46 protein-coding genes (1 of these 46 cut by a window edge) are annotated in these 57671 nt (G+C 47.8%); 14 read left to right on the plus strand and 32 right to left on the minus strand.

What is annotated here, in order from left to right:
- Positions 1-195, plus strand: the 3' portion of a protein-coding gene (locus KO518_RS04300; RefSeq protein WP_216024602.1) for a carboxymuconolactone decarboxylase family protein. The gene continues 150 nt to the left of window position 1, outside the view; 195 of the gene's 345 nt are visible here — the last part of the coding sequence; its start codon lies beyond the left edge, outside the window; its stop codon occupies positions 193-195.
- Between the two features lie 34 nt (positions 196-229).
- Here KO518_RS04300 and KO518_RS04305 read toward each other — a convergent pair whose 3' ends face one another.
- Both KO518_RS04305 and KO518_RS04310 read right to left on the minus strand, forming a co-directional pair.
- Positions 230-1075 (minus strand): amidohydrolase, encoded by an 846-nt coding sequence (locus KO518_RS04305; protein WP_216024603.1) that lies wholly within the window; start codon positions 1073-1075, stop codon positions 230-232.
- A 6-nt stretch (positions 1076-1081) separates the two neighbouring features.
- On the minus strand, positions 1082-1831 hold the full coding sequence (locus KO518_RS04310; protein WP_216024604.1) for an SDR family NAD(P)-dependent oxidoreductase: 750 nt from the start codon (positions 1829-1831) through the stop codon (positions 1082-1084).
- A gap of 156 nt (positions 1832-1987) precedes the next feature.
- On the opposite strand from KO518_RS04310, the gene KO518_RS04315 reads away from it, so the two are divergent.
- Together KO518_RS04315 and KO518_RS04320 are read left to right on the plus strand one after the other, a co-directional pair.
- Positions 1988-3748, plus strand: a complete 1761-nt coding sequence (locus KO518_RS04315) for an acyl-CoA dehydrogenase family protein (protein ID WP_216024605.1) — start codon at positions 1988-1990, stop codon at positions 3746-3748.
- Positions 3749-4016: 268 nt separating this feature from the next.
- A complete protein-coding gene (locus KO518_RS04320) occupies positions 4017-6266 on the plus strand; it encodes a TonB-dependent receptor (protein ID WP_216024606.1) in 2250 nt (749 codons plus the stop codon).
- A gap of 53 nt (positions 6267-6319) precedes the next feature.
- Here the strand turns inward: KO518_RS04320 and KO518_RS04325 are convergent, their stop codons facing one another.
- From KO518_RS04325 to KO518_RS04345, 5 genes are all read right to left on the minus strand, one after another.
- Positions 6320-7774, minus strand: coding sequence for a TolC family protein (locus tag KO518_RS04325; RefSeq protein WP_216024607.1), 1455 nt, complete (start codon positions 7772-7774; stop codon positions 6320-6322).
- Positions 7764-10949 (minus strand): efflux RND transporter permease subunit, encoded by a 3186-nt coding sequence (locus KO518_RS04330; RefSeq protein WP_216024608.1) that lies wholly within the window; start codon positions 10947-10949, stop codon positions 7764-7766. Before KO518_RS04330 ends, KO518_RS04325 begins: the two co-directional genes overlap by 11 nt.
- Positions 10950-10959: 10 nt before the next feature.
- On the minus strand, positions 10960-12048 hold the full coding sequence (locus KO518_RS04335; protein ID WP_216024609.1) for an efflux RND transporter periplasmic adaptor subunit: 1089 nt from the start codon (positions 12046-12048) through the stop codon (positions 10960-10962).
- Between the two features lie 190 nt (positions 12049-12238).
- Complete coding sequence (locus KO518_RS04340) at positions 12239-12538, minus strand: hypothetical protein (protein WP_216024610.1); 300 nt, start codon at positions 12536-12538, stop codon at positions 12239-12241.
- A gap of 282 nt (positions 12539-12820) precedes the next feature.
- Complete coding sequence (locus KO518_RS04345; RefSeq protein ID WP_216024611.1) at positions 12821-17335, minus strand: ExeM/NucH family extracellular endonuclease; 4515 nt, start codon at positions 17333-17335, stop codon at positions 12821-12823.
- Between the two features lie 280 nt (positions 17336-17615).
- Here KO518_RS04345 and KO518_RS04350 point away from each other — a divergent pair, with 280 nt between their 5' ends.
- The gene (locus tag KO518_RS04350) at positions 17616-18227 is read left to right on the plus strand and encodes a TetR/AcrR family transcriptional regulator (protein WP_216024612.1); all 612 of its coding nucleotides are present in this window, start codon (positions 17616-17618) and stop codon (positions 18225-18227) included.
- A 147-nt stretch (positions 18228-18374) separates the two neighbouring features.
- Here the strand turns inward: KO518_RS04350 and KO518_RS04355 are convergent, their stop codons facing one another.
- Complete coding sequence (locus KO518_RS04355; RefSeq protein WP_216024613.1) at positions 18375-18914, minus strand: DUF3016 domain-containing protein; 540 nt, start codon at positions 18912-18914, stop codon at positions 18375-18377.
- A gap of 157 nt (positions 18915-19071) precedes the next feature.
- The gene (locus KO518_RS04360) at positions 19072-19437 is read right to left on the minus strand and encodes a hypothetical protein (RefSeq protein WP_216024614.1); all 366 of its coding nucleotides are present in this window, start codon (positions 19435-19437) and stop codon (positions 19072-19074) included.
- A 240-nt stretch (positions 19438-19677) separates the two neighbouring features.
- On the opposite strand from KO518_RS04360, the gene ccoG reads away from it, so the two are divergent.
- The 4 genes from ccoG to KO518_RS04380 all read left to right on the plus strand — a co-directional run bounded on the left by ccoG (position 19678) and on the right by KO518_RS04380 (position 25044).
- On the plus strand, positions 19678-21111 hold the full coding sequence (ccoG, locus tag KO518_RS04365) for a cytochrome c oxidase accessory protein CcoG (protein WP_216024615.1): 1434 nt from the start codon (positions 19678-19680) through the stop codon (positions 21109-21111).
- Positions 21083-22090, plus strand: coding sequence for a serine/threonine protein kinase (locus KO518_RS04370; RefSeq protein ID WP_216024616.1), 1008 nt, complete (start codon positions 21083-21085; stop codon positions 22088-22090). Before ccoG ends, KO518_RS04370 begins: the two co-directional genes overlap by 29 nt.
- 92 nt (positions 22091-22182) lie before the next feature.
- Positions 22183-22806 (plus strand): thiol:disulfide interchange protein DsbA/DsbL, encoded by a 624-nt coding sequence (locus tag KO518_RS04375; RefSeq protein WP_216024617.1) that lies wholly within the window; start codon positions 22183-22185, stop codon positions 22804-22806.
- A gap of 273 nt (positions 22807-23079) precedes the next feature.
- Positions 23080-25044, plus strand: coding sequence for a S9 family peptidase (locus KO518_RS04380; RefSeq protein ID WP_216024618.1), 1965 nt, complete (start codon positions 23080-23082; stop codon positions 25042-25044).
- Positions 25045-25136: 92 nt separating this feature from the next.
- Here KO518_RS04380 and KO518_RS04385 read toward each other — a convergent pair whose 3' ends face one another.
- The 12 genes from KO518_RS04385 to KO518_RS04440 form a co-directional block, all read right to left on the minus strand.
- Positions 25137-26339: an alginate export family protein gene (locus KO518_RS04385; protein ID WP_216024619.1), complete on the minus strand. Its 1203-nt coding sequence runs from the start codon at positions 26337-26339 to the stop codon at positions 25137-25139.
- A gap of 89 nt (positions 26340-26428) precedes the next feature.
- Positions 26429-27286 (minus strand): ABC transporter ATP-binding protein, encoded by an 858-nt coding sequence (locus tag KO518_RS04390; protein ID WP_216024620.1) that lies wholly within the window; start codon positions 27284-27286, stop codon positions 26429-26431.
- An 18-nt stretch (positions 27287-27304) separates the two neighbouring features.
- Positions 27305-28228, minus strand: coding sequence for an ABC transporter permease (locus tag KO518_RS04395; RefSeq protein WP_371742245.1), 924 nt, complete (start codon positions 28226-28228; stop codon positions 27305-27307).
- Positions 28229-28319: 91 nt separating this feature from the next.
- Positions 28320-29684 (minus strand): CmpA/NrtA family ABC transporter substrate-binding protein, encoded by a 1365-nt coding sequence (locus KO518_RS04400; RefSeq protein WP_371742247.1) that lies wholly within the window; start codon positions 29682-29684, stop codon positions 28320-28322.
- Between the two features lie 427 nt (positions 29685-30111).
- Positions 30112-31284, minus strand: coding sequence for a M56 family metallopeptidase (locus KO518_RS04405; RefSeq protein ID WP_216024623.1), 1173 nt, complete (start codon positions 31282-31284; stop codon positions 30112-30114).
- The gene (locus tag KO518_RS04410) at positions 31277-31660 is read right to left on the minus strand and encodes a BlaI/MecI/CopY family transcriptional regulator (RefSeq protein ID WP_216024624.1); all 384 of its coding nucleotides are present in this window, start codon (positions 31658-31660) and stop codon (positions 31277-31279) included. The genes KO518_RS04405 and KO518_RS04410 overlap by 8 nt, the downstream gene beginning before the upstream one ends.
- 169 nt (positions 31661-31829) lie before the next feature.
- Positions 31830-32828: a glycosyl transferase family protein gene (locus KO518_RS04415; RefSeq protein WP_216024625.1), complete on the minus strand. Its 999-nt coding sequence runs from the start codon at positions 32826-32828 to the stop codon at positions 31830-31832.
- Positions 32812-33696, minus strand: coding sequence for a uroporphyrinogen-III C-methyltransferase (cobA, locus tag KO518_RS04420; RefSeq protein ID WP_216024626.1), 885 nt, complete (start codon positions 33694-33696; stop codon positions 32812-32814). The genes KO518_RS04415 and cobA overlap by 17 nt, the downstream gene beginning before the upstream one ends.
- Positions 33689-36460 (minus strand): nitrate reductase, encoded by a 2772-nt coding sequence (locus KO518_RS04425; RefSeq protein ID WP_252735893.1) that lies wholly within the window; start codon positions 36458-36460, stop codon positions 33689-33691. Before KO518_RS04425 ends, cobA begins: the two co-directional genes overlap by 8 nt.
- Positions 36461-36484: 24 nt before the next feature.
- Positions 36485-36838: a nitrite reductase small subunit NirD gene (gene nirD, locus KO518_RS04430; protein ID WP_216024627.1), complete on the minus strand. Its 354-nt coding sequence runs from the start codon at positions 36836-36838 to the stop codon at positions 36485-36487.
- An 11-nt stretch (positions 36839-36849) separates the two neighbouring features.
- A complete protein-coding gene (gene nirB / locus KO518_RS04435; RefSeq protein WP_216024628.1) occupies positions 36850-39393 on the minus strand; it encodes a nitrite reductase large subunit NirB in 2544 nt (847 codons plus the stop codon).
- A gap of 312 nt (positions 39394-39705) precedes the next feature.
- A complete protein-coding gene (locus KO518_RS04440; protein ID WP_216024629.1) occupies positions 39706-41271 on the minus strand; it encodes a SulP family inorganic anion transporter in 1566 nt (521 codons plus the stop codon).
- Between the two features lie 218 nt (positions 41272-41489).
- Here KO518_RS04440 and KO518_RS04445 point away from each other — a divergent pair, with 218 nt between their 5' ends.
- Positions 41490-41756 carry a hypothetical protein gene (locus tag KO518_RS04445; protein WP_216024630.1) on the plus strand — a complete coding sequence of 89 codons (267 nt, stop codon included), beginning with the start codon at positions 41490-41492 and terminating at the stop codon, positions 41754-41756.
- Positions 41757-41795: 39 nt separating this feature from the next.
- On the opposite strand, the gene cynS is transcribed toward KO518_RS04445, so the two are convergent.
- From cynS to KO518_RS04460, 3 genes are all read right to left on the minus strand, one after another.
- Positions 41796-42245 carry a cyanase gene (cynS, locus tag KO518_RS04450; protein ID WP_216024631.1) on the minus strand — a complete coding sequence of 150 codons (450 nt, stop codon included), beginning with the start codon at positions 42243-42245 and terminating at the stop codon, positions 41796-41798.
- A 13-nt stretch (positions 42246-42258) separates the two neighbouring features.
- Positions 42259-43968 carry a bifunctional protein-serine/threonine kinase/phosphatase gene (locus KO518_RS04455; protein WP_216024632.1) on the minus strand — a complete coding sequence of 570 codons (1710 nt, stop codon included), beginning with the start codon at positions 43966-43968 and terminating at the stop codon, positions 42259-42261.
- A gap of 83 nt (positions 43969-44051) precedes the next feature.
- Entirely contained in the window at positions 44052-44918 is an 867-nt protein-coding gene (locus tag KO518_RS04460) for a formate/nitrite transporter family protein (RefSeq protein WP_216024633.1), read from the minus strand.
- Between the two features lie 501 nt (positions 44919-45419).
- Here KO518_RS04460 and KO518_RS04465 point away from each other — a divergent pair.
- Entirely contained in the window at positions 45420-46721 is a 1302-nt protein-coding gene (locus tag KO518_RS04465) for a nitrate- and nitrite sensing domain-containing protein (RefSeq protein WP_216024634.1), read from the plus strand.
- Here KO518_RS04465 and KO518_RS04470 read toward each other — a convergent pair.
- The 3 genes from KO518_RS04470 to KO518_RS04480 are packed head-to-tail and all read right to left on the minus strand — an operon-like array spanning position 46711 to position 51547.
- The gene (locus KO518_RS04470) at positions 46711-47340 is read right to left on the minus strand and encodes a phosphatase PAP2 family protein (protein ID WP_216024635.1); all 630 of its coding nucleotides are present in this window, start codon (positions 47338-47340) and stop codon (positions 46711-46713) included. The genes KO518_RS04465 and KO518_RS04470 overlap by 11 nt on opposite strands.
- 11 nt (positions 47341-47351) lie before the next feature.
- Positions 47352-50489, minus strand: a complete 3138-nt coding sequence (locus KO518_RS04475) for an efflux RND transporter permease subunit (protein WP_216024636.1) — start codon at positions 50487-50489, stop codon at positions 47352-47354.
- Positions 50489-51547 carry an efflux RND transporter periplasmic adaptor subunit gene (locus tag KO518_RS04480; RefSeq protein ID WP_216024637.1) on the minus strand — a complete coding sequence of 353 codons (1059 nt, stop codon included), beginning with the start codon at positions 51545-51547 and terminating at the stop codon, positions 50489-50491. The genes KO518_RS04475 and KO518_RS04480 overlap by 1 nt, the downstream gene beginning before the upstream one ends.
- Before the next feature lie 280 nt (positions 51548-51827).
- Between KO518_RS04480 and KO518_RS04485 the strand changes: the two genes are divergently transcribed.
- Entirely contained in the window at positions 51828-52760 is a 933-nt protein-coding gene (locus KO518_RS04485) for an AEC family transporter (protein ID WP_216024638.1), read from the plus strand.
- A 13-nt stretch (positions 52761-52773) separates the two neighbouring features.
- Here KO518_RS04485 and KO518_RS04490 read toward each other — a convergent pair whose 3' ends face one another.
- Together KO518_RS04490 and KO518_RS04495 are read right to left on the minus strand one after the other, a co-directional pair.
- Complete coding sequence (locus KO518_RS04490) at positions 52774-53094, minus strand: BolA family transcriptional regulator (RefSeq protein WP_216024639.1); 321 nt, start codon at positions 53092-53094, stop codon at positions 52774-52776.
- A complete protein-coding gene (locus tag KO518_RS04495) occupies positions 53091-53723 on the minus strand; it encodes an alpha-ketoglutarate-dependent dioxygenase AlkB (protein ID WP_216024640.1) in 633 nt (210 codons plus the stop codon). The genes KO518_RS04490 and KO518_RS04495 overlap by 4 nt, the downstream gene beginning before the upstream one ends.
- Positions 53724-53744: 21 nt before the next feature.
- On the opposite strand from KO518_RS04495, the gene KO518_RS04500 reads away from it, so the two are divergent.
- Positions 53745-54938, plus strand: coding sequence for a methyltransferase (locus KO518_RS04500; protein ID WP_216024641.1), 1194 nt, complete (start codon positions 53745-53747; stop codon positions 54936-54938).
- Here KO518_RS04500 and KO518_RS04505 read toward each other — a convergent pair.
- On the minus strand, positions 54913-55347 hold the full coding sequence (locus KO518_RS04505) for a hypothetical protein (RefSeq protein WP_216024729.1): 435 nt from the start codon (positions 55345-55347) through the stop codon (positions 54913-54915). The genes KO518_RS04500 and KO518_RS04505 overlap by 26 nt on opposite strands.
- 14 nt (positions 55348-55361) lie before the next feature.
- The gene (locus KO518_RS04510; protein ID WP_216024642.1) at positions 55362-55589 is read right to left on the minus strand and encodes a hypothetical protein; all 228 of its coding nucleotides are present in this window, start codon (positions 55587-55589) and stop codon (positions 55362-55364) included.
- Positions 55590-55807: 218 nt separating this feature from the next.
- Between KO518_RS04510 and KO518_RS04515 the strand changes: the two genes are divergently transcribed.
- The gene (locus tag KO518_RS04515) at positions 55808-56404 is read left to right on the plus strand and encodes a peptidylprolyl isomerase (protein ID WP_216024643.1); all 597 of its coding nucleotides are present in this window, start codon (positions 55808-55810) and stop codon (positions 56402-56404) included.
- 94 nt (positions 56405-56498) lie between these two features.
- The gene (locus KO518_RS04520; protein WP_371742240.1) at positions 56499-56837 is read left to right on the plus strand and encodes a DUF3392 family protein; all 339 of its coding nucleotides are present in this window, start codon (positions 56499-56501) and stop codon (positions 56835-56837) included.
- Positions 56838-56957: 120 nt separating this feature from the next.
- Here the strand turns inward: KO518_RS04520 and KO518_RS04525 are convergent, their stop codons facing one another.
- Complete coding sequence (locus KO518_RS04525) at positions 56958-57470, minus strand: GNAT family N-acetyltransferase (protein WP_216024644.1); 513 nt, start codon at positions 57468-57470, stop codon at positions 56958-56960.
- Positions 57471-57671: the final 201 nt, after the last annotated feature.

Consider the following 57671-nt stretch of genomic DNA (forward strand, 5'->3'; position numbering starts at 1 on the left):
ATTGCACTGGCAATCGGCATTGCTACCCGCTGCGATGGTTGTATTGGCTTTCACACCAAAGCACTAGTTGCGCTTGGTGCCACCCGGGCAGAAATAGAAGAAGTCTGTGGCATGTCGGTTTACATGGGGGGTGGCCCGTCATTCATGTATGCAGCAGACGCCCTACGCGCTTTCGACGAATTTAGCGAAAACTAGCACTCACGGTTACCCGAGACGCGTTGATGTTGATTCATCCAACATCAACGCGATACCAGTTTTGGGTATTGTGATACGCTAATTTACTTTGCAAGTGGGCCGGAATACACGCCAGCACAACCGACCAGTACTCTGCGTACTGCATGCGCCAGGTACAAAGGGGGAAGTTGCTGCCCAGCATGACTCTATCTTCGCCAAATTGTTGAATTGCCCGGGCTATCCATGGAGTTATGATGGCTACCTGCCATTGACGCTCATGCATTTCCCAACCAGACAGTTTTATCGCTACATTTTCACACGCCGCCAATGCCTGGAGACTATCCCGCCACTTTTGCTCGCTGGCTGCAAGTGGAAAGCCTGCATGATTAATCACCACAGAGAGCCTGGGATATCGCCTCGCTATATTAACGAGAGCCTCAACGCCTTTGCTGTCGCCGAGTGACAATTGAGCATCAAAACAAAAGCCCGCGTTTTCGAGTAAACTAAAATTATCATGACTCTTGGGTGCTGTTAGAATTTCACTTGCCGCGTCGTCAAGTATATGTCGGACGCCCACAACATGTTTTCTCTGTCGCAATGTCCGCAGCACAGATTCCCCCTGCTCATCCAACAGGTCAAATCCCGCTACGGCGGAAAATGGCGTTTTACACGTTGCTATCAGATAGTCAATCTCACGCCAGGGATGCTGATTGTCGAAACCGGCTTCAATATGCACAAACCCCGCTAGAGCCAGGTTGTCATCCAAACGCAGAGCATCTTCACTAAAGCTTTTAGCTATGTGTGACTTGTCGGGCCAAAACGGTGGGTTCTCTGGCGCCAACCAATCGTACTTGCCGACATCTACGTTGAATAAATGTAAGTGGGAATCAATTATTTTCATTGGACATTACTGTGCTGTGTAGCCGCCATCAATGCTGTGTAAACTGCCGGTGATAAACTTTGCTTCATCGCTGGCCAGGAAGTAAGTTAAAGCGGCAACTTCGTCAGGTTGCCCCAAACGGCCCAAGGGCTGTGCAGCTTGCTCTTCGGCGTGTACCACTTGTTTATCTGCGCCGCTCTCTGCGACATATTTGTCGATAGCACAATGATATAACGGCGTCTCGACGGTACCCGGGCACACGGCATTGGCGCGAATCTGATAGCTGGCATAATCAAGAGCCGTAGTTTTCGCCATAGATGCCAAAGCGGCTTTACTCAAATTGTAAGCAAAAGAATTTCGCTTACCCACCAGAGCTTGATCAGACGCCATGATAACGATTGCCCCACTCTGCGCTTTTTTCATCGTAGGCAGTACTGCGCGAATGGCGTGATACGCCCCTTTTACATTTAAAGAAAATACCCTATCCAAAGCGTCTGGCGTCGTGTCTTCAATGGTGGCCGAGTAATGCATCCCGGCGTTACTTACCAAACAATCAATACGCCCAGTTGTCGACACAATATCGTTAATGGCCAGTTGAACAGCATTGCCATCAGTCACATCACAATAAATCCATGTTGCCGCTTCGTTGCTGTTTTCAAACCCGCGAATATCCAGATTAAAAACCCGATATCCTTCTGCGACAAACTTGCGCACCACGGCTAAACCGATACCCAGACTTCCACCCGTTACTACACATACAGAACAAGGTTGATTCATTGCCCCTATTTCCATCCTATTGCAACAATAAAGGCATATTACGCGTTGAAACCAATAATGACAAAAAAGTAAAAAATGAATACTAAGTCTACTCTCTCACCTTGATTTGTGCATATAATGTTAAAATTCAAACACCCGTTTAAATTGGAGTTCACTATGCCTCAATATCAGGCTCCCCTTGCTGATTTTCAGTTTCTGCTACGCGACTGGTTGTCACTGGACAACCACTATCAATCGTCAGGACTGACGGATTTTGACTTCGAACTCGCCAATGAAGTGATATCTCAGGGCGCAAAGTTCGCAGAGGATATTGTCGCTCCTCTAAACCGCGATGGCGATGAAACAGGCTGCACTCTGAAAGACGGCAACGTAACCACACCACCGGGCTTTGCTTCTGCTTATCGCGATTACGTCGCGAATGGCTGGAACGCCATGTTAGGCCCCGTTGAATATGACGGGCAAGGATTACCATACACCATGGCTGTACCAGTTCACGAAATGCTAAATTCGGCAAACCTCAGTTGGCGTCTCACCACTATGCTAACGGAAAGTGCGGTGTTAGCGGTGACCCGACACGCCAGCGACGAACTCAAAAATCAGTATCTGTCTAAATTGGTAACCGGCGAGTGGACAGGCACCATGAACCTCACAGAACCCCAGGCAGGCACTGATCTCTCGCTGCTGTCAACCAAGGCTGAACCCCAACAGGACGGGAGCTATCGCATAACCGGAAGTAAAATTTTTATCACTGGAGGCGATCATGACTGGACAAGTAATATTATTCACATGGTACTGGCGAGACTACCGGATGCTCCCGCAGGAGTGAAAGGCATTAGTCTGTTTCTGGTTCCCAAATTCCTACTGGATGACGTTGGAGAAACAGGCGTAGCCAACAGCCTGTCGGTGGGCAGCATTGAACACAAAATGGGCATCAAAGCCAGCCCAACCTGCGTGATGAATTTCGACGGCGCCACTGGCTGGTTAGTAGGCGAGGCAAACCAGGGCTTAGCATGTATGTTTACTATGATGAACGACGCCCGTTTCCAGGTCGGCCTACAAGGGTTGGCGGCCGCCGAAGCATCGTTCCAGGGCGCATTAACCTATGCCAGGGAACGACAACAAAGCCGCGCTCCCCAAGGCATACAACAGCCGGACAGCAATGCTGATCCCATCGTGTATCAACCCGATGTAGCCAGAATGTTATTAACGCAGAAAACCCTCACAGAGGGAAGCCGGGCGCTGTCTATGCTGTACGCCAAATACATGGACATAGAACACTACGGGGATGACTCGGCAAAAGCACATGCCGGTAAGGTGCTTCAGTTTCTGACCCCAGTTTGCAAAGCCTTCTTTACTGATATGGGACTGGAAGCAACAAGCCTGGGCATTCAGGTATTTGGCGGCCATGGCTATATCCGCGAATGGGGAATGGAGCAACTCATGCGGGATGTTCGAATTGCACAGCTATACGAAGGCACAAACGGCATTCAAGCATTAGATCTCATTGGTCGCAAACTTACGCGTGATGGTGGAAATATGCTCAATGCCACGCACAGTGTGTTTGCGAATATGGTCTCAAATATCCAAGAGGATTCCTGGCGTCAAGCAGCCGAAACTGCACTATCCCAATGGCATGATCAATCTGTTCAGTGCCTGGGAATGGCACCTGCCGATGCTGCCGCCGCCGCTTGTGACTACCTCGCTTATACGGCCTATTCACTTCTTAGCATCTGTTGGTACAGTATGGCAGATACCGCACGTCGCGGGGACAATCAAACTCTCGCCGCAGCAAAACGCAAATGTGCAGAGTTCTACAACCAGCGAATACTTCCCCGTCGCGATGCGCACCTGGCCGCCATGAAAAGTGGTGCCGAAAACGTGTTGTCAGTATCCGATAGCGAATTTGATTACCTCTAGCTGCGCCTTTGGGCCACAGTTCGCGCTCTGGCCCTGCAATTAAAGATCCGGTATCAAGGGGTACACTTATCCTTACTGCACTTTCGTTGGATTACCTGAGTTGACGATTGGATATACCATTTTTCATATATCCTGCTAGAATCCGGCCGCGCGCAAGCTGGCCCGATTTTGTGATCGACCTCCCAATCGGCTAAGCTTGAAGTGTTTTAGCCATGTGCTTTGCCTGAAGCACACTCAACAATTTGATGATAATAATTCTGGTGACACTATGAAGACTCCGAATAAAGCTATGCTGGCACTGTGTGTACAGGCTGCGCTTCTGAGCTACAATACCAACGCACAGGATTCTGCCAGCGCAGAAACCCAACAAGTGCTGGAACAAATTACTGTAACTGCCCAAAAACGGACACAAACCATCAAGGAAGTACCTTCCAGTGTTGTGGCCATTTCCAATGAGAGCCTGCAGGATTACCTAGGCGCAGGTGAAAATATTCGCGCCTTAGCCGGTCGGGTCCCCAGTTTGCAAATTGAATCATCAAACGGACGACAGTCACCGCGCTTTTACCTGCGAGGCTTGGGAAATACCGATTTTGACGTAAACGCCAACCAACCGGTGTCACTGGTTTTGGACGAAGTGGCATTGGAAAACCCAGTCCTAAAAAGTGTGCCTTTGTTTGATATCGGCCGCGTAGAAGTACTCACGGGACCGCAGGGCACCCTATTTGGACGAAATACCCCAGCTGGTCTGGTTAAAATTGATACTGCCGCACCGGAATTTGATAATTACGGTTACGCGCAGGGTGGTTTCGGTAGCCGCGGCACCAAATTTGTTGAGTCGGCCTACAACCTTGCGTTGTCAGACAACTGGGCGGCACGTGCATCTTTCAAATACCAGGAACGCGACGCCTGGATCGACAACGTCGTTCGCGATGAAAAAGTAGGCGGTTACGACGAATTCGCTTACCGCTTGCAGTTCTTGTACGATGGCGGTGATACCCGCGCGTTGTTTAAATTGCACGGCTTCGATCAGGACGGTGACATGCCCCAAGTTTTCTACGGCAACGCACTTGCCGTAGGTGAAGAAGGGCTGAGAGCCGGCTTTGACGAAAAAGTCATCTATCACGATGGGCCGGCGGGCTTTGAGATGGATCACACAGGTATCAGCCTCAAGGTAGAGCACGATTTCTCTCACTTCAATTTTGTCTCTGTTACCGGTTATGACGAAGTGGAAAGCTTTAGCTATGCCGATATCGACGGAGGTCAGGGCATTAATGGTACAACTTGTACCTTAGACGGTGTGCTGGCCGGCCAGGAAGGATGCTGGTTTGCCCATACTGGTTCTGGCGACGGTTTATCTGACCACTATCAGTTCAGCCAGGAATTTAGAATTTCAGCCCAGCGGGACAACTTTTTCTACCAGGCCGGGGTATTCTTCTTCCGCGAAGACTTTACCGTAGATAGCAAAGATTTCACTACCGATCTGGATGTACTGGCGTTTGCTCAGGTAGATCAACTAACAGAATCACAAGCCATTTTCGGACAGGTAGAATACACCTTGAATGAAAATACTGCGGTTACCGCAGGTATTCGCTACACGTCTGACGATAAAGAGTTGACAATCAACCGCATCGAAAACACTGATCCGGCCCTGGTTGGCACTTCAGAGTATCATGAGAAAGGCGATGACTACATCAACTTCGATATTTCAGTTCGCCATGATATCAACGACGAATGGACGGTGTTTTCTCGCTTTGCGAACTCGTCACGTGGTCCGGTCACTCTGGGCCGCTTTGGGTTTTATTCAGAAGCCGACACTGAGACCCTTAACTCCTTCGAAGTAGGCCTGAAAAGCTTGCTCTGGAATGGCGGCGCCCGCTGGAACATCACGGCCTACACATACCGCATTGACGACCATCAGCTTACTGCAACCGGTGGCGAAGCCAATACTAACTCGCTGCTGAATGCAGACAACACCTTCGGCGCGGGTGTTGAGACAGATTTCGAAGCCTATCTTTCTGATGAACTTCGTTTGAACTTCAACATGAGCTACAACAAAACAGAAATTCGCGATGACGAATTAAAAGCTGAGCGCTGTGCTTCAACACCAACCTGTACCTCATCTGATGAAGTTGCCAATGTTGTACCAGGTCCGTTTGGTCCGGTTACCACGGTGTATATTGACGGAAATCCTCTACCCCGAGCGCCGGAGTGGATAAGCAATATATCTCTGAATTATGAAACGCCGTTTCAGGACGGCTACGCCTACGCACAAACTGACTGGAACTATCGCAGTGAATCCAACATTTTCCTGTACAACGCTGTGGAGTTTGTCGCTGAATCCCGGTTAATGGGCGGCGTTCGTTTTGGCTATAAAAATGACGAAGGTCTGGACCTGGCGGTAGTGGGACGCAATATCACCAACCAGATAACCGTTGATGGCGCGTTGGATTTCTTAAATCTCACGGCTTTTGTCAATGAGCCCCGTTACTGGGGTGTGGAAGCGCGGATAGCGTTTTAACGAAGCTCCGCTGGACAAACAGGGACAGGAGGGCTATGCCCTCCTTCGTTATACTAAGACTGCCAACCTCCTCCTAGCGCTTGGTACAAATCGACCAAAGCGGTCATTTGTCGCTGTCGAGTTTCTATAAATTCACTGCGCGCTTCCAGCGCCTCGCGTTGTGCAAGCAAGACTTCAAGATACTCCCCGTGTGCGGAAGAGAATAGCTGGTTGGCAATATCAACAGAATCTTCAAGAGAGGCTATTTGCTCCCGCTTAGCATTTGCGCTTTTCTCCAGGTTATCGAGTTTGGACAGGCTATTAGACACTTCCGCTACAGCGGTTAAAAGTGTTAACTCATACTCATAAGCCGCCTGAATTTGCTCTGCACTGGCATTTTTATACACAGCCTCGATGGCGCGGCGATTGATCAAAGGTGCAAATATATCGCCCGACAGAGAATAGGCCAGTGATTCAGGTACATTAAACAGGTAACGACTATCAAAGGCTGACAAGCCTACTCCGGCTTTTAATTCAAACGAAGGGTAAAAGTTGGCTTTGGCCACATTGATATTAAGATTAGCCGCCTGCAGAGTCAGCTCGGCCTTTTTGACATCAGGCCTGTTTGCCAGCATTGTAGAAGGTACACCTACGGGAGGGTGAACAATATCCGTATTGAATAAGGTCTGGCTGTCTCTCTCTATATGCTGAAAGTTTCGCCCCAACAGCAGGTTTATCGTGTTTTCTTTTTCAGCGATTTCCTGCTCAATGAGATAACGCTCACTTTCATTCCTTTTCACTTCAGCATTGAAACGGGCCACCGGCAATGATGAGGCTCGCCCATATTCTTTAAGCGCATTTATAGTTCGAATAACATCGCGCTGTAACGCTATCGTAGCGTCGATATTAGCCAACCTGTTATCCAACGCAAGCAACTCATAATAGCTACGTGAAACTTCAGATACTAACTGGGTAATAAAAAAGTTTTTGCTTTCTACCGAAGCTAAATATTCTAGGGAAGCCACTTTTGTCGCATCCCTTAACTTATGCCAAATATCCACTTCCCAGGAAGCATTCAGCCCTGGCCTCAAGTTGGCCAATGGATCTGCAAACGCTTTTCCTTCTTTAATTTCTAATTGTTCTTCCACGGCCCCGTCACGGGTGTATTCCCCCACTTTCTCAGTTTCTGCAGCAATGCCTGCAGATACACCAGGCAAATATTCACCTTCTCGCGCATACACCTCATTTGACGCCATGTTGATACGCTGTATAAGCACAGCCACTTCCTTATTGTTTGCTACCGCACTTTCCACTAAATTGGTCAAATACGGGTCGTCAAACCACGCCTCCCATTGTATTGTCGCCCCACTATCTGCCTTAGCCGTATTGCTTTCACCGTTGAATTGCTCAGGCAAAATGATAGATGGGTCGTGAATTTGTATTGAGGGAATAGCACACGCCTGCACCAATATTGCACTTCCAAGTGCAATCAAAAGCGGCTTAATTAAAAATCGCGTTTTATTTTTCATCGCTTAGCACCTCGTCATTGTAGTGGTAAGTTTCGGTGAGGGGGACGTGATCCTCGTTTTTAATCAACGACTTCCCTTCTTCTAATTTGGCAAACAAGTAATACAGCCCCGGAATTACCACCACACCAAAGACCGTGCCACAAAGCGTGCCACCAAGAGCCGAGGCGCCGATAGTACGATTGCCAACTGCGCCAGCCCCCGTCGCTATCACCAATGGAATAAGCCCCGCTACAAAAGAGAAAGAAGTCATCAAAATAGGACGAAAGCGCTGTTTTGCCGATTCAACGGCAGCATCAGCTACAGACAAACCCTGCTGGTTTTTTTGAACCGCGTATTCAACTATCAATACGGCATTTTTACCAAGTAGCCCGACTAACATCACAAGGCCTAACTGAGCGTATACATCATTTGCCAACCCCATGCCCTTGAGAAGGACGAACGACCCAATAAGACCACTAGGCAGCGATAAGATTACAGCCAGGGGTAAAAGCAAACTTTCATACTGAGAAGCAAGAACAATGTAAACAAACAGGAGAACCACAGCAAAAATCACGATTGCTTCGTTCCCCCGTTTAGCTTCGTCAAAAGACAACCCTTCCCAGCCTATGTCATAGCCTTTTGGCAAGGTGGCAGCAGCGACGTCTTCAACCGCCTTTATCGCCTCAGCAGAGGTATAACCAGCAGCAGGTTCAGCGCGAATGGCTGCCGATGTATACAGGTTATATCTCGTTATTTCATTTGGCCCCTGGGTTTTCACTAACTTCATAAACGCAGAATACGGCACCATTTCTCCGTCTTCATTCCGCACATAATAGTCCATGAGATCGCTGGGATAGCGGCGGTATTCCGGTGCACTTTGCGTATACACTTTGTAGAAGTTGTTAAAACGAGTAAAGCCCTGTTCATAGGTACTACCAATCAAAATATTAAGGTTTTCCATTGCTTTGCCAATAGAAACCCCTTTTTGCATGGCCGCTTGGTTGTCTATTTCAATTTTGTACTGAGGGTAATCTGCGGCGTAGAACGTAAACAAGCCATTGAGCTCTTTGCGCTTAGACAATTCATCCATGAACGATTTATTGATTTTATCGAACTCCTGATAATCTGTGCTATTTGTCTTATCAAGTAAGCGGAAAGACAAGCCGGATGAAGCACCGTAGCCAGGTACCACAGGCGGCTCGAAATACTCAACAACGGCACCAAGGTGGTGAGATTTAGCCTCTAATTCTTCAATAATTTCCTCCACTGACCGCTCTCTATTCGACCAGTCTTCGAGGTTTATCAAACAGGTTCCGGCGTTTGAACCACGTCCTTCGGTTAAGATTTCATAACCTGCTAATGACGAAACAGAAGCAACGCCATCAACCTCCAAAGCCAAACCTTGGAGCTCCCGGGCTACTGCATTCGTTGCTTCCAAGGTGCTGCCAGGGGGTGTTTGTATAATCGCGTAAATTTGCCCTTGATCTTCGCCTGGAATAAATCCGCTGGGGAGTATTTGGTTGAACCCAAATGTACCAGTAATAAATACGCCAAGTGAGAGAACGGTAACGATTCGGCGAGTAACCAAGACTTTGATAATTTGGGTATAGCGGCCCGTTAATTTCTCAAACCAATAGTTAAATACATCAATAAACCTGCTTATCGGAGTGGTCTTTCTGGTGTGCGAATGTGGGTTTTTAAGCAGCATCGCGCACAATACAGGCGTTAGAGACAGCGCGACGATACACGATATAATAATGGACGATGCCATAGTAATAGAAAACTGGCGATAGAAAACACCTACCGGCCCGGTCATAAACACCAATGGCACAAACACCGCGGTCATAACCAGCGTAATAGCAATAATGGCCCCGCCCATCTCGCCCAGAACTTGTTGTGTTGCTGTATAGGGGCTCAAATTGCTTTTCTCCTCCATTTTCGCATGCACAGCCTCCACAATGACAATGGCATTGTCGACTACAATCCCAATGGCTAATACCAACGCAAAAAGCGTAATGAGATTAATATTGACCCCCGTTGCCTGCATACAAAAAAAGGTACCCACAAGGGAAACGGGTACAGCTAATAGTGGGATTAATGTGGAACGCCAATCGCCCAAGAAAATAAATACCACTAACGACACCAACACAAAGGCTTCAAACAAGGTATGCAGGACTTGCTCGATGGATGCATCCAGAAACTTTGAAACATCGTAATTGATTTCGTACGTCATACCTTCGGGGAAGGTTTTTTCAAGTTCCGCCATTTTGGCTTTAACTTGTGATATCACTTCATTAGCACTGCTTCCGTAATTTTGTTTAAGCACTATCGCCGCAGAAGGATAACCATCTTTATTGGAGTAGATATCGAAAAATTCGCTGCTGAGTTCAACGTCGGCAATATCACTTAACTTAAGCAGTTTTCCGTCGCTGTCTGCGCGAATAATGATATTCTTGTACTCATCAGGTTCGTCGTAACGCCCTTCGTAAATAAGTACATATTCTTTCGATTGGGCACTTATGCCCGAGCTTCTACCCAAACGGCCGGGACGGCCGATTAAGCTTTGCTCATCAATAGACTCCATGACTTCGTCAACGGACACATTATAAGCGCGCATACGGTCCGGCTTTAACCAAATGCGCATGGCGTATTGTCTGCTTCCGAGAATTTTAGCGCTCGCAATACCGTTAACCCGTTGTATCTCGGGAATGATATTAATATTTGAATAGTTGTATAAAAACTTCTCGTCGGCATCTTCATCCGTGCTATACACATTGATATACATCAGCATACTGGGCTGTACCCGTTGCAACACCACCCCTTCTAACTGAACCAATTGAGGAAGGCGGTTCATTATCTGGTCAAGCCGTGTTTTCACATTGATTAACGCTTGATTAGGATCGACGTCCAGATCGAAGATAACCTGAATAGTTGCTTCCCCCGCACTGGTGGCGTCAGAAACAATATATTTCATTCCCGGCACACCGTTAATTGAACGCTCTATGGTAACCAACGACGACTTCACTAATACATCGGCGCTGGAACCAGGATAAGCAAGTGAGATAAGTACCCGGGGTGGTGCAATATCGGGGAATTGAGAGGTCGGTAGGGTGAAGACCGACAATACACCCAAAAATATAATCATAAGTGACAGCATGATTGCCATTACCGGGCGCTTAATAAATACTCCAAACATGTCGCGCTCCTTATTCCGCCTGCAGTGCTAATTCGGCTAGCGTAGCGTCTGAGGAGATAAGGTTGGGTACTATCTTATCGCCATTGCTAACGCGTCTTAGCCCTTCCAAGAGAATGGTGTCATCTTCTTTTAGTCCGTCTGAAACCAAAAAAACATGGGGCAATTCAGCGGCTACCACTATGTGGCGGGTGGCGAGCTTATTATCACTATCTATGACATAGACATAGTTTTGATCTAAAACCTGAAATGTCGCTTTTTGAGGAATAACAAGAGCATCGGAATAGTTGACATCCATCAGGATATTGCCGGTTTGCCCGTGCCTTAAGAGTTGATCTGGGTTGGGGAATGACGCGCGTATTTCGATGGTTCCCGTATGATTGTCAAAATCGGCTTCGATGGTATCAATGACCCCCTTGTAAGGGTAAATGGTGCCATTCGCGAGCTTCAATCCAACCTCAGTGCCCTTCTTTGCTTTACCACTTTGAACGTAATTTAGATACTCAGATTCTGGTACGTTGAAGTAAACCCACATCTGACTCAAATCAGACATAGTGGTAAGTAGTTCTCCTTCGTCCAGCAAGCTACCGGTTCTTACTTCAAGGCGATCCATTTTACCGGTAAAAGGCGCTCTAATATCAGTAAAAGCCAAATGGGTTTTAGCCAGTTCCACTTCGGCTTGGGCTTTTTGATACTCAGCTTCTACAACCGCCAGTTCATTCGGCGAAACAATGTTTTGCTCCATCAAAGACCTGGTATTTCGATATTCCATCTGAACGGCTTTGGCTTCAGCTTGTGCTCTTTTGAGCTCAGCCTCGTAGATGGTAGGCACTATTTTAAACATAGGCTGCCCTTTTTCTACCGTCTGACCTTCATCCACAAAGGTGGATTTCAGATAACCTCTCTCCATCGCTCTTAGTTCGATGTGCTGAATCGCATGAATTTGACTAACATACTCTTTGACAAGAACCATATCCTGTCGAATAGGGTGAGAAACGTTAAATGCCAGTGAACCTGTTTTATGCACTTCATTTTCTGAATGACTACATCCGCTCAACACTGCGGTAAGAATACTTGCTGCTAAAAGAGTTTTTTTGCTCATATTTTTAGATCGTTCTAATACGTGCCGCCATATCTCAGGCAGCAGTTTGAGTGCCGTGTTACATGCCGGAAAGTAACGACTGTAACGCATGCACAAAAATAACCAGCTCATTTGCGAACTGACGGTTAATTGAGTAAGAATGTGACACAAAGAGAGCCTTTTATTGTTACCTGAAGGCCACAATAAAAGACTAGTCGATAGGCGGAGCTCTGGAATGCGGAGTGATATAGCGCTTTAATGGCCTGGCGCTTACATAAGACAGTGCTGCTACACACGGGTAAATTACAAAAGATAAATTGTCGAACCCGCTAAAACAGAGGGGAAACAAGTCGTCTTGTGCACTGTCTTCCCCCCCTGATTCAATGGAATATGAAGAAACAGAGGCATCTAACTGATGTTCAAAAGAAATGGGCTCAATGTCTTGTTTACAATTGAGCAAACATGTAAACAAGAGCAGCGCTAAGACACAGCTAACGCGAAGCGTATTCATACTGGGATTGTTCACCGATCTAAGGTTGATGGGAAGCCAAACTCATACTAAGCGATTACAGTGACAGGGATGCTACACAGTCCTATTTTCTTTGACAACAAGGTTTATTTTGAAAACGGCTACTTAGACAAAATGTGCGTTAAAAAGCTATGAAAAAGGTCTGTTGAGTTAATCATGTACGCCGACCCCTCACAAAAAAATATAAAAAACCCCTCGTAAAGAGGGGCTTGTATGTAGGGTCTGCCCCGTAAACACGGGGCTTTTGATTTTTATGTCATACGGTTAGTGGAATAACGCCGACTTGCCTGTTTGCAACCCATTATTGCCTTGACCATCAACTTCTGTTGCACAGCGGCTGCGTGTACACATTTTACGCATAGTGGCAATATCACGAGTGTTCACTTGGCCATCACTGTTTAAGTCAAATGCCATATCAATAGACTCACGGGCAAAAATAGCCAGCATAAATGCGCGTACATCGTCTAAGTCGATGTCATTGTCGCCATCCCAGTCACCTACAACTCCTTGGCCTGCTGCTTCCAGCGCATAAGTGGCAATAACTGGATCGTGATCTGAGGCTCTAAATACCAACTCATTGAGGAAAGACGAATCTTTGTATTCCTCGTTATAGTCAAATATTTCAGGTTCATCGCTGTTAATATGCCATTCTGTCACATCTACCAGCCATGACATGGCCTGCTCGTTGGCGAACTGATAATCCAATGTGCCAACAAGGCCGTCGAAAGTGTAGCTATACGCACCTTCACCATGGATGTTCGCTACGATGTCTGCAAAACCTTCGCTAACCAACACCTGCACCGGATCTTCCTTCGCATACGCATTGTAGTCACCCAGCATGATTACGGCGGTATCACCGTAAGTCTGCTTCAGCCAGGCAGCCACAGCCGTTGCGGCTCGAGTGCGTTTGCGGTTACATGCGCCCTGTTCCAAATCACCATTCTCGGCACAGGAGCTACTGCTATTTTTCGACTTCAGATGATTCACATCCACCGCAAATTGCTCACCGGTTTCCTGGTGTACAAACAACTGTGACAACGAAGGTCTGTTTCCGTAATCGACAAACAATGGGCCTTCTTCGTCAACGATACTGTTAGCTTCCATCAGGATATCCGGTGAACCATCCGGTGTAACCACCGCTGGCTTATAGATAATTCCCGATGTAATTGCATCGGTACCCAGTTGATCTCCACCGGCATTCACGTAAGCGTATGTACCCGCGCCAGCATCCGCATTAAGTGCATCCACTAACTGCGCCACTGTACTCTTCGGCCCAAAACCGTCGTTTTCCAATTCCAGCAATCCAACCACATCGGCATCAATGGCCAACAATGCGTTGACTACTTTTGCCAGTTGACGCTGATATTCACTGTAGTTACTAGCGCCACGGGCCGTGGGGAAGCCCCCTTGCTCACCGTCGCCGTTAAACAGATTTAACACGTTGAAGCTGGCAATTTTGAGGTTGCCTTCAGCCAGCACTGGTGCATCTTCACGATAGTTTACTGACAGTAACGCGGGTGCTTCGATTGGACGGATGCGATAAGCAGAATAACCGTAATCCATCACGCCAGTTACCGATGTGATCATGTCACCAGAGCGCACTGTGTTGTAAGGGCTGAATCCACCTGCTGGCAGCATCCAAGACGAGGCAAATCCATCTGCATTGTCATCTATAATCAACTTATTCAGCGCGTTACTTGCAGCTAAATTGGCGGCTTCCTGTGAACCCGGTGCAAAAACTTGCGTAGGTGTGTACAAACGCTCTGTCGACACCCAGATTTCACCGAAATCGCTGTACGGATAGATATTGCTTATCACCCAGTTTTCGCTGCTGGTTACCAACATGCCTTCAACGTGCTCAAAGCCCTCTTCATCGGTCATTGGCAACGCAATTGCAACGGCTGCAACCATATCAGAACCACAAATGCTTGCTTCTGAAGTGGCGGTAATCATTGTACGTCCGTAGTTCTCACTCACCGTTCCCGCCAGGCGTACAACGTCACCAACGGCTACTGTATCAAGTAAGTCCGGAGCCTCTACAAACACACCTTCAGAGGTCATGGCATCGCCATCTTCGTCGACAGATTCTTCCTGCAACCAAAAGCCATCAAGCGCAGGCGCAGTATGGGTGACAATCGCTTCGACAATGACACTCTGACCAACCATAGGTGACGCACCACCTGATCCCTGCACAGCACTAATATAAGTGGCGGCATCTGCACACATACCCAGCTCATCGCCACTGCCATTATCATTTGAGCCGTAGTTGCCGATAAAGGTGAACGTGTCCTGGTCGTAAGCATCCCATTCAACGCTTGGATCAAAGACGTCATACGCATCTTCATCACCAGCAGTCACAGCAGACTTGCGAACCAACGTGCGATTTTGCGTACGCACATCGCCACCTGACCAGTACGAACCCGGATCCACACCAATCTGGCCAATGCTGTCCACAATGGTGCCATCATTGCGCAGGACAATTGCGTCATCACCATTGAACGCCAAAGAGCCAGTGCTAATATCAGCCTGATCTTTAAGCGATGCTTCCGCCGAACTATGTGTAACAACAAAAACGTCACCCGGCGCTAACAGGCCAGACAGCGAAATTGTCTGTCCTGCTGAACTGCTTCCATTGAAGTAAATCTGAACGTCATAGAGGGAGAGATCTACGTCGCTCACACCCAGGTTGACAATTTCCACAGCCTTGTTGTTGCCGCCGCCTTCAATGTATTCCGAGAAGAACAATTCCGTTGCAGGCAGCACATAGGTACCCAGTGGTACAGGTGTCGCTGCCGTAGCATTGTCTGACTCATTGTCTAAAGCATTCGGGCCGGCTACCTGCCAGTTGTTAATATCAAATACAGCCGATGGACCGCCACTTACGCGGTATGCCCAGCTATCCAGATATTCCCAGTCTTCGCCTGAGCCGTCAGTGTTGACATCACCGTACAGGTCGACAACATTGCCATCACAGAAGACTTCAATGGCGTCGTCACCGTTGATGGATACAGCGTTAGAGGTATAATCAGGTGCAAAACCAAAGAACTCGGTGAAACCCGTCGTATCAGTGGCAATATAAATGAACTCGCCGGCTAAAGCGGAATCATCAGGGAAAGTAAACTCTTCACCGTCAGTACCGCCACCATTGTTGGCACCGCCCACACCACATACGCTCAAATCGTCAATGTTTTGGGTTACCAATAACTCTACACCTTTTGGAACACCACCAGGCAGAGGGCCGTCAAATACTGCCGTTAGCATTATGGGAGCTGAGCCCGTAGGGTTTGGGTTTGGTTCTGGATCAGGATCGGGTTCTGGATCCGGGTCTGGGTCTGGATCCGGATTGGTATTACCGCTATCACAATTTTCAGCCGTGTAAAACAAGCTAACCCATTCAGGGTGATCGACAAACGGGTTGCGGTTGCCCTGATACTCATAAATACGGTCTTGACGATTGCTCTCCAGTTCATCCACCGGATCGGCGTCATTCCATGCCAACAGCGTGCACAACATCCCAAGTTGAGGATCGCCGCTGTTTGTCAGTGTATTTACGAGCACCAAGTCAGGCGTGCTATCACTGCCACTGCCTTCATAACGCATGTCCATATAGAACATCATGCGCGCGACGTCACCTTTAACGGCATCACGAGGCTCAAATGAGTCACTATCAACGCGGTTTTCAGGTGCTTCGGACAACGGACTATCGCTGTTGTCGAAATCGAGATTACCCCGTGCGCTATTCACTGTGATATCAGAAGGTCGAAGGTGCTGAATATCTGTGTATGCTTCAAGGCTGGAGCTACTAAATCCGTGGCTTTTAGGCCAACTATGCTCACGATTCCAGTAGTCAGGTTTGCTCGAATTCGAACCTGAACCATTGTTGGCTTTTGGAATAGATTTGCCCGAATAAATCAGCAGAATGTTATTCCCGTTTGCAGGGTCTTCATCGGTTTCAGTTAGCGCTGACCAAACCTCAGAATAAGTAAGTACCCGTTGGCCGGAAATGGTTTCACTCAATACTTGTCTGATAACAGAGGTACTGGCGCCCGCATCAATTTCAGTTTTTACCGCCGCATAGTACGCAGCCGGGTCGAAGACACTGGCATCGGCAATTTTACTCAGGTTCGGGCAATTGGTGCATACATCACTGAAATCACCATCTTCTCCTGCATCTCCACCCGTGTCACCACCACCGGTATCACCGCCGCCGCTATCCGAACCACCAGTGCCGTTATGTGTGCCAAGGCCGGAAAAATCGTCCTGAGGCAGACCTTCCCATTCTGATGTGTCGTAAGGATCACTAGGATTCGTGTCTCCAGAAGTAACGCTGCTTTTTCTTACCAAGGTATCGTTCGCAGTAGTGACACCGTCACTTCCCCATGATGATCCAGGATCAAATCCCACCTGCCCAATGCTGTCAACCACCGCGCCGCCAGATGCAGACAGCACAATTGCGTCATCACCATTAAAGAAGCTTTGTGAGGACGTAACATCAGCCTTTGACAACAAATCAGCACTGCCATTGTCATCCGCGATTACCAGCGTTTCTCCAGACGCCAGTGAACCACTTAAACTGATATTCGTTCCTGCAGAGGTTCCCCCGTTGAAATAAATGGATAGGGTATAACCTGCCAGTTGTACAGTTTGTTCTGTCGGGTTATAGATTTCTATTGCTTTGTTATTACTACTTCCTTCTACGTATTCAGAGATGAGCAGCTCACTGCCTAAAACAGGCGCTGACATACCTAACACGAGAGGGAGCAGGATTGGTGCTTTCATTATTCATGCTCCAGCTTGTAATTAGAAACTATCCCAAAGTGCAGTTGAAGAGTATAAAGAATTTACTACAGAGAAATGACAACTTTTTGACCGACATCGTCAGTTTTTTGACCAATTGGTCAGTAACCCTTTGGTATCCTTGGTAAATCACAAAAAAACTCAATGCGATTTGTGGACAAATAGTGTCGCTTGGAACAGGTAACAGTATTGCGTTGACTGGTTTACACCCCTAGTACGGCGAGTATACTGCTCGGTATACTTTAGCTTGGGGTGTATAGGTATGCCGAAACAAACTAAACGAGAACAGCTTATTGAAACGGCACAAAGGCTCTTCTACCAGGAAGGAATTAAAGGAACGGGTATTGACCGGATTATTGATGAAGCCGGCGTCGCCAAGCGAACCTTATATAACCATTTTAAATCTAAGGATGAGCTAATTGTTGCCACACTTGAGCACCGTGACGCCGAGTTTATGGCTATGTTGAAAAGACTGGTTGAGAAATATGAAACACAACAGGTAGGTAACAGCCCCTTTAACCGGATATTAGCTTTCTTTGATGCCATAGAGGAATGGACCCACGCTTCCCACTTTTCCGGATGTATGTTCATTAACGCTTCTGCGGAATACCCCGATAAGGACGACCCAGTTCACGTAATCTGCAAAGCCCACAAGAAACTGGTAACGCATTATATAGAAGAACTCCTGTCTCCGCTTGATATAGAGGAATCGAAAGCCCTGTCAGTAGAGTTAGCGTTATTAGCGGATGGTGCGATTGTCAATGCGCATACCGCAGATATACCCGACGCGGCTTCGATTGCAAAAAAAATGGCAAAAAGGCTACTCGAAATGGCCCAAAATAACTCCTCCCCTGCGTCGACAGCTAAGCCGTAGAGGGGCTCGTTTCTATACCCAAATAACGCTGCCAGACCACAAAAAAAAACACTATTTAATAACGCTGTAACGCATACGAGCACAAAGGAAACCGGTACGCATACCCGACTTTCGGGCAATGTCCTTTCACGGTCACCTAGGCGTGCTCTACTCCACCTTGTTTTTTACGATGACATCAGCCATCTCTTCTCTGAACCAGTCTCGCAGCATAACCTTTTCATAATCTAAGAAGTCATTTTGCGCAATGCGACGAGGATTATCGATGAACCCCATGTCCTTTAATTTGACTTCCGCACTCTTACGCGCTTTTCCGCTGGCATCCGTAAGGGTGTAACTAAACGTCATCCGGGGAATGTCTACCCTTTTAATAATGCGCACATCAGCGCCCGTGGCATTGCCAAAAACAAAGCTACTTGGCCACACCTGCCCGGCCAAATCCAGGTTAGTGACGTTAATGGTTAATTTTTCATCTGCGGGCAATTTTTCAGCTAGTTTCCCAAGATAAGCTTCCAACGCCTTAAAGGTTCGCTCCTTGAATTTCACTCTGCTTTCATTCGATGGGCGAACATCCGTGTATTTCTCCGGGTTTTCCCAGGTAACTTCCACTGAAGCAGCACCTGCAAACCCAGGGAAAACCAGTCCCCCTAACAACACACTCGATGCCAACATACTCAGCTGAATCTTCATATCGTCCATCCTCCCACTGTAATCATGTACCTGTAAATCAGTACGTATAACGGTTGGAACAGCGAAGGGCTAAAATGTTCCCCCGTATGCCAAACAGATTACCGGGGCAAAAGTGAATATAAACTGAACAGTTCCGGAACCTAAGGCCAGGCCCTGCCTAGCCTTTCAAAGTCAGAATTCTCGTACTCTCAATGGTGTGGCAGAATTGGGCGAGTTCAATGCCTTTCAGAAAGGGGTTGATAGCGGCTTTTCCACAGTAGGTGGAGTGAAACTCTTTTAATTCGCTGCCGTTGTGGAGTAAACCCGTCACGTAATCTTGTTGATAGGGGCGCAGTGAAGAGAGTTGAGGCGCAGCTAGCTCCTGTAAATTCTGAAGCTCATTTCTCTCCTGCCAGGTCGCCAAATACTGAAACCAACCAGAGACTTCACGCTGAGCATCTTCAATCACGTACTGCACAAATGGCAAACGAAACAAAACTATCAGTACTGCAATCTCTAATAAAACCACTATACTGCGCCGCATGGTCGAACTTTTCCTTTTCTGTTATTCAAAACCATAAATGTGTCTAGCATACACGTTCTATTTTAGGAGCATGAATGTATAAAATATCAATGAAAAAGGGTAGTTCACATTTCATACTTATTTATGAAGATCTATAATGCTCTGCAGGTTAGCTTGCAAATTATTGATCTGCGTTAAGGGTAAGTGGTCTTTTGCCCGTATAATGGTTTTCAGTATCACCTGTTGTCATAAGGTTTATCCATGAGCGAACACATCGAGGTCAAAGACGTCACACCGGTTAAGGTTCACAAACCCGCTGGCGGTATGCCTAAAAAGCGTCAATCTTCCCGGGATCAAATTTATGTGCGCGCAGTAAAAGGCCCTATCGAGTCTTTCCGCCGTTTCTTCGGTTTTATTTTTCTTGCCCTTTTTGCTGTGATTCCCTGGATTCAATACGACGGCCACCAAGCCATACTATTGGACTTTGTCGATCAGCGGTTCACCATTTTTGCAATGACATTGTGGCCTCAGGATCTCACACTTCTTGCGTACATCTTTATCGTTGGTGCTTTCGCATTGTTTTTTGTCACTACCTTTGCAGGCAGGGTCTGGTGCGGGTTTCTGTGTCCCCAAACCACATGGGTATATATGTACATTTGGTGCGAGGAAAAAATAGAAGGGCCGAGAAATAAACGCATCAAGCTTGACGAACGCGATATGGATTTCGACAAACTTTGGCGCAAAACGGCTAAGCACTTAGCCTGGTTAGCCATCGCGCTGTTGACCGCACTGACCTTTGTTGGTTATTTCACCCCTATCGGCCCTCTATTTACAGATTTCTTTACGTTCAATGCGGGGTTCTGGGCGGTATTTTCAATTCTGTTTTTCACGTTCTGTACATATGGGAACGCGGGTTGGATGCGGGAGATCATGTGTACACACATGTGTCCGTATGCCCGTTTTCAGTCTGCCATGTTCGACAAAGACACCTTTACTGTGTCTTATGATTTCAATCGCGGCGAGACTCGCGGCCCACGCCCTCGTAAGCTCAAACATGAAGATTTGGCAGCAAAAAATCTCGGGGATTGCATAGACTGCAATCTGTGTGTACAGGTGTGCCCCACCGGCATCGATATTCGCAATGGCCTGCAATACGAATGTATTAACTGCGGCGCTTGCGTGGATGCTTGTAACGGCGTGATGGAAAAAATGAACTATCCCAAAGGCCTGATTAGTTTCACGTCTGAGGAACGGCTCTCAGGTGGCACAACACATATTGTCAGACCCAAGCTCATTGGCTACCTCGTCGTGCTCCTTGTGATGATCGGCCTGCTCGTTGCCGACATCGTCACCCGGGTTCCGCTGGAAGTAGATCTCATCCGCGATCGCAATTCACTGTATCGAGAAAATGGCAGGGGCAATGTTGAGAATGTATATACCCTTAAAATTCTCAACAAGTCCCAGGATACACATACTTATACAATTGCCGTGGAAGGACTGGACAGTTACAACATTCTCGGTGAAACAATAGTGACTGTGGGTGGCGGAGAAGTCTTCAGTATGCCACTATCACTGGAAACCTCACCCAAGAACCTCAGCGAGGCGGTTACGGAGATTTCATTCCACGTGACCACCACCGACGCAGAGGGCAATGTTGTGGAAGTTAATGAACCAACTAAATTCCTCTATAAATAGCACCAAGCAAACAGATTTTGCTTTTGCAGGCTTAAGCCCTGATACCGTTCTGGATGCCCTTGAAACCTGCCGGATTTACCCTGAATCCGGCTTGCTGGCATTAAACAGCTACGAAAACCGGGTTTACCAGTTCAAAGCGCATGACGGTCGCCGGTTAGTGGTTAAATTCTATCGTCCTGGCCGTTGGAGTAATGAACAGATCCAGGAAGAGCACGATTTTGCCAAAGAACTGGCAGATGCAGATATTCCCATGGTCGCCCCACTCACACTGGACGGACGCACGCTCCATCACGCCTGTGGGTTTCGCTTCGCAGTGTTTGCCTCAGTGGGTGGCCGGCAATTTGAAGTAGATAACCTCGACCAACTGGAGTGGATGGGCCGATTTATTGGGCGTATTCACCGCGTGGCACAGGCGTGTCCGTTTCAACACCGTCCAGCGTTAACGCCATCTGCATTCCTAGACAAGCCCCGAGAAATCCTTGTAAATAGCAGTCTTTTACCCAGCCATTTACAAACAGCCTTTTTTGCTATTCTCGACCCTCTTATCAAAGAAACCCGCCAGCGCTACACCCAGCCCGCTCATATACGTTTGCACGGCGACTGCCACCCAGGCAATATTTTGTGGCGTGACGGCCCCATGTTCGTAGATTTAGATGACTGTCGGATGGGCCCGGCCATTCAGGATTTGTGGATGATGTTGTGTGGCGACCGACAGCAGCAGTTGTTACAACTGGATGTGCTGGTAGAAGCCTATGACGAATTTAACTCCTTCGATGCAAGCCAATTGCCTTTAATTGAGCCCTTACGCGCTATGCGTATGGTGCATTACATGGCATGGCTGTCCCAGCGCTGGGAAGACCCGGCCTTCCCCCGGGCATTTCCTTGGTTTGCTGAAGACAAATACTGGGAAGGGCAAATTCTGGCGCTCAAAGAACAACTTGCTGCGCTTCATGAACCACCACTCAAACTCGGTTATTAACCTGCCTTTTGCGCGTCTTGTCGCGTATGCTAGTCGCGGGCAAATCACTGTGGTAACCTTTTTTCAGTTGAATTATTACGGAAGTACGTACAATGAAAAAAATCGTTTTATTTCTATTGGCTGCGTTGCTAATCCCCTTGCAGGCGTGTGCTGATGACAGCAAGTGGAAAGAAGGCACTCACTATAAAGTGCTAAACCAACCGGAAACAAAGAAACCCGAAATCTACGAATTTGTTTCGTTCTGGTGTGGCCATTGCTATCGCTTCGAGCCTATCGTGGCAGATATCAAAAAGTCATTGCCTGAAGGTACTAAATTCACAAAAATTCATGTGAATTTTATGGGCGGTGCCTCTACCGATGTGCAAGATGAAGCCACTCGTGCGCTGATGATTGCCCGCGCGGTAAAAGAAGAAGACAAACTGGTTAACGCCATTTTTAAATACATTCACGAACAACGGGCCCCGATCGCCAGTTTGAATGACTTACGCAGCCTGTTTATTGTCAATGACGTCGACCCTGCAGAGTTTGACAAGCTCGCTACCAGCTTTGGTGTAAACAACATGGTTAAGAGAAACAATAAGCTTCTGGCTCAATATCGCAACGATGTGAATGCCACGCCGTCATTTATCGTAAACGGTCGCTATCAAACTACCTTTGTAAAAGGCATGACCGCAGACGATATAAAAGACTTAATCGTTTGGCTATCCAAACAGTAATTTGACCTTGTACTCATACAAACGCGCCTTCAGGCGCGTTTTTTGTTATCGGTGTTTACTCGGATATCGTTTGTTCCCCGTTTATTTTCAATTTCATACTGCTCGTCAACGGAATAATAGCGGTTCGCAAACTAGTGCGTTACAGTGTAGTGTACCCAATCAGCGTTTAACTCGAAAATGCAAAGGCCTGTTGACATGCGTTACCTGCTTCTCTCAATAGTCATTCTTATTTCAGCCTGTCAACCGCAAGAAACCCCTCAGGATAAAAATAATATGAGCACATTATCTACCCAACATATAAATTACGGCGGCTGGCCATCGCCCATCTCCGCACAATCCGTAGTTCAAGGAGCGAAGGGACTGTCAAATCTCGCTGTTGACAACGGCTATGTCTATTGGGTTGAGTCCCGCCCAGAGGAAAACGGTCGCAGTACCATCATGCGACAAAAAGAAGATCAGCCCGACAGTCCCCCGGAGGAAGTGTTACCTGTACCATGGAATGCGAGAACCCGGGTACACGAATACGGCGGTCGCTCTATGCTGGTGAACGATGGCGTAGTCTGGTTTACCCACTTTACAGATCAACGTATTTATCGCATGACTATCGGTGAGACGCCCGTCGCTATCACGCCCGAAGACAACATCCGCTTTGGCGCCTGTGAACTGGATGCGACTCGCCAACGACTTATTTGTATCCGCGAGGACCATCGGGTTTTGGGCGAACCACAAAACACACTTGTGGCCATTCCCACTTACGGCATGTCCGAAGGCGAAATACTGTTTGAAGGTAGTAGTTTTGTGTCTGCGGCCAGTGTATCACCAGATGGCAAACACATTGCTTTTATTGCCTGGGATCACCCCAATATGCCCTGGGATAACACCCACCTTTGGTCAGCGTCATTTGACGAAAATGGCAAGCTGAACAACCTGTTCGAACACAACCCGGGTGACAGTGAATCGGCGATTGATCCCCAATGGGACCACGATGGCAACTTATACGTATTGAGTGATAGAAACAACTGGTGGTCATTGTATAAGGTATCCGGTGAGGGCTTTACACCATTGAACCTACAACCTGAACAGTCTGAAATTGGGGGGCCCGCCTGGCAAATAGGTAAACACTATTATCGCATCCTAAATGACGGCTCAATTGTGGCACAAGTTGTACAAGGGGCTACTGGTCAGCTGTATCTGCTTACCCCAACAGATAACACCATGCATTCCTTAACACCTGAAAGTGCAGCTATCGAAGATTTCGTTCTATTTGATTTTGGTATTTACGTAATTCAAGATCCCAAAACTCGGCCAGCTGAACTCGTTGCTTTGCGCTGGGTAAATTCAAGCAGTCTCAGTTCTACCCTTTTCAGAACCGCAAGTAACGCATCATTAGCTCCTGCCTGGATACCCGAAGTTCGCGAAGTGAGCTTCCCGGTTGCGGACAACGAAAGCGCCTACGGACTCTTTTACCCTCCGACGAATCCCAATGTCAGTGCACCTGAAGGTTCATTGCCACCACTGATTGTAATGGTACATGGCGGACCAACCTCAAAAGCATCCCCCACGTATTCAGTGAGTAAATATTTCTGGACCAGCCGGGGTTTTGGTATTCTTGATCTCAATTACCGAGGAAGTACCGGATATGGCCGAGATTTTCGCCAATCCCTGTATGGGCAATGGGGTGTATCGGATGTAGAAGATGCCGTCGCTGGCGCACAGTGGCTGGCCGAACAAGGCCTGGCTGATAGCGACAAGTTGATTATCCGGGGCGGCAGTGCCGGCGGTTACACCACGCTTGCAGCACTGGCGTTCAGCGATGTGTTTAAAGCCGGAGCAAGCTATTACGGCATTAGCGACATCGAAGCGTTGGCCGGTGATACGCATAAGTTTGAATCCCGTTATTTGGATCAGGTTATCGGTCCATATCCTGAGCGCAAAGACTTGTATATCGACCGCTCCCCTATTCATCACCTTGATGGCTTCAACGCCCCACTTCTTTTACTACAGGGACTAGAAGATAAAGTCGTGCCTCCTAATCAATCAGAAATGATTTTCAACGCATTGAAAGACAAAGGGATCCCCACTGCTTATATCCCGTTTGAAGGGGAAGGCCATGGTTTCAGGAAGTCCGAAAACATCGTCACTGCACTGAATGCCGAACTCTACTTTTACCAACAGGTGCTGAGCTTGCCGGCGGCAGAACTCTTACCTGCCATTGAGATAATAGGAATGCGTCACTGAAAAATAGTGCATTCCTTCATTTCGAAAAAAAATACCAGTCAGCACCGCTGACTGGTAAAATTTCAAACCGCAAAAGCACGGTTGCTGGTAGCTTAGAACTTCGTGTTAACCCATACCCACAACTTATCGGTATCCACCTTAATATCTCCCGCAGAATAGCTGCCGTATTTCAGTCCAAGGGTAAAATGCTCAGCCACTTTGGTAACGTATTGAACGTTTATCTCGCTCCCCAAATCACTGATTTCCGCTGACGACTCATCCGCCTCAAAGTTGTGATATGCCAACAACCACTTACCGCCAGCGAGGGGGCCACTCAGAGAAAAAGTAAGATCTTCCAAACCTTGCGCAGGAGTAGCCAGGAATTGGTCGGTCCAACCGTTGAATTTATGCAGTGTTGCCAGCGGCGTTGAAAACCCGTACATACCGTCATCAGACCCCAGTACTTCGTAGGTCACTTTACCGGTTATACCCGACACTATTGCCCCCCCCTCCAGTTTTAAATAGTCGGCATCAAAACTGTTCGAACCGCTGTCAGACGTTTGTGTGGCAAATTCAGCACTGTACACTAACTTCATACTTTCTAGCGAAGAACTGCCGGTATAGCTAATACCATACGTATCTAATCCGTTGTCCGTGTCGTTATCGACTTCCAGTAAGTATGCATAGGCAGTAAACTTGCCAATATCCGATGTATATGAGGCATTAAGAAGGTGATCTTTACTGTCTAAATCAGCGGCCTCGGCAAAAATGCGATTGCGTTGACTGACATAACCGTAGAACAAAGACAAGTTGTCAGTAGCATACTTAGCTGTTACCCCGTCAAAGGTTTGCCAATCCTGTCTCCACCCTACGTGACCCACAAAACGGTGGCCATCGAGAGTAATAATTTGACGCCCCCCTTTTATAGTGAGGTTATCATTCTTGTATTGCACAAAACCCTGATGCAATTCAGTGGTTTCAGGGTCAGCGATGACCGAATACTCACCGGCTTTGTACCCCGCGGGCGGCACAGAGTAATCGCCCTGACCAAATGCTATTCTTACATCTTCCATTTCGGCGGTAACAGAGAACCCGTTATAGCTCCCAGTAGTTACACCTACCATGGTTCTCAACGTCAATGCATCGGCATTTGCCAGAGCATTGTCCTGATCAACCGATTCGTATCGCAAATTAAAATTCGCCGTCGCAGTGGTTTCTTTCATTGCGTCGTACCAGTCTGCGCCGGCAGCAGGAAATAGAATACCCGACAGCGCAACGGCCAGAACCGAGCGTGTATACATTGCTGATAGTTTCATTGTGCGTTCCTTTATATTTGAGACGAGAATAGCCCGCCCTTCACATCAAGAAGAGCTATCTCATTGTTTATTTTAAATTTACTAAAAAGTTATGCTGCGTCCGACTTGCTGTCGGGTTTGCCGGCGACGGAGGATTTAGTCGACTTTTTGCTCCCCACCGGCTCTATCTTTTTTTGTTTTTCATACAGGAAGGTTAGCACCTCATGCCGATAATGGTTGTATTCTGGGTTATCCGCCAATGCCAGTCGGTTACGCGGTCTGGGCAGTTTTATATCGAGGATCTCCCCCACCGTTGCAGCAGGCCCGTTTGTCATCATAACGATGCGGTCAGACAGTAAAACTGCCTCATCAACATCGTGGGTAATCATAATTACCGTATTCCCCAAATCCGCATGTATATCCATGAGTGAGTCTTGTAAATGCGCTCGGGTCAAAGCATCGAGTGCGCCAAATGGTTCGTCCATCAACAGTACTTTCGGCTCCATGGCCAGGGCTCTGGCAATACCAACACGCTGTTTCATACCGCCTGATATTTCAGAGGGTAATTTGTCAGTGGCATGGGTCATGTGCACAAGTTCGAGGTTATGCATCACCCAATCGCGAATTTCTTTTTTGCTTTTTCCACGCAGGGTTTGTTTTACCGCCAGCTCCACGTTTTTGTAAACACTTAACCAGGGCAACAGGGAGTGGTTTTGAAAAACCACCGCCCGCTCCGGGCCGGGCTCTTTCACTTCTGCGTTATCAAGGATAACGCCACCGGTAGTAGCCTGGTGCAAACCAGCCACAATATTTAATACCGTCGACTTACCACAACCAGAATGACCGATAAGAGATACAAACTCGCCCTTTTCAATTTTAAGGTTCACGTCACAAAGCGCGGTAAAGGGCCCCTTAGGTGTGGGGAAATCAATACCAACCTGCGTCAATTCAAGGTGTTTGGATGTCATGATTTTCTCTCCTGTTAATTAGCGCAGTACGCTGCTTTTGTCCCAGCTCACCAAGCGTTGCAGCATTAGCATCAACCTGTCCAATATGAAGCCAATGGCCCCTATGGTGAGTACCGCCACCATGATCCTGGCCAGTGACTCAGAGCTACCATTTTGAAATTCATCCCAGACAAATTTTCCAAGACCGGGGTTTTGTGCCAGCATTTCAGCGGCAATCAGTACCATCCAGCCAATGCCGAGGGAAAGACGTAAGCCAGTAAAAATCATCGGAATTGAAGCAGGTAAAACAATCTTAGTAAGATGTGTTAGCGGCTTTAAACGAAGTACCCGGCTAACGTTCACCAAATCTTTGTCAATATTGGAAACGCCAACGGCGGTATTGATCAGCGTAGGCCATAAACAACACAAGGACACCGTGAATGCAGAGGTGACAAATGATTTGGAAAACACCGGGTCGTCCGACACATAAAGGGCACTGACTACCATTGTTACCAAAGGCAGCCAGGCCAGGGGAGAAACAGGTTTAAACAGTTGTATAAGCGGGTTTATAGCAGTGTACGCTGACTTACTTAGCCCACACAGGATCCCCACGGGTACGGCAATCAATGAGGCAATAAGAAACCCCACCATAACCGTATACAAGCTAGTCCAAATTTGGTCGAAGAAAGTCGGCGCACCGGTAAACGGCCTGATTTTTGGCTGGTACTCCGGATCCTGAGCAACGCGTTTGGCGTTGCGCTCATCCTGGCGGACGTAAAATGCGTCAGCCTTCTCACGCTGAGCGTTGTGCTCATCGATAAGCGTTAGCGTTTGCGTCCACACCTGAGACGGCCCAGGGAATTGCCCCAACGACGTGTCGATATTTCTTGCCACACCATTCCAGACTGCCAAAAAGAGCAGCAATCCAATCACAGGTAGCAGTAACGCTTGGGTATTACTCATCAGTGTTTTTAGCGGGTTTCCCTCTTTGAGTTGCCCTATAGAGGTGACTAGCGACGCCGACTTACTCATGTTGTTCTCCTGATTCTTTGCATTAAAGGACAGTATCGCCCTTCAAACCAATGCTGAAACTTTCCAAATAGGCATTGGGTTGAGTACCGTCGTAAGTCACACCGTCAATGAATTCAGATTGCGGGGGTTTAAAGCCAGATTCAGTACTGAAATCGGGGAAGTCGACGGCATTAGCTTTGCCTTCCTCAATCAGCGCCTTCGCAGCAAGGGCGTAGATGTCAGGACGGTAGACTTTCTTCGCCATGTCTATGTACCAGCTGTCGGGTTTGTTCTCAGAAATTTGGCCCCAGCGGCGCATTTGCGTCAGATACCAGATAGCATCGCTGTAGTAAGGATAGGTGGCGTTGTAACGGAAGAATACGTTGAAGTCAGGCACGTCCCGTTTATCGCCTTTTTCATATTCAAAGGTTCCAGTCATTGAGTTGGCCAATACCGCTTCATCGGCCCCCACGTAAGTACTCTTCGCGAGTATTTTTACTGCTTCCGGGCGATTGGCATTGTTATTTTCATCCAACCACATGGCAGCACGGATCATGGCTTTAACCACGCGAATATGGGTATTCGGGTATTTTTCCGCCCATTCATTGCTCACACCGAATACTTTCTCCGGATTGTTTTTCCAGATTTCGTAATCGGTAATGACGGGCACACCAATGCCTTTAAAAACAGCCTGCTGATTCCATGGCTCACCAACGCAGTAGCCGTATATCGTGCCGGCTTCCATGGTCGCAGGCATTTGTGGCGGGGGTGTCACTGACAACTGCGCCTGGGCATCAATTAAACCTGAATTATCATCTTTGTGGGGGGCGTAGTAACCGGGATGGATTCCACCTGCCGCCAACCAGTAGCGCAATTCATAGTTGTGGGTAGATACCGGGAATACCATGCCCATTTTAAAAGGTTTGCCCTGAGCCCGATAACTATCCACTACTGGTTTGAGGTAATCCGCTTTAATAGGGTGAACCGGTTGTCCGTTTTCCATGGGAATATGCTTCTTCATCTCTTCCCATACGGTATTGGAAACCGTAATCCCGTTACCGTTTAAATCCATACTAAATGCGGTAACAATATGTGCTTCAGTACCAAACCCGATAGTAGCGCCCAAGGGTTGACCCGCCAGCATGTGCGCGCCGTCTAACTGCCCGTCAATAACGCGATCGAGCAGTACCTTCCAGTTTGCCTGCGCTTCTAACGTGACATACAGGCCTTCGTCCTCAAAAAAACCTTTTTCATACGCAATCGCCAGAGGCGCCATATCAGTGAGTTTAATAAATCCGAATTTAAGCTCTTCTTTTTCCGGCCAGCCAATGTCTGCTGCCGCCACACTGTGCGCGCTTAGCCCTGCTGCGGTGAAAGCAAGGGATAGCCCGCAAGCTAAGGCTTTCATTTTTTTCTTTAAACCTGTTAAGGGAGTTGACGCAATCATGTGTATTCCTCGTTGCCAAAAAAAAACCCACCAGGTTAATGTTTGACCATTAACCTGGTGGGCTTCGTTGCCTAGCACCTTCTCGGTGTGCGAATTAATTTTTTTTCATCACAACCCCATCACTTTTAAGCGTATTTTTGTTTTGTTGCGATGAAATGCAATACTGTGCGATAAATAGAAAGCATCAACAATGCCAACATTTAAAGCTATTAATTATCAATTATTTATAATTATTCAACAGTCGCAACTAACACTGAATGATTCATTGTTGTGCAAAAACAGGAAGTTGAATGCGCTGTCATGATGCATGCACTTTTACTAAGCACAAAGCAAGCGGCACATTAGTACAGCTTGCTTTACACTTATTAGCATTGTTGTTCTTACAGAATTATTTGGTTTCAGCAGGTTCTTTTTCAGGCCCCATCCGATAATCGAGTTGAACAAGCAAACCGGTTTGCCGCTGCGCTTTTCCGCCCTGAACACGGGGTTTATACTTCCACTGTGCTAACGCTTGTTTCGCACTGTCGTCAAACACTGCCAGCGGCTCCGATGACACCACCTCTATGTTTGCAGTGTTTCCCTGTTCAGTAATGTCAAATCGCAGCACAACAGCCCCTTCTACGTCATGAACAACTGCGGCAACAGGATAAACAGGGTCAACTCGTTGTACCGGATGTGCTTCATTCACCTCAGTTTTGGGCATACTATCTACAGGTAATTTAGCCAGTGCAGTATTGCCAATAAGCAGCGCTGCGGCCGTGATTGCAGCGCCAATCATTGGCTTGGTGGTGATTCGAAAGCTTTGCAGCCCGTTTAATCGTTTTATCATAATGGTTTTTCCTCCAAAGGATGGGTAGGGATTGCCCCTGAACGACGCGCGCTCTGCACATAACACTAATGCTTTTGCGTACGCCAGTTTCTCTTTCACAGTTGCGCGATGTAGCACGGATTCATCACATGCTCTTTCCTGTGACAACCGAAAAGCCCTTAATCCAAGCCACACCACCGGGTTAAACCAAAAGCAGGTCACTACAATAAGTGCCAAGCCATTCCACAAGTGATCGCGATGCTGTATGTGGGTGTTTTCGTGCTGTAATATAAGTGACTGCTGCTGCGCATTGAAAGAGGTGTGAAAATGCTTGGGCAAAAGCACTTTGGGCCGAATGACGCCATAAAGCATGGGTGAATCTACCTGATGGGTTAGATAGGTATTTTCTGCCACGGACACACTTTGTGATAACGACCGCTTAAACACCCATTGTTGATAGAGAAAGTATGCGATAAGCAAACTAACGCCACCAGAATACAAGTAGCTTAAAAAATAACTATCATCGGACACAATATCAGTCGAAATGCCTACGACATAACGACTGAGCTCATGACTATCTGATGCCGCTACCGGCAGCGGAATATTGTTGAAAATTAACAGCAATGGAACCAATACCCATAACCAGTAACTCAATCTGCCACTAATAAAGTCACTGCCTGTGTAGGTGATCAGCGCAACTACCATTACCGTCGCGCTCACAATAAACTGCTGCTGAATTAACCATTCAATCATTATTGTCTTCCCATTGCTGAATTAACGCCTTTAACGCCTCAACATCCTGTTTGGAGAGAGAGTGTTCATTAGCAAAACCCGCGACCATAGGCGCAACCTTGCCTTTAAAAAGGCGACTCACAAAACTAGCAGTTTCTTTTCGATTGTAGTCTTCACGGGCTATCACCGGGGAATACAGGTACTGCCGCTGTTGCTTCTCAAAACTCAATACGCCTTTTTTCAACAGACGACTAAGTAGCGTTTTCACAGTTTTCTCGTGCCAAGGCTTGCGACTATTCAAGCGCGCAATAATGTCGCCAGATGTTGCAGGATAACTTTCCCACAGTGCGTCGAGCACCTCGAATTCAGCATTAGAAATATCCGGAGTATCAGCCATAGATCCACCTTAAAGATTACACTTGTAGTCCAATTAAGATTACACGTGTAATTCTTAAAAGCAAACATTTTTTCCCAAAGAAACTATTGCGGTTATTTGAGATAGGACCTGAGAACTGGCAAGTATGGAGAAAAGAGGATCCCGCTGCATCGCAACGGGTGAAAAACAGTTACGCCCTGACGCTAAATGGTAATGTGTTTTTATCCCGCTCTTGCCAGTAGGTGGTTGCGAGGTTGGTGGCGGCTTCAACTGATAACGACTTCGTGAGTATCAGATAACTCACGAGTGTTGCTTTAATCGATTGCTGAGCGTAAGCATGCTCCTGCTCTCCTCGCCAGAAAGACAGCATGGTTGATACATCCATATCTTTGTCTTTCAGCGCCCATGTTTCTGCCATTTCAGGCAGCGTGATGACGTCGGTATGGCCGTTACGGGTGACATAAAGTTCAGTGGGACGCTCTGCATTCACTTCGGGGTCACCGCCGTCGCCGCGAAAGCACAAAGACTGAAATTGAGGAAAGGCTTCATTTACCCGCTGATGTTTATGGTCAAGATGCATGTGATACACACCCTGCACATTAAATGTCGAACCAGTTGGATTCAACAAACGCGCGAGGGTATTTGCACAAGAGCGCAGTCCAAACACTTCTCGTAGTTTAATCAGGGTGTTTAAAGGCGGTAGTACTGCGCCTAAATCCAAATACGCCGCATTGTAGGTATTGAGCTGCGCAATTGCTTCATCAACGGTGGATATGGCTGGCAAGCCGAGTTCGGGCAGCGCAAGTGAAGCGTATAAACGCCCCGAGCCAGGCTCATGGGCGCCGTGCAAAAACACCCTGACTCCCTGTTGCGCCAAACAAGCCACCGCTAACAAATACCAGGGTAATTGTCGGCGCTTGCCTGCATAGCATCCAATATCCAGATCTACACTAATAGTCTGAAAAGTTGTTGGTATGAGCTCCCGGCACGCTTCCACGAATCCAATGACTTCTTCCGGCGTTTCTTCCCGGGTGCGAAGCAACATTAAAAATGCGCCCCGTTGATCACCTGTTACTTCTCCGGCAAGTAACATTTTCATTGCCGTGTAGGCTTCTTGCCTGGTTAGACTGCGGCTTCCCTTCTGACCTTTTCCGATAATTTTAATATACTGACTAAATTCCTGTGACATGGCTAACCTGTTGAAGAAGTGCTGGCGTGACGCTTTGCCGAGACTTTACCACCTCTCCGAAGATCAACAAAGCAGGACCTTGCAATTCTGCCTCTGCCACCTGTCGTGAAATAGAAAAAACCGTGGCAGTCACCACTTGCTGGTTGGGACAGCAAGCATTTTCAATGACAGCCACAGGGAAATTGTCTGGCAAACCCGCCTTTCGCAATTGCTCACAAATCAGTGATAAACGTTTCAGCCCCATATAAACCACCATAGTTTGGGACATCATTTGTGCGGCCATCTGACAAAAATCAGGCAGTACGTCTTCGTCTTTAAAGTGTGCCGTTGTCAGCGTAACCGATTGTGCACAATGACGATCTGTAAGAGGAATGCCGGTATAAGCAGAAGCACCTGAAGCTGCGGTGATCCCAGGCACTATGGCAAAGGGTATCCCCGCCGATTCCAGCGCTGATGTTTCTTCTGTGGTACGTGCAAAAACGGCAGGGTCGCCACCTTTCAGGCGAACAACGTTAAGACCAGACTGAGCCAATTCAACCATTCGCTCACAGATTGCGTTTTGCGGCATAGAGTGCTTGCCTGAGCGCTTACCAACGAACTCTGTTTTGACGTGGCGCGGGATCTCCGCTAACACCGATTGATTGACTAACCAGTCAAATAATACAACATCGGCTTGTTGCAAACACTTCCAGGCTTTTATAGTAAGTAGCTCTGCGTCTCCAGGGCCCGCTCCGACAATCATTACACGCCCTTTTTGACGGCGTCCACTTGTCGCAGGCGCGTCAGCGTGCTTATGGCCTTTTGTAGTATTTTCCATTCCCCGGCGAAAGAGCAGCCCAGGTAGTTTAAAAATAGTGGTGCTAATCATGGAGACTTACCCCTTTCTTAATAAGTTCTTCTTGAGAAGATGTTGCCACTTCAGACAAGCAGCGTTTGAGTTCAGGTTTACATGAGCCGCAATTAGTGCCGCACTTGAGCTGTTCGCCCAATGCTTCTACCGTCGACGCCCCAGCATCGATAGCATCATCAATAACTTTTCTGCGCACACTAAAACAGCTACACACCACCGGCCCTTGTAAAAATGAATCCTCTGGCTGACGGCGGAGCAGTGCCGCCACATCCTCTTGCGTGAGCCCATCCCGGCCCAGGCAATCTTCCAGCCAGCTATCTGGTAAATCTGTTTGTTGTGGATCTGTCCACACACCAAGCATCAAGTTGTTATTTTCTGTGGCAATCAGTGACAATCCACGCTCGCTCACAGTATAAGTAAGCACCCACTTGCCAGGTATCAACTGCCATATTTTATTGAGCAAATCTGAAGGTGCATCAGAGGTGGCCAGCATCGCGGATGTTCCACCGTTAAGTGGCAGCATTGCCCAGTACTCAAAGGCGTCACACACAGATTTCACCAGGTGTGATTCACGTACAATGGTCTTGCCATAAAAAGGAAAGACGACAGGCTTAACCGCTACCGCCCCTTGCTTGAGCTCTGGTTGACCGGAAATAGGATCATGAGCCCCGTCGAATAGCGCCCCAATGGTAAGGTGTGAGCCCCAGGTTACAGACCAGTGAATAGGTGCAAAACAGGATCCTCTGCGCAGTTGAATGTCAGCCTTTACTGGCAATATAACCGGGCGCTGCGAGCTACAACCACTGTTAACAGAGGTCAAATCACCTTCCGTAACACCTAATGCAGCCATATCATCGGGAAACATGTGTAGGGCAGCATGAGGCGTATGTGCTAAAAGCGTTGGCGCACGCCCGGTTCTGGTCATGGTATGCCACTGGTCACGCAATCTTCCCGTATTCAGGATAAAAGGAAATTCCGCGCTGGTTTGTTGCTGAGGCAAACGGGGCGAAACGGGGACAAAATGGGCCCGTTTATCTGCTGTATAAAAGCGCCCATCGCCAAATATTCGTGAGGGAGAATTGGTATCTTCTGAGTTTACTGGCCACTGTACCGGCGTCAGCGAGTCATAGGCTCGCCGACTTAAGTCACACAAACCACTAAGGTCTAATGCCCGCTCGCCGTTGTTCTCAAAGGCCGTTAACGCTGCATGCTCGGCAAAAATATCTGCCGGGTGACTATAAGAAAACTGATCAGCGAATCCGAGCTTTTTTGCGACATCGCACAACGCTTGCCAATCATGTCGCGCTTCGCCTGGCGGTTGCATAAGCCCTCGCTGCCGGGAAATTCGACGCTCCGAGTTAGTTACCGTGCCATCCTTCTCAGACCAGCCGGAAGCAGGCAGCACCACATCTGCAAAGGCTAATGTGTCGTTTTTACTCACAATATCCGACACGACTACCATGTCGCATTTCGCCAGTGCTTGCTCTACTTCATTGCGGTTAGGCATGCTAACCACAGGGTTCGTTGCCATTACCCACACAAATTTAATTTTTCCCTGTGCCATCTGTTTAAACATATCAACCGCTTTAAGGCCGGGTTGCTGACAAACAGTTGGAGACTGCCAGAACCGTTGAACACGTTCCCGGTGTACCGGGTTGTCGATGTCCATATGAGCGGCAAGCATATTTGCCAGCCCTCCCACTTCCCTGCCTCCCATGGCATTAGGCTGACCTGTAATAGAAAAGGGGCCACTGCCTGACTTGCCAATTTTCCCGGTGGCCAAATGACAATTGATAATGGCGTTACCTTTGTCCACGCCTGAAGACGATTGATTGATGCCCATGGAGAAAAAAGAAATCACTTTTTCGTTAGCAGTAAAATGCTCGAAAAACTGCAATACCACGTGTAAGGCAATGTCGCACTGTTCAGCCACGACCTCAGCCGTATAGAGTTCACTGGCCTTGATAGCCTCTTCAAACCCCGTCGTATGCTCGTCAATGAAAACGCTATCTAGTGCATTTGCCTTGACGATGTAACGCAATAAGCCGTTGAACAATACGGCATCGGTGCCGGGTTTTATTTTTAGATGGCAATCGGCCAAGGTCGCGGTGTCGGTTCCGCGAGGATCAATCAATACTATTTCAAGGGCTGGGTTGAGTTGCTTAGCCCGCTCAATTCGCTGAAAAAGCACGGGGTGCGTCCAGGCCGCATTACTGCCAATAAAAATAATACAATCTGCACACTCTAAATCGTCGTACTGACAAGGTACGATATCTTCTCCAAACGCCCGTTTATGTGCCGCTACGGCTGAAGACATGCACAACCGGGAATTAGTGTCTATATTCGCCGTCCCCAGGAAACCTTTCACGAGTTTGTTGGCAACGTAATAATCTTCAGTGAGCAATTGACCAGAAACGTAAAATGCTACTGCTTCAGGGCCATGCTCACGAACAACACTGGCTATTTTATCTGCAATGCGGGTGGTAGCTGTATCCCAGCTTTCCCGCTTGCCATCTATAGCCGGGTACAATAAACGGCCATCCGAGCCGGTTGTTTCCAGCAAATTGGTTCCCTTTACACACAATCTTCCAAAATTAGCAGGATGTTCTGGTGTGCCCTTAAGGGATACAGCTTCAACAGTGCCTTTTTTAGACTGCAATGTAATATCAACGCCACAGCCCACACCACAATAAGGGCACGTCGTTTGCGCCAGAGCCGGTGTCCTGATGAGGTCTGGCAACGGGCCTGAAGTGTTTATCTGTGTGGTGCGGGCATGATTCATTGCTGTGTCCTGTAAAGCGTACTATTACACTGCGACCAGAATGCGGCCATCGCGTAACTGGATACCAAATGTCAGCAAGCTGACTTCATCTTTTTCAATACAACGGCCCGTTTCAAGGCAGTAATGCTCTTTATAAAGTGGTGAAGCCACCACAGTTGCATCGCCCACTGAGCCAATAATGCCTCTGTAAATGACATTCGCTTTACCAATGGGGTCCCAGTTAGAAACAGCATATAGCTGACGACTTTCTTGGGTTATCACGGTGAAAATAGCAATTTGCTGATCTTCAACCAATGCGCAGATCCCACTGTTTTCAACGAGCTCTGACTCGGCACAGATATCGTGCCAACGAGGTGCTAGTGCTGCTTGTGCCTGCATAATAATCTCCTTTACTTGATTGCGACGGGGATGCGCGCTGAGCCGGCAATTTTTTCTGCTTCAGTAGCAGGTCGAATCTGGCCTCGCTCATCCACAAATTGAATATTGGAATCTTCCTTCTTGCTGTTAACAAACTGACGGAAGCGTTTCCTAGCCGTTTCAGATTCAAGGGTGGTTTTCCACTCACACTGATAGGCATCAACAATGGTTTGCATCTGCGCTTCCAACTCATCAGCTATGCCCAAAGAGTCTTCAATAACCACAGACTTGAGATAGTCGAGCCCACCTTCGAGATTTTCCATCCACACTGAGGTGCGCTGTAAACGGTCTGCGGTTTTCACGTAGAACATGAGAACTCTGTCGATGTATTTAACCAGTGTGTCGCCGTCTAAATCTGTGGCGAATAAGTCCGCGTGTCGGGGTTTCATACCGCCGTTTCCACACACGTAAAGATTCCAGCCTTTTTCTGTGGCAATAATACCGATATCTTTACTTTGTGCTTCGGCACATTCCCGGGTACACCCGGAAACCGCGAATTTAATTTTGTGCGGTCCACGCAAACCTTTGTAACGGTTTTCGATGTTAATGGCCTTGCCTACAGAATCCTGAACGCCATAGCGGCACCAGGTACTTCCTACACACGATTTAACCGTTCTCAGCGCTTTCGCGTAGGCGTGCCCGGTTTCGAAACCGCCGTCAACCAGTGCCTGCCAGATATCAGGAAGTTGCTCTACACGCGCGCCAAACAAGTCGATGCGTTGACCACCGGTGATTTTGGTGTACAAACCATATTTTTTAGCGATTTCGCCGATGAGGATGAGTCCTTCGGGAGTGATCTCACCACCTGGAATACGTGGGACCACCGAATAGGTACCGTCTTTTTGCATGTTTCCAAGGTAAGTATCGTTGGTATCCTGCAGCGGCAGATTGTGTTGATTGAGAATATAGTCATTCCACACAGAGGCCAGTATGGAACCAATTGCAGGCTTACAGATATCGCAGCCCAAGCCGCTTCCATGTTTGGCTAACAGGTCGTCAAAGCTGCGTATTCCTTCCACTTTAACGATGTGAAACAGTTCCTGCCTGGTATAATTAAAGTGTTCACAAATGGCTTTTGATACTTCTACGCCACGCTTTTCGAGTTCACTGTCTACTACATTTTTCAGCAGTGCAGTACACCCGCCACAACCAGTGCTGGCTTTTGTGGCGCTCTTAACATCACCCAAGCTGGTGCAACCATTGTCCAGTGCCTGGGTAATGTCGCATTTGGCCACATTATGACACGAGCAAATAGTCGCGGAACCTGGCAACGCATCCGCGCCAAGAGCGGGCTGCTCGCCGGCTGAAGGTAAAATAAGAGACTCGGGGTGTTCAGGTAACGCGATGCCGTTCAGACAATACTGTAACAAGGTATCATAGTCACTGGTGTCTCCAACCAGTACAGCACCTAGTACGTGTTCTTGCGTGCCATCAACCACCAGCTTTTTGTACACACCTTCTGGTTGATTGTGGTAGATATAACTCAATGACCCCGGCGTTTTACTATGGGCGTCGCCGATTGAGCCAACTTCCACACCCATTAGTTTAAGTTTGGTACTCATATCTGCGCCGGTAAAAGACGCTTCTTCGCCACCAATGTGGCTAGCCACGGTACGAGCCATGGTATAACCCGGTGCGACCAAACCGAAAATTCGGTTATTCCACAGGGCACATTCTCCTATGGCATAAATACTTGGGTCGGAGGTTTGACACTGATTGTTGACGACTATTCCGCCGCGCTCTCCAACCTCAAGGCCTGACTTTTTGGCGAGAAAATCGGAAGGGCGAATACCTGCTGAAAACAGAATCATATCGGTTTCCAGATGAGTTTCATCGGCAAAGTTCATACGATAGCGGCACTGACTGCCGGTCTCGATCACTTGCGTGGCTTTCTGTGTATGAACCGTTACTCCAAGATCTTCAATTTTGTCCTTGAGGACAGTACCGCCAGCCTGATCCAGTTGCACTGCCATAAGCTGGGGAGCAAATTCCACCACATGGGTTTCCACGCCAGCTTGTTTTAGCGCATTTGCCGCTTCAAGCCCAAGCAGCCCTCCGCCGACAACCACACCAACTTTGCTGTCTTTAGCAGAGGCTTCTATAGCTTCGAGATCTTCGATAGTGCGATACACCAAACAATGGGGTTGATCATTGCCAGGAATGGGAGGCACAAAGGGATAAGAACCTGTGGCCAGCACCAGTACATCATAAATAAAGGTTTCAGTAGCCGTGGACACGGTTTTGTTTTCGCGGTCGATATCAATGACCTGCGCGTCCAATTTAAAGGTTACGCCCCACTGACGGTAAGTGTCTTCGTCAGTCATTGCGAGATCGTCGGCGGTGCTGCCACTAAACCAAGAAGACAAATGCACGCGGTCATATGCCAGCCGCTTTTCGCCGCTAAGGACAGTTATGTCACAACCCACCTGGCTGTTGACCAATTGTTCGACAAAGTGGTGCCCCACCATCCCGTTACCTACTACCAGGATTTTTGGATGCGGTGTTGATGTTGTCATTGTTGAACCCTTTTTTGAGCCAAAAAAAAACCCATGACCAGCTATCTGGTCATGGGCTTCGTTGCCTGTTGCACGTAAATGCGTACGCAAATTATCTACACAATAACGATTTGTATGCCTCATTGTGGGTAGCGCAATATCGCCACACCACTGCTTTTATTTTTTCTTACTGTGAACGCTAGTAACGTTAACAACAATGATGCCAACTTTTTAAGGCATTAAATATCAACAAATTAAAGAAAAAGGGACGGAATTTAAGCCGTCCCTTTCGCACTCAAATGTTGCACAATGCGCCAATTATGTGCAACCCAATCACGCCAATTTATCGGTAGCGACACGATAGCGTGGATCTTCATTCACGTTAATTTCTACAAACTTGTCAGCCTTGTTCAACAAACTACGGCACTCGGGGCTGATATGACGAATATGCAGCTTTTTGCCCTGCTGTTCGTATTTATCGGCCAGAGTATCAAGAGCATCGATACCTGAAGAGTCCCAAATCCGGCTGTTGTTGAAGTCAATAACCACATCTTCTGGGTCATTGGCTACATCGAACATTTCTTTGAAATGACTGATTGAGCCAAAGAATACCGGACCGCGCAATTCGTATACCTTCCATCCGTCGCTATCGATGTGGGTTTTCGCTTCAATGTAGCGCGCCGCTTTCCAGGCAAACACCAGTGCCGATACAATCACACCTACCACAACGGCAATGGCCAGGTCAGAAATCACCGTTACCGCGGTTACCAGGAAGAGAACAAATGCATCTTCCTTATTAACACCGCGTATAATGCGGAACGACGCCCATTCAAAGGTGCCAATCACTACCACAAACATTACGCCTACTAACGCTGCCAACGGAATCATTTCGATTAACGGCGCGGCAAAAAGAATAAAACCAAGCAGTACCAGCGCTGCGGTAATACCTGACAAACGACCCCGACCGCCAGAGTTTATGTTGATCATGGATTGCCCAATCATCGCGCAACCACCCATACCGCCGAAGAACCCGTTTACGGTGTTAGCTACCCCCTGGCCGATACACTCTTTGTTTCCACGGCCACGGGTATCCGTCATTTCGTCAATGAGTGAAAGCGTAAGGAGTGATTCTATAAGGCCCACCAAACACAGAATGACGGAAGTCGGCAGGATTATCATCAGCGTGTCGAGGGTAAAAGGCACCATAGGAATGGCAAAAGTCGGCAATTCACCAGCCAGAGTTGCTGAGGCTTTCTGGTCTTCTGGTAACAGGTCGCGCACGAAGTCGATAACCGTTCTCGCTTCCAAATCGAGGCCGTGAACCAATGCAGTAATAGTGACAATGGCAACCAGTGACGCAGGTACCGCTTTAGTCAGCTTTGGCAATAGGTAAATAATTGCCATTGTAAGCGCGACCAAACCCAGCATGATATACAACATACTGCCTTCCATCCAGGTCAGATTACCGGCTTCACCTATCACCTTAAACTGACCGAGCTGAGCCAAGAAGATCACAATGGCCAAACCGTTTACAAAGCCAAGCATCACGGGATAAGGCACAAGGCGTATAAATTTGCCTAACCTGAACACACCACACATGATTTGTAGTAATCCAGCGAGAAGCACCGCTGCGAATAAGTACTGCACGCCGTGTTCCGCGACCAGCGCGACCATGACCACCGCCATGGCACCTGTGGCGCCAGAAATCATGCCTGGACGCCCGCCAATAGCGGAGGTTATAAGACCCATCATAAAGGCGGCGTAAAGACCAATCATGGGCTCAACACCAGCCACGAATGCAAAAGCAACGGCTTCAGGCACCAATGCCAGCGCAACCGTGATCCCCGACAGAACATCATTTTTCACGTTGCTGTCTTTGTTATTAATTAAATCAAACATTGCGATCCAATTCAGGTTAAGGGTAGTTCAAAAAACGGTCGGCGATTCTACCACTAATGCTTATTAAAGTCCTTTAATAGAATGTTAATACCGCGGGGATGATAGGCTCGTATGGCATGCTGAATGGTAAATTTCATCTTCACTGGTAAGGGACATTTGCAATCTGCCCGTCACCTATGCACACTGTTGAATTTTTTACCGACTTTGGGGATTGATTGATGGCATATCTGTTGGCGGCAGTAGCGCTAATTCTGGCCTTTACAATAAATTGGGTTATGCCGCGGCCATTCTGGCGGGCAACGCTGGTATCTGCGGTATCCATTGTTGTTGTTACTGCCTTGGGCTTGCTCTATCTCCCTCTGGGGGCTGATCTCGAAGCGGAAAAAGTGCGCAGTTGGGTTTGGTCAATACTTCCACTTCTTGGCTTTTTCGGTATTCTTATTTCTGTATTCGTAGGATGGTTTCTACACGTAGTTCGGCGTTAACGGAACAGGCCCCGCACATCAGAGCCTGTTGCTGGCATATCAATAGATTTTGTACGGCAAAAATTTTCCAGACATAACAACTTTTACCCTGTCGCCTTTTGGATCAGGCTCCCGTGTCAGGTCCATCGAAAAATCAATGGCACTCATAATGCCATCACCGAACTCTTCGTGGATCAACTCTTTCAACGTTGTACCATATACATTGACCAGTTCATACCAACGATAAATCAACGGATCAGTGGGTACCGCTGTTGGCAATGAACCTTTATAGGGTGCAATTTGTAACCAGGCGATGGCCTCATCACTAAGTTCAAATAATGCGCCTACGGCTTCAGCCTGCTCTTTTGTCATTGCCATCTGTCCCAAGCACGCTGCTGTACTCCATTCTTTCGATTCACCGACCACCTCGGCTACCTGTGACCATTTGATATGCTTGCTGACTTTTGCACTCATGATCATGGCGGTCACTTGCTGTCTATCTGAAATCATAGGATTTTCCTCGTTAGTTAACAAAGCGCTCTGTAATGAGCACAACAATAAGAATGAGTAATACGCCACTTACGCCCTGCCAAAATGCCACTGGGTTTCGCTCTAGTAGCGGTGGCCGTTGTTTGGAAACATAAGCAGGATTTGGGTGTCGCAAATCGTAAATAAATTCTGAAAGGGCGTCATAACGTCTGCCGGGATCCGGATTAAGGGCCTTTTTCAACGTGTGATCCAGCCAAAAAGGAATATTTCTTTTTGGATCCAACACGCTGCGATAAACGAGCTTTTTCTGGGCTGATATACTCAGCGCTTTCGCTACATTCGCACCATAGGGGTACCGCCCGCTGAGCAGATAATAGGTCAGCACAGCAAGGGAAAACTGTTCAGAGCGCTCACTGCCCCCCTGCCCCAGGAAATATTCAGGGGCAGCGTATATCGGAGTACCAGGCACACCGTTTTTCAGTTCAAGTCCGCTATTCAGGCCTGCCACCGAAGCCGAACCAAGATCAATCAAAACCACCGCAAGGCTATCGTTCACCATGATATTTTCCGGCCGGATGTCCTGATGTATTACATCCTTTCGGTGTAACGCCATCAGCCCTTTTGCTACCTGCTCTACAATCTGCCTTATGGTTTCGAGATCTGGCGCTGGATTGTCAGCAAGCCATTGCGCCAGTGTTACGCCGCGAATTCGCTGACTGAGCGTATAAAACGCGGTTCGCGGGCCAGTATCCGACGGTGCACCGACAACATACTGGCTATTGATACGACGCATAACCCACTCTTCCATACAGCACCCGGAAAGAAATGCTGCTTCGTGGGCCATCTCGACCGATGGCGCTTTTAACATCATTTCCCGACCAGACGGATTGTGTCTTACAAGATAAACATGACTTCTCGCACTGTGATATACCGCTCTAAGGACAGTGAATGCATCTATAGTGTCTAACGGACTCAATACCGGGGGAATAGCCAATGACGTTTCACCAATCTGGAAGGGTTCATTTGCGGTGCTTTCCACCCATACGACTTGTACCGACAAGTTGTCATCGCTACCGGCTTCAAAGGCCATATTTACCAGCGCGTTGGCTGCGGTTTGGGGGTCATCCCGATACTTGCAAATCACAGCTTGCATGACTTCCTGGTCAATATGCTCATAGACACCGTCGGTGGCCAGCACAAACCCATCTCCTGCTTGCAGGGATAACTGCTCAGTATCCGCCACCACTGTCTCATGCATTCCCAATGCGTTGCTTAAATAATACCCGCTACCGGGCTTCGGATGCCTGTGTTGTCTGGTTAGGACTTCAAACTTAGTATCGCGCAAGCGGAAAATACACGCGTCACCAATGTGAAATAAGTAAGCGGTGTCGCGACGCAGAACAAGTGCACTGAAGGTACAGACGTACCCCTTGTCCCGTTCACCGTTAAACGGACTTTCACGGGTTTGTGCGACTAACCAGCGATTTATCGCCTGAATAACCTGTAATGCAGCCCGAGGAACCGACAAGGTATCTGAGGTACAGTAATAGTCATCGAGAAATTGTCTAACAGCAACCTGGCTGGCAATATGACTTACGTCACTGGAGCTAATGCCGTCGGCCAAAAGCACACAGGCGCCCTTGAAATCGAGACGGTCATTGGTCGGCACACACGCGCCTATGCTGTCCTGGTTTTGCGTTTTCTCGCCTGCGCTGGAAAATTGACCTACGGATAATGTGAGCATAATTGGGACGTGTGAGAGGTGGAATAAATGGGCTGGTAGCGTCACGGTTAACACCACCAGCCAAGCTTTTTTGCTACTGTGAATTAATTTGCTGTCGCGGGTTTGCTTGCAGACTCGGATGTGACCGGCGGCGTACCCGTAGCCAGTTTACGCTTCGGCGCAGTGCGGTAGTGAGTGCTGTAGAGAGTTAACCCTGTGAACGCCAGACCGCCGACCAGATTGCCCAAGGCTGTAGGAATTTCATTCCAGATGAAGTAATCCATTACAGAAAAATCACCGCCCATAATAATGCCAAAGGGGAACAGGAACATATTTACAACGGAATGTTCAAAGCCCATGAAGAAGAAAAGCATAATTGGCATCCACATGGCGAGGATTTTGCCACTTACATGAGTAGAGATCATCGCTCCGACGACCCCCATAGATACCATCCAATTGCACAGCATGCCGCGGATGAATATAGTTAACCAGCCCTCGGTACCGTACTGCGCATACCCCAGGGTTCTCGCTTCACCAATACCCGCCACCTTCGCAGCAATGGCACCGCCATCGGTATTGTAGCCGTAGGTAAATATAAACGACATCATAAATGCCACTGTCAAGGCACCGGCAAAGTTGCCACAGAACACCAGCCCCCAGTTTCTCAGGATCTGAGACCAGGTCACTCCCGGACGTTTAGCCAGCCAAGCTAGCGGGCAAAGCACAAACACACCGGTGAGCAAGTCGAAGCCCATCAGATACAACATACAAAATCCCACAGGAAAAAGTATAGCCCCGATAAGAAAAACGCCGGTTTGAACGGCGATAGTAATTGCAAAAACGGCAGCAAGCGCAAGAATGGCGCCCGCCATATAACCTCTGACCAGTGTGTCACGGGTAGACATGTAAATTTTGGATTCACCCGCGTCCACCATCTTGGTTACAAACTCGTTGGGTAATAAGTAAGCCATTGTGTATACCTTTAAAATGAGTGTGTTGGATTATTGCGCGAGTCAACAACATCACAACAAAATGCGGGCACAAAAAAACGCCCAAACCATCACCCTTAGGTGTGGTACTGGACGTCTTTATCCAAATTTCCATTTTGTTGTACTGCGTCGCACAAGACGCGCTTACTCGTTACGAACTTTCAGCGTAGTAATTACAGCAAAGATGGGGCCATATTTAATTTCATTTTACTTTCCAATACGATAGCTATTTGATATGAGGTTTGATGGAAATATCACCCTGTCGTTTTGCACCACAATAATGCAATGACGCACTAGTTTGAGCCTTCCCGTGCTTTTTGTCTTCACTAAGAGGCTACTCACCGCAATCTGGACTTTTTTATATCGCCAGTTACAACGGGAATATCAACAACTTCGCCTACAAATTTTCAGCCCTGTAATGAAACGGCACAGAATAAGCTTCGCTCTTGCTAAGGCAACTCACCACCGACAATTATAGTTTTCATGGCAACCTATAGCGAAGCAACAAAACGGTTTCTATTAGCAGCAAAGCACGCTGAAATTCACGCTCTGAATCAATTGTCGTCAAACTGTAGGCTGGTAATTACAGTGGCGGACATGATTCACGAATTACAGAAAGAAAGGGGGGTTAGTAACGTTTTTCTGGCCTCGGACGGCGCAAGATTTAGCACCACACGTACTCACCAGATAAAGGCAAGTGAACAAGCGGAACAAATCCTGAGAAGTCAGCTTAAAGCTTTGTATCTCGGCTCCGAAGAAAATGCTGCCAACATGCGGCTACTGGCCAGCATCACTATGGCCTTGCAGGGCTTGGACAACTTGCCGCTACTCAGGGAACAAATTGGCACACAAGAGGTTACCGCGCTGTCATCAACCCAGGCATACTGCCGTTTGGTAGGCGGATTGCTCACGGTTATTTTTGAAGCCGCAGACGTCGCCAGTGACCCCCAAATTACCCGTCTTCTGGTTGCACTGTTCAACTTTTTACAGGGCAAAGAGTTTGCCGGGCAAGAGCGGGCCTGGGGGGCAATTGGTTTCGCTGAAACTCATTTTAACACATCACTTTGCGAACGCTTGGAGAGACTTGAACAAGACCAGAACCACAGCTTCGATATCTTTTGCACATTTGCAGAAACCACCGTGCGCGATAAGTGGAAACAGATCATAGAAAGCGCGGTGCAACAAGACATTAATCGCCTGCGCACAATGATTCAGCAACTGGCTGATGGCAGCCCCATTGACGGTCAAATCAGCGAGGTGTGGTTTGACGTGGCCACCAAACGCATCGACGCCATGCGTGATATTGAAGAAGTTTTAACCCGCTCGTTGGTCGATATGGCAGCTCATAGGGTGGCAGAAGCTGATGCGGAGCTTAAAAACCATCGCAAGCGATTGCGCTACCTGGAACAACAACCCGCTCCTTCAGGTAGTCCACTTACCATGCTTTTTGACCCGCAAATGCCCGGGTTACGAGGCTCTGATTCACTCTCAGTTCAACAGGTAGCGGATGCAGAGAACCTTTCCGCTCACCGCTCCTTCTACGATTTACTGTGCGATCAATCGGCACATATTAAAACCATGGCCGCAGAACTTGATGAAGCGAGACAGGCGATTATCGATCAGAAAAACATCGACCGGGCCAAGCTGCTCATCATGCAGCAATGGCAACTTTCTGAAGAGCAGGCCTACCGACGGTTACAAAAGTCTGCCATGGATCAGAATTGCAGATTAGCGGACATTGCCGACAAGGTTGTAAAAGCCACAGCGCAAAAATCTAGCTGTTAGCGCGCTGAAAGCACATGCGTCCCACCGCAAACCAGCAAAGGCCGGCCAACCAGCCGGCTGCAACATCCGTTGGCCAATGAACACCAAGAAACACCCGGCTCACGCCGACAAGCAAAATAATGGCCCAAGCCGCGGTCCACACCACAAAAGACAGTTTTTGCTCCCCCATCAATGTGCTCGCCACAAATGCCAAGCAGCAATAAGTCATCGCAGCGGCCATCCCATGACCCGACGGAAAACTGCTGGTATAAACTGTTGTGCTATGGGCTACCAATGACGGCCTTGGCCGATGAAAACCCCATTTTAATGCAAAGCCTACCAATACCCCCGTTCCGACCGTTAGCAGCAAAAACATGGCTAATCTTCGTTGAGATTTAAAAAACAACAGTGTTGCCACTAATAGCGAACAGAAAATAACAAACCAGTTACTTCCCAGCGTGGTCACGTCGCGAAAATGCACAGCAAGCCACTTCGGCCCAACAGACTGGTATTCGTAGTTGGGATTGTGGAACCAAAGCATAATGGTTTTATCCAGTACACTATGAGGGTTAGCATTGATAAACATACTCAGCAAGACAAAAGCTGATGCACTTAGCACCAGCAAAAGCGGCATATTCATCTTGGGAAAGCTCAATGCTGTGCCCTGGCTCCAAAGGTTAGCGATTTGAGTTTTTCTCCCAACATCAGTAACGCCGGTGTAAGTAGCAAGGTAAGAAACGTGGCAAAGGTTAAGCCACCCGCAATGGTGCTCGACAATACCGTCCACCACTGAGCAGACGGTGCACCAACAGAAATCTCTCTGCCTACAATGTCAATAGTAAGGGCAAATACCATGGGTAACAAACCCAGTATCGTGGTCACTGACGTAAGTAAAACGGGACGAGCCCGCTGTGCCGCCGTGCGCATAATGGCTTCCTGGGCTGACATACCTTCTCCTTTTAACGCATTATACGTGTCAATTAGTACAATGTTGTTGTTCACCACAATGCCCGCCAGCGCAATGGTGCCTATTCCACTCATCACAACAACAAAGGGTTGTGCTGTCACCATCAAACCGATAAGTACACCTGCCGTTGAAAAAATGATGGCACTGAGCACCACGAAGGCCTGGTAAAAACTGTTAAATTGCGTGACTAAAATCACCAGCATTAAAAAAATAGATCCAATAAACGCGTTACTCAAAAACGTCATGGATTGCTGTGTATCTTCATCTTCCCCTTGAAAAGACAACATGACGCCCGCGGGCAACGGCGATGCGCGCAATTCATCTCTCAGCACCGCGAGCTTCTGATCCAACTGCTCGCCTTCGGCTATTTCAGCTTTAATAGTGTAATTTCTCGCGCCATCTAAACGACTAATACGGCCGGTTTTCGGCGCGGGTTCAATCGTGACGAAATTTCCAATGGGTACAGATCCTTGCGCAGACGGGATACGCAGTTGATAGAGCTGTTCGATATTGCGAAAGTCTTCGGTAAAACGCAGACGAATCTCCACTTCTTCTTCGGCATCATCCGGACGATACTCTGCAAGTAGAGCACCATTAGTGATCAGTTTGACCACATTGCCGAGCAAGGTAACATCCACGTTGTATTTTGCTGCTTTTTCCCTGTCTACCAGTAACCGCCACTCCACACTGGGCAAGGGTCTTGAATCTTCAACATCGACAAAGCCACCAACCTTGTCCATCAGTTGAAGCAGGTGTTTAACACTTTGCAGCAAAGCATCGTGATTTATACCACTCAAAGCAATTTGCACAGGTTTACCAGCGGTTGGTCCCATGTCCGGCAGACGCACCTGCACTTTAATACCGGGTATAGTGTCAACATATTCGCGAATCTTTGCCATGATCTCTGACGCTGGCGGCCGACTTTGCCAATCGCTTAATTCCAGTTGGATCACACCTATTACATCTTCGGGAATGTCAGATTGATTGTTGCTGCCGCCTCCCATTGTACGAGCATACACTGAGTCTAAATGATCTTGCTCAAGCAGAAAATTTTCCACCTTACGAATGAGCTTATCCCGCTCGTAAATAGACAAATCCCCTCGGGATTGCACCTGCACCTGCAAGTACTCCGGCTCTATATCCGGGAAGAATAGAATTCCTCGCCCTAATACGCCATAGCACACAAACGTCAGGATCATGATACCAATGGCGGTCAGTGTCGACTTACCGGGATGGCGCACTATCACGCGCAAAAAACGCAGATAGCGTCCCAACCACCCTTTGATGGCAGACAGTTCACCTTTTTCTGCCAACCGAATGTACTTTACTGTATTGGAAGTGGAATCCACCTGTACTTTTTTGGTGATGATTCCCCCGAGCACAGGAATAAAAATAAGGGCCATAAATAAAGATGCGGTGAGAGTGATAATTACCGTGAGGGGCAGAAAACTCATAAATTCCCCCACCAACCCGGGCCACACCAGCAAAGGAAAAAATACCGTCAACGTGGTAATAGTAGAGGCAATAATGGGCCACGCCATTCTTTTCGATGCCGATGCAAAAGCAGTCTTTGGTGATTCGCCTTCGGCTATTTTACGGTCTGCCAATTCGATGGTGACAATAGCGCCATCAACCAGCATCCCGACCACCAGAATCAAACTAAACAGCACGATGATGTTCATGGTCATGCCGAAAAAATAAATAACCGACATGGCAGCCAGAAATGACCCCGGGATAGCCAGTCCTACCAGAATACTTGGTCGAATGCCCAAGGCGAAAACAATCACAACCATGACGAGAATAATGGCGGTAATGACATTGTTCTCAAGATCGCCCAGCATACTTTTTATTTCATCTGACTTGTCTTGCAAGTAATCAACCTGAATTGTATCCGGCCATTGTGTACGGCTCATTTCTACCAGATTTCTCACCGCGGCAATAGTTTCGATGATATTTGCACCACTGCGTTTGGACACTTCCAGGGCAATGGCATTTTCTCCCCTTAGTCGGGCAAAACTGGTGGGGTCTTTAAACGTTCTTCGAATAGTAGCCACATCGTCGAAGGTAATGATGGTATCGCCGACTTTTTTCACGGGTAATGTAGCGAGATCCTGCATAGTTTCTATCACGCCTGGCACTTTAAACACCATTCGTCCCGCACTGGCATCAATAGCACCAGCAGCCACCAACCTGTTGTTCTGGCTAACGAAGTTGAGTACATCGGGAAACGATAAATTGTAGGTTTCCAAGGCTAAAGGATCGATGACGACTTCCAGTAACTCTTCTCTGTCGCCTGCAATATCAACCTCCAGCACGCCGGAGAGGGCTTCGATTTCGTCCTGCAACCGACGGGCGACGTTGATCAGTGTGCGTTCAGGCAAGTCACCAGACAACATCACCGTTAATACAGGAAAGAGCGACAGATTTACTTCCGTTACTCTGGGCTCTTCACTGCCTGGTGGTAGTTCTGCTTTAGCCAGATCAACCTTTTCCCTTACATCCAGTAATGCCTGATCGGCATCAAACCCCGCGTCAAACTCAAGGGTGACTGAAGCAAAACCCTGAGACGCGTTCCCCTTCATTTCCTTGAGCCCTTCAATTGACTGAAGCTCTTTTTCCAACGGCCTTACTAACAAGCGCTCACTGTCTTCAGGCGCTATGCCTTCATACACAACCGAAACGTAAATAAAGGGAATGGTAATGTCAGGCTCTGACTCTTTAGGTATGGCGAAATAGGCACTGGCACCGGCAATGGTCAATACAAAAAAGACAAGAGCTACGGTGCGGGTACGGGCAAAAGCGGCGTCAATTATGGCATTCATCAAGGCGCCGCCTTTTCAACTGGTGTCACCGTATTTCCGGCTTCAACAAAACCTTGTCCTGTGGTTATCAGGTTCACCCTCTCCGGTAACCCCGTCACCCAGACACCATCGTTATCTGACTGCAATAAAGACACCTCGTGAAACACAACCTGATTATTATCATTTACCGACTTTAAACCTATCTTGCCATCTTCCGTTAACGAGAATAACGCCGGTGAGACATAGTGAGCCTGTTTGGTATCTACATGTAAGCTCACTGTCGCGCTAGAACCAGACTTCAACTGACCATCTGGGTTCGGAATGCCAATTTCGGCCAGGTAGGTTCGCGAAGCGCTACTGGCATGGGGAGCCACGAAACGCACTTCCCCGGTAACGCGCTCACCGGTTGCTAACGCTATATCCGCAGTCAGCCCCGTTTTAACCTGATTTATACGTTGTTGCGCAACTTGTACCTGAACCACCAAAACAGAGGTGTCCACTAACTCCAGCATCGGGTCTCCAATGCTGACCACGTCGCCAACTTCAGCGCTGACTGATTGCACCACTCCATTAAATGGAGCGGTGGGGTTAACAAAGCTGATGTCTGAACGAATGCGCGCAATAGCGGCCTCAGAGGCCTTGAGATTAGCCAGCGCAGTATCCAGTTCAGATTCGCTCTGATATTGTTTATTGGCGAGGGCGGATAACCGTTGATAATTTTTCTTCCGCGCTTCGTACAGCGCCAATTGTTGCTCTAACTGAATAAACCGGTCTTCCATATTAATGCTGAGCAATATGTCACCACCACTTACCGCGTCGCCTTCCTCCACCAGAATCTTTTCTATTCTGCCGTTGGTTTGCGCTTTTACCTGCAAGCTTCTCTCTGGCACAGTTTGCCCTTGGATAACAATAGAAACCGGTACTTCCCGGGCTATAGATTGAGAGACCTCGACGGCAAAAGGTTGGGTTTTATCGGTGTTTTCTTTTTTCTGTTCAGGATCTTCGCCCACCATTCCCGACAACATCCAACCAACAATTAAACAGACAAATAACAACGCGAATACTGATGATTTATTCATTCCTCGATCATTCCTTTTGACATCTGTGTGAGCTGGCGAACCGCGCTTGCGATAATAAAATATCTAGCCTTATGCCCATAACCATTATGACTGAACAGCACTATTAGACCAATTTCCACGCATTAACCTGAGCAATAAATAGTTTCAACATGTGTCCGTTGCAAACCGTCCTGCGAGAAATCGAAAAAAAGTAAAATCAGACATAACATCTTGATTAAAAACGCCACGGGCTTTGATGATTTGATATACTGACATCATCTCATTTCTGTCGCAGCAGTTCATGTTTTCATTTGTTACCAGCACGCTGATACCTGTGCTCATACTATTACTACTGGGTTGGTGGTTTTACCGCATCAAGTGGCTCAATGAAGGGTTTGTCGAAGCCGGTTCCCGACTCGTTTTTAATGTGGCTCTCCCTGCACTATTGTTTTTGTCTATTAGCCAGGCGGATTTTGCTCGCACGGCTAATGCACCGCTTATCGCAATTGGTGTCACTGGCTCGTTGCTGATGTGTTTACTGCTGATGCTGGCGGTAAATTATCTGGTAACTGCGGATACTGCCAAGGGTGTGGTCGTACAAGGGGGATTCAGGACGAATATGGGCATTATCGGTTTGGCCTATTGCGCGAATACCTATGGCAATGAAGGGTTGGCCGCAGCTTCCGTTTACATGGGGTGCATCACCATTTTATTTAATGTCGTGTCGGTTTTTGTCTTGAATTTCTATCAGAGTCACCACCGTTCGCCCATCAACCATCTTAAAGGTATTCTTCGTAACCCCTTAATATTAGCCATTACAGCGGCGTTGCCTTTTTCATATTTTCAATGGTCACTGCCTGCCGTTATTTCCACCACCGGCGAATATTTTGCCCAGCTCACCCTGCCTCTCGCCCTCATTTGTACCGGCGCGTCATTGCAGTTTCGCTCATTCTCAGGTGATTGGAAAAATCTGGCTCTCAGCACTGTAAGTAAATGCTTACTTTACCCAGCACTCTTAGTGTCAATGGCATACCTGGCAGGCTTCAGAGGGATGAATCTGGGCATTGTATTGTTACTTTCCATTGCACCTACAGCAGCGGCCAGTTATGTGATGGTAAGGAATTTAGGTGGCGATCACAGGCTGGCTGCCAGCATTATTGCCGTCACAACCCTGGTATCTTTACCGGTAACGGCAATCGCATTTGGCGCCCTCTCCTCAATGGGGTTGGTGTAAAAAAGTAAACCTTTTAGCCTTTCTTGCTGCCACCTAAACAGTCGGGCGATGCCACAACGCTTTCCCCTCGCGCCTCCCATTCAGCAGGCGTATAGGGATGCAGTGCCAGCGCATGAACCGGGCCAGCCAATGCCTCCGCCAGTAACGCGTTGACTTTTTGATGCCGGGGTACGCGGCGAACATTGTCAAAGGCATCGCTTACTACCGTGACGTTAAAATGGCTTTGCGCCCCCGCTGGCACATTGTGTCCGTGGCTTTCATCCACCACATTAAGATATTGCGGTGATAAGGCGGCAGTGAGCTGTTCTTCAATAAAGGTTTTTACATCATTCATGGTAACTCCGGCATAGCGGGATAAACATAACGAAAGGTAAGGTTAATTCTACCACCCAATGGTTTTTTGGTCTTGTTAATACCGTGGTGATAATACCGTTGTGTATCTTGACTCATTATCAGTAAAGAGCCAGGTTCCAGTAACACGCGGGTGGTCACTTTCGTTTTCTTATGACGAAACAAAAAAGGCCGGGCCTGGCCCAAGGTGACAGATGCAATTATCGGCTGTGGCCCAAGTTCAGGCTCATCATCGGCATGCATACCCATGCTGTCCTGACCATCTCTGTACCAGTTTACCAGCACGCTGTTGAACCGTGTTTGTGCGGTTTTTTCACATCGCTGTTTTATTTCGGCAAGTTCGGCGGTCCAGGGTGTGGGGATCATGGTGAGGCCAGAATAGGAATAGGTGGTGGTACTGTCACCAAACCAGGCCTGCAAACGGGGAATTTTCACCGGCTTGCCAAACAGTTTAATGGTATCCTGTCGCCAGTTTACGTTACGACATAACGACGCATAAAGCGCGCTTGCCGCTGATGCTTGCAACCAATTGGGGTAATAGCACACGTGGGCACCGGGCAAATCCGGTAGTAATTGAGGCGCGTCGTTATTGTCAAAAAGCGATTGTTGCATTGTTTTAAGAGCCAGAAACCTATGAGCGAGAATACGTTTTTTTCCTTTCGCGACCGCCAGTTAACCCTTGTTCGCCACCCTGCCAAGCACCAACATGTGAGCCTGCAAGCCTGGGACAGCGCCGACGAACTTATTATTGATCATGTGGCTGATCAGTGCGATGGACAAGTCGGCAGATGCATTATTTTTAATGATGATTTTGGCACACTGGGGTGCTGGTACGCCGAACAAAAGCCTACCTGGGTGTCTGACTCGTGGATTGCGCACCGCTCACTGGCAGATAACCTGCTTACTAATACCCAAGGCGTGGTACAAGACAGTGAAGGCAAGGTATATTCACCGGTTCGGGCGTTGGATTCCCTCGCCCCACTTCCTTCGCCGGTAGACACGGTATTGATAAAGATACCACGTACTCTGGCATTACTTGAACACCAACTTATTGCCCTGCAAGGTGTGATTACTCCCAACACCCGTGTTGTGGCTGGCGCAAAAGTCAAAACCATCACCCGGGCCGTACTGAACTTATTTGAAAAATACATAGGGCCCACCACCACGTCACTGGCGAAAAAGAAATCCCGTTTAATTTTCGCTACTGCCAGTGCTGATAAGCTTGCATCACCAAGCCCCTCGCCTTTTCCTACTCACTGGCAAGTGCAGTTAGCCGGTGGCAAAACAGTAGACATCAGCAATCATGCCAATGTGTTTTCACGGCAGTCGTTGGATATCGGTGCACGATTTATGCTGGAACATATGTCTGTGAGCGGCCATGAGCGCATTATCGACCTTGGCTGCGGTAACGGCGTTTTAGGGTTAAACGCGTTGGCCATCGCCCCGGATGCACAGGTCACTTTTGTGGATGAATCCTTCATGGCGCTGGCCAGTGCCCGTGATAATGTGGCGCACAATTTTCCTGACAAACTCGACCAGTGTGAATTTGTACCTTCTAATTGCCTCGATGCCTTATTGCATCAGGAAAACGGGCCGTACAACAAGGTGTTTTGCAACCCGCCTTTTCATCAGCAAAACGCCATTACCGACCATATCGCCTGGCAAATGTTTAACGACAGCAAGCAATGCTTAGCCAGGGGCGGCAGTCTGGTGGTGGTAGGCAACCGTCATCTCGATTATCACGTGAAACTCAAGCGCATTTTTGGGGGAGTGAATCAGCTGGCAAGCCATCAGAAGTTTGTTATTTTGCATTCGGCAAAGCGTTAGTATAAGGCGAGTTGTTAATATTCGCCACCCACTGCTGAAACGCTTTTTGTTGTGGACTTTGGCTGGCTTGTTGCACGGCTACCTGAGCAATTAACGCTTCTAACTCTTCTGCACTTAAACCCGCCAGGTTGGCAGGTTTAATATCCCGATGTACGAGGCCTGCTTTGTGCACATCGCTTAAGCCTTTTAGCAGCTGTTCCAGGTACCCTTCGGCCGAAGCTAGGGGTAACGGCCGGGGTTTATCTTCGGGGTCGAGTTCGGCAATCACAGATGTATCGGTAGCATCGCTGCCCAGCAGATTGCGAAGTGAACGAGGAAGGTAAGGCATGACATAATACGGCGTACCGTTAACGAGTTCATCGAACTCGAATACATCAACAATATGGCCGTTGCGATTGAGTTTGCGCAGGGTACGTGCTTCGTTTAATTGAGTACGGTGCTGGCGTCACTGGTGGCACTGGTTGCCATGCGGACGGCGTTATCATCGCGGATTTCAAATACCTTGATAGCCACTTTTTCGCCGAGGCGCGGATCTTGTGCCAAATACACCGCACCAAAGCCGCCTGCACCAAGCTCCCTGATGATTTTATACTTACCGATCCTTTCCATGATAGATAACTGCTTAGATTCCAGCGGACAATTTTCAACCAATTGAATCTACCGGATATTGATTAAAATTCAATAGTTAATCATAAAGTAGTGGCGTTCCCCCATATCGCGCGGGCACTAAGATAATGGTGTACTTTGATTTGCGTTGTCCTCTGCTTTCCCCCTGTAAAAAAATTGTCTGATAGTGGTGAGAAGTCGTCATCTCGATTATCATGTGACGCTCAACCGTATTATTCAACTAAACCCTAAGGGAGTATTTTATGTTGCGCACGTTGTTTCTGGTTTTAACACTGGTTACCACCTCGGTAGTGGCAAAGACCAAAGAAGACGGCTCACATATTCAACCGGACAATTTTTATCCGCGGGTAAAAATGGAAACCTCCATGGGGGATATCGTGGTGGAATTGTATCGACGTCGCGCACCGATCACGGTGAATAATTTTCTGCGCTATGCCAGTAAAAACGGCTTCAACGGGACTATTTTTCACCGTGTGGTGCCCGGCTACATTGTTCAGGGCGGTGGCTACAACACTGATTACGAGGAAAAACCCAGCTACGCGCCCATATTCAACGAATCTGGCAGTGGCATGAAAAACCGCATGTACACTATTTCCATGGCCCGTGAAAACGACCCACACTCAGCCACACGACAGTTTTTCTTTAACATGAACGACAATGCCAATCTCGACCCGGGCAAAGATTGGGGCTACGCCGTCTTTGGCATGATTGTAGAAGGCGAAGAAGTGGTCGAGAAAATGATGGAAGTGGAACGGGAATATTCCATGGAACTGGGTTTACCCAACGCGCCGGTCGAGCAAATTATCCTTAAAAAAGTGACAGTGTTACCGCCAGTGTAAACCCTGGCCTTTTTATTTTGATACGCTTTTAAATCAATTACACAGCCTCACATTGCGTGACCATGTTATGTTATGATATTGGCATCGATTTTTGATGTCATTGCAGTATATGACCCAATTTTTCTCTCAAATTAATCAGTTCCTCAGCCCCTATTATGATCAAATGAGTTTGATGCTGGTGGCAACGCTATTAGTCATTTATGGTGATCTCATCAATAAATACATCAAGCAGTTGATCAAAAGTTACCACTTTTTACTTCGCAGCCTGCTATTTGTTTTGTTGTGCGCCTTCGGCTATGGGGCACTGACCTTATGGGCCGCGCCATTGTTGAAACACTTAATTTTTTACCTGCCTTACCATTACCGAGGGGTTGCGTTTATCGGTGCGTTTTTGCTGATGGGGCTATTGGCAGAACGACGCCGTTATATATAAAGAGCATGCGTTTGAAGAGGAGTAATTACCGGCCATTTTCTATAGTGTGAAGACTCCTTGGCTTAAAACTTACACAATATCACGCTGTCAGAACATTTGATTTCACGGTGAACCTGTCCTTTAGATGTCAGGCTCACATCGCCGTAAAAACAATATTTGTCGCAAGCCTTCAGAGCTAAACATAATTCCCTGCTTTGTAAAACCCAGCCTTAAAAGCAGTGCTTTGGAATTGGTATTCTCCACATGGGTCATGGCACTGAGATGGCTAACTCGTAACGTGTCCTCTGCACAGGCAATAACCCTTTGTGCCGCTTCTTTGCCAATTCCCTGCCCCCTTGCCTGGGGTAACAGCGCGAATCCCAAATCTGGCACAGAGAGAAAATCCCGCTTAATCAGGCCACACAAACCGAAAGGCCGCCCCGTAAACTTGCATTGTATGACGAGCAACCCATACGTGTTTTGTTCAAAGTGTTGCAAGATATTGTCCACATACCGCCTCGCATCTCTTAGCGTATGTACGCCGCGATTACCGATAAAACGCAACCACAACGGGTCGTGATTTAAGGCAAATATCCAGTTGCAGTCCTGATGGTTCGGTTGCCGTAAAATAAGTCGTGCTGTCTCTAATCTCACAATATTTCCTGCATCAGAGTGTTGATGATGTTATGTATTATTGTATTTACTTTGGCAGCCGTAGGATATTTAGGCGCTGCCAAACATGTATCAATATCACTCTTATAAATAGGAAATCCCTCTTTGGCCAACAGTTTTAATTCGTCCAAAAAAAACTCCCGCTATGGAAAACCATGACGGGAGCCAGTATAGCGATTTGCT

Origin of the sequence: Aestuariibacter sp. A3R04 (assembly GCF_018860805.1) — a bacterium.
Lineage (GTDB): Bacteria > Pseudomonadota > Gammaproteobacteria > Enterobacterales > Alteromonadaceae > Alteromonas.

Bases quoted from the DNA above. Each gene is read 5' to 3' on its own strand.
- KO518_RS04305 (WP_216024603.1), bottom strand. From the start codon at position 1,075: ATGAAAATAATTGATTCCCACTTACATTTATTCAACGTAGATGTCGGC.
- KO518_RS04310 (WP_216024604.1), bottom strand. From the start codon at position 1,831: ATGAATCAACCTTGTTCTGTATGTGTAGTAACGGGTGGAAGTCTGGGT.
- KO518_RS04315 (WP_216024605.1), top strand. From the start codon at position 1,988: ATGCCTCAATATCAGGCTCCCCTTGCTGATTTTCAGTTTCTGCTACGC.
- KO518_RS04320 (WP_216024606.1), top strand. From the start codon at position 4,017: ATGAAGACTCCGAATAAAGCTATGCTGGCACTGTGTGTACAGGCTGCG.
- KO518_RS04325 (WP_216024607.1), bottom strand. From the start codon at position 7,774: ATGAAAAATAAAACGCGATTTTTAATTAAGCCGCTTTTGATTGCACTT.
- KO518_RS04330 (WP_216024608.1), bottom strand. From the start codon at position 10,949: ATGTTTGGAGTATTTATTAAGCGCCCGGTAATGGCAATCATGCTGTCA.
- KO518_RS04335 (WP_216024609.1), bottom strand. From the start codon at position 12,048: ATGAGCAAAAAAACTCTTTTAGCAGCAAGTATTCTTACCGCAGTGTTG.
- KO518_RS04340 (WP_216024610.1), bottom strand. From the start codon at position 12,538: ATGAATACGCTTCGCGTTAGCTGTGTCTTAGCGCTGCTCTTGTTTACA.
- KO518_RS04345 (WP_216024611.1), bottom strand. From the start codon at position 17,335: ATGAAAGCACCAATCCTGCTCCCTCTCGTGTTAGGTATGTCAGCGCCT.
- KO518_RS04350 (WP_216024612.1), top strand. From the start codon at position 17,616: ATGCCGAAACAAACTAAACGAGAACAGCTTATTGAAACGGCACAAAGG.
- KO518_RS04355 (WP_216024613.1), bottom strand. From the start codon at position 18,914: ATGAAGATTCAGCTGAGTATGTTGGCATCGAGTGTGTTGTTAGGGGGA.
- KO518_RS04360 (WP_216024614.1), bottom strand. From the start codon at position 19,437: ATGCGGCGCAGTATAGTGGTTTTATTAGAGATTGCAGTACTGATAGTT.
- ccoG (WP_216024615.1), top strand. From the start codon at position 19,678: ATGAGCGAACACATCGAGGTCAAAGACGTCACACCGGTTAAGGTTCAC.
- KO518_RS04370 (WP_216024616.1), top strand. From the start codon at position 21,083: ATGAACCAACTAAATTCCTCTATAAATAGCACCAAGCAAACAGATTTT.
- KO518_RS04375 (WP_216024617.1), top strand. From the start codon at position 22,183: ATGAAAAAAATCGTTTTATTTCTATTGGCTGCGTTGCTAATCCCCTTG.
- KO518_RS04380 (WP_216024618.1), top strand. From the start codon at position 23,080: ATGAGCACATTATCTACCCAACATATAAATTACGGCGGCTGGCCATCG.
- KO518_RS04385 (WP_216024619.1), bottom strand. From the start codon at position 26,339: ATGAAACTATCAGCAATGTATACACGCTCGGTTCTGGCCGTTGCGCTG.
- KO518_RS04390 (WP_216024620.1), bottom strand. From the start codon at position 27,286: ATGACATCCAAACACCTTGAATTGACGCAGGTTGGTATTGATTTCCCC.
- KO518_RS04395 (WP_371742245.1), bottom strand. From the start codon at position 28,228: ATGAGTAATACCCAAGCGTTACTGCTACCTGTGATTGGATTGCTGCTC.
- KO518_RS04400 (WP_371742247.1), bottom strand. From the start codon at position 29,684: ATGAAAGCCTTAGCTTGCGGGCTATCCCTTGCTTTCACCGCAGCAGGG.
- KO518_RS04405 (WP_216024623.1), bottom strand. From the start codon at position 31,284: ATGATTGAATGGTTAATTCAGCAGCAGTTTATTGTGAGCGCGACGGTA.
- KO518_RS04410 (WP_216024624.1), bottom strand. From the start codon at position 31,660: ATGGCTGATACTCCGGATATTTCTAATGCTGAATTCGAGGTGCTCGAC.
- KO518_RS04415 (WP_216024625.1), bottom strand. From the start codon at position 32,828: ATGTCACAGGAATTTAGTCAGTATATTAAAATTATCGGAAAAGGTCAG.
- cobA (WP_216024626.1), bottom strand. From the start codon at position 33,696: ATGATTAGCACCACTATTTTTAAACTACCTGGGCTGCTCTTTCGCCGG.
- KO518_RS04425 (WP_252735893.1), bottom strand. From the start codon at position 36,460: ATGAATCATGCCCGCACCACACAGATAAACACTTCAGGCCCGTTGCCA.
- nirD (WP_216024627.1), bottom strand. From the start codon at position 36,838: ATGCAGGCACAAGCAGCACTAGCACCTCGTTGGCACGATATCTGTGCC.
- nirB (WP_216024628.1), bottom strand. From the start codon at position 39,393: ATGACAACATCAACACCGCATCCAAAAATCCTGGTAGTAGGTAACGGG.
- KO518_RS04440 (WP_216024629.1), bottom strand. From the start codon at position 41,271: ATGTTTGATTTAATTAATAACAAAGACAGCAACGTGAAAAATGATGTT.
- KO518_RS04445 (WP_216024630.1), top strand. From the start codon at position 41,490: ATGGCATATCTGTTGGCGGCAGTAGCGCTAATTCTGGCCTTTACAATA.
- cynS (WP_216024631.1), bottom strand. From the start codon at position 42,245: ATGATTTCAGATAGACAGCAAGTGACCGCCATGATCATGAGTGCAAAA.
- KO518_RS04455 (WP_216024632.1), bottom strand. From the start codon at position 43,968: ATGCTCACATTATCCGTAGGTCAATTTTCCAGCGCAGGCGAGAAAACG.
- KO518_RS04460 (WP_216024633.1), bottom strand. From the start codon at position 44,918: ATGGCTTACTTATTACCCAACGAGTTTGTAACCAAGATGGTGGACGCG.
- KO518_RS04465 (WP_216024634.1), top strand. From the start codon at position 45,420: ATGGCAACCTATAGCGAAGCAACAAAACGGTTTCTATTAGCAGCAAAG.
- KO518_RS04470 (WP_216024635.1), bottom strand. From the start codon at position 47,340: ATGAATATGCCGCTTTTGCTGGTGCTAAGTGCATCAGCTTTTGTCTTG.
- KO518_RS04475 (WP_216024636.1), bottom strand. From the start codon at position 50,489: ATGAATGCCATAATTGACGCCGCTTTTGCCCGTACCCGCACCGTAGCT.
- KO518_RS04480 (WP_216024637.1), bottom strand. From the start codon at position 51,547: ATGAATAAATCATCAGTATTCGCGTTGTTATTTGTCTGTTTAATTGTT.
- KO518_RS04485 (WP_216024638.1), top strand. From the start codon at position 51,828: ATGTTTTCATTTGTTACCAGCACGCTGATACCTGTGCTCATACTATTA.
- KO518_RS04490 (WP_216024639.1), bottom strand. From the start codon at position 53,094: ATGAATGATGTAAAAACCTTTATTGAAGAACAGCTCACTGCCGCCTTA.
- KO518_RS04495 (WP_216024640.1), bottom strand. From the start codon at position 53,723: ATGCAACAATCGCTTTTTGACAATAACGACGCGCCTCAATTACTACCG.
- KO518_RS04500 (WP_216024641.1), top strand. From the start codon at position 53,745: ATGAGCGAGAATACGTTTTTTTCCTTTCGCGACCGCCAGTTAACCCTT.
- KO518_RS04515 (WP_216024643.1), top strand. From the start codon at position 55,808: ATGTTGCGCACGTTGTTTCTGGTTTTAACACTGGTTACCACCTCGGTA.
- KO518_RS04520 (WP_371742240.1), top strand. From the start codon at position 56,499: ATGTCATTGCAGTATATGACCCAATTTTTCTCTCAAATTAATCAGTTC.